51 protein-coding genes, 1 tRNA gene and 1 pseudogene (1 of these 53 running past the window's edge) are annotated in these 56,388 nt (G+C 73.9%); 38 read left to right on the top strand and 15 right to left on the bottom strand.

Going from position 1 to position 56,388, the window contains the following annotated elements; all coding sequences use genetic code 11:
- Positions 1–54: 54 nt before the first annotated feature.
- On the bottom strand, positions 55–573 hold the full coding sequence (locus ACRRSS_RS24300; RefSeq protein WP_435973239.1) for an N-acetyltransferase family protein: 519 nt from the start codon (positions 571–573) through the stop codon (positions 55–57).
- Positions 574–846: 273 nt separating this feature from the next.
- On the opposite strand from ACRRSS_RS24300, the gene ACRRSS_RS24295 reads away from it, so the two are divergent.
- The 3 genes from ACRRSS_RS24295 (at position 847) to ACRRSS_RS24285 (ending at position 4,594) form a co-directional block, all read left to right on the top strand.
- A complete protein-coding gene (locus ACRRSS_RS24295; protein WP_435973238.1) occupies positions 847–2,100 on the top strand; it encodes a sulfite oxidase in 1,254 nt (417 codons plus the stop codon).
- Between the two features lie 138 nt (positions 2,101–2,238).
- On the top strand, positions 2,239–3,471 hold the full coding sequence (locus tag ACRRSS_RS24290) for an aminotransferase class I/II-fold pyridoxal phosphate-dependent enzyme (RefSeq protein ID WP_435973237.1): 1,233 nt from the start codon (positions 2,239–2,241) through the stop codon (positions 3,469–3,471).
- Positions 3,472–3,535: 64 nt separating this feature from the next.
- The gene (locus tag ACRRSS_RS24285; RefSeq protein WP_435973236.1) at positions 3,536–4,594 is read left to right on the top strand and encodes an MBL fold metallo-hydrolase; all 1,059 of its coding nucleotides are present in this window, start codon (positions 3,536–3,538) and stop codon (positions 4,592–4,594) included.
- Positions 4,595–4,634: 40 nt separating this feature from the next.
- On the opposite strand, the gene ACRRSS_RS24280 is transcribed toward ACRRSS_RS24285, so the two are convergent.
- Positions 4,635–5,300, bottom strand: a complete 666-nt coding sequence (locus ACRRSS_RS24280; RefSeq protein WP_435973235.1) for a DedA family protein — start codon at positions 5,298–5,300, stop codon at positions 4,635–4,637.
- Positions 5,297–6,076 (bottom strand): MBL fold metallo-hydrolase, encoded by a 780-nt coding sequence (locus tag ACRRSS_RS24275; RefSeq protein ID WP_435973234.1) that lies wholly within the window; start codon positions 6,074–6,076, stop codon positions 5,297–5,299. The genes ACRRSS_RS24280 and ACRRSS_RS24275 overlap by 4 nt, the downstream gene beginning before the upstream one ends.
- Before the next feature lie 136 nt (positions 6,077–6,212).
- Here ACRRSS_RS24275 and ACRRSS_RS24270 point away from each other — a divergent pair, with 136 nt between their 5' ends.
- The 4 genes from ACRRSS_RS24270 (at position 6,213) to ACRRSS_RS24255 (ending at position 9,640) form a co-directional block, all read left to right on the top strand.
- The gene (locus ACRRSS_RS24270) at positions 6,213–6,617 is read left to right on the top strand and encodes a hypothetical protein (protein ID WP_435973233.1); all 405 of its coding nucleotides are present in this window, start codon (positions 6,213–6,215) and stop codon (positions 6,615–6,617) included.
- Positions 6,618–6,818: 201 nt separating this feature from the next.
- Entirely contained in the window at positions 6,819–8,960 is a 2,142-nt protein-coding gene (locus tag ACRRSS_RS24265; protein ID WP_435973232.1) for a phage holin family protein, read from the top strand.
- Between the two features lie 75 nt (positions 8,961–9,035).
- The gene (locus ACRRSS_RS24260; RefSeq protein ID WP_435973231.1) at positions 9,036–9,413 is read left to right on the top strand and encodes a hypothetical protein; all 378 of its coding nucleotides are present in this window, start codon (positions 9,036–9,038) and stop codon (positions 9,411–9,413) included.
- A 62-nt stretch (positions 9,414–9,475) separates the two neighbouring features.
- The gene (locus ACRRSS_RS24255; RefSeq protein ID WP_435973230.1) at positions 9,476–9,640 is read left to right on the top strand and encodes a hypothetical protein; all 165 of its coding nucleotides are present in this window, start codon (positions 9,476–9,478) and stop codon (positions 9,638–9,640) included.
- Between the two features lie 290 nt (positions 9,641–9,930).
- On the opposite strand, the gene ACRRSS_RS24250 is transcribed toward ACRRSS_RS24255, so the two are convergent.
- Positions 9,931–11,142: a low temperature requirement protein A gene (locus tag ACRRSS_RS24250; RefSeq protein WP_435973229.1), complete on the bottom strand. Its 1,212-nt coding sequence runs from the start codon at positions 11,140–11,142 to the stop codon at positions 9,931–9,933.
- Between the two features lie 259 nt (positions 11,143–11,401).
- On the opposite strand from ACRRSS_RS24250, the gene ACRRSS_RS24245 reads away from it, so the two are divergent.
- Positions 11,402–11,824 carry a hypothetical protein gene (locus ACRRSS_RS24245; protein WP_435973228.1) on the top strand — a complete coding sequence of 141 codons (423 nt, stop codon included), beginning with the start codon at positions 11,402–11,404 and terminating at the stop codon, positions 11,822–11,824.
- Here ACRRSS_RS24245 and ACRRSS_RS24240 read toward each other — a convergent pair.
- Complete coding sequence (locus tag ACRRSS_RS24240) at positions 11,821–12,648, bottom strand: helix-turn-helix domain-containing protein (protein WP_435973227.1); 828 nt, start codon at positions 12,646–12,648, stop codon at positions 11,821–11,823. The two genes, ACRRSS_RS24245 and ACRRSS_RS24240, sit on opposite strands and share 4 nt — an antisense overlap.
- A gap of 91 nt (positions 12,649–12,739) precedes the next feature.
- Here ACRRSS_RS24240 and ACRRSS_RS24235 point away from each other — a divergent pair, with 91 nt between their 5' ends.
- Complete coding sequence (locus ACRRSS_RS24235) at positions 12,740–13,045, top strand: 4a-hydroxytetrahydrobiopterin dehydratase (protein ID WP_435973226.1); 306 nt, start codon at positions 12,740–12,742, stop codon at positions 13,043–13,045.
- Positions 13,046–13,097: 52 nt separating this feature from the next.
- On the top strand, positions 13,098–13,844 hold the full coding sequence (locus tag ACRRSS_RS24230) for a class I SAM-dependent methyltransferase (protein ID WP_435973225.1): 747 nt from the start codon (positions 13,098–13,100) through the stop codon (positions 13,842–13,844).
- 76 nt (positions 13,845–13,920) lie between these two features.
- Here ACRRSS_RS24230 and ACRRSS_RS24225 read toward each other — a convergent pair whose 3' ends face one another.
- Complete coding sequence (locus tag ACRRSS_RS24225) at positions 13,921–14,799, bottom strand: NmrA family transcriptional regulator (RefSeq protein WP_435973224.1); 879 nt, start codon at positions 14,797–14,799, stop codon at positions 13,921–13,923.
- Between the two features lie 94 nt (positions 14,800–14,893).
- Between ACRRSS_RS24225 and ACRRSS_RS24220 the strand changes: the two genes are divergently transcribed.
- Together ACRRSS_RS24220 and ACRRSS_RS24215 are read left to right on the top strand one after the other, a co-directional pair.
- A complete protein-coding gene (locus ACRRSS_RS24220; protein ID WP_435973223.1) occupies positions 14,894–15,826 on the top strand; it encodes an AraC family transcriptional regulator in 933 nt (310 codons plus the stop codon).
- Between the two features lie 76 nt (positions 15,827–15,902).
- Entirely contained in the window at positions 15,903–16,928 is a 1,026-nt protein-coding gene (locus ACRRSS_RS24215) for a class I SAM-dependent methyltransferase (protein WP_435973222.1), read from the top strand.
- Positions 16,929–16,946: 18 nt separating this feature from the next.
- On the opposite strand, the gene ACRRSS_RS24210 is transcribed toward ACRRSS_RS24215, so the two are convergent.
- The 4 genes from ACRRSS_RS24210 to ACRRSS_RS24195 form a co-directional block, all read right to left on the bottom strand.
- The gene (locus tag ACRRSS_RS24210; protein ID WP_435973221.1) at positions 16,947–17,411 is read right to left on the bottom strand and encodes an RICIN domain-containing protein; all 465 of its coding nucleotides are present in this window, start codon (positions 17,409–17,411) and stop codon (positions 16,947–16,949) included.
- Between the two features lie 215 nt (positions 17,412–17,626).
- Positions 17,627–18,421, bottom strand: coding sequence for an aldo/keto reductase (locus ACRRSS_RS24205; protein ID WP_435975413.1), 795 nt, complete (start codon positions 18,419–18,421; stop codon positions 17,627–17,629).
- Between the two features lie 180 nt (positions 18,422–18,601).
- Positions 18,602–20,425 (bottom strand): AMP-dependent synthetase/ligase, encoded by a 1,824-nt coding sequence (locus tag ACRRSS_RS24200; protein ID WP_435973220.1) that lies wholly within the window; start codon positions 20,423–20,425, stop codon positions 18,602–18,604.
- Between the two features lie 287 nt (positions 20,426–20,712).
- Positions 20,713–21,579, bottom strand: coding sequence for a LysR substrate-binding domain-containing protein (locus ACRRSS_RS24195; RefSeq protein ID WP_435973219.1), 867 nt, complete (start codon positions 21,577–21,579; stop codon positions 20,713–20,715).
- Between the two features lie 207 nt (positions 21,580–21,786).
- Between ACRRSS_RS24195 and ACRRSS_RS24190 the strand changes: the two genes are divergently transcribed.
- From ACRRSS_RS24190 to ACRRSS_RS24080, 23 genes and pseudogenes are all read left to right on the top strand, one after another.
- Positions 21,787–22,854: a bile acid:sodium symporter family protein gene (locus ACRRSS_RS24190; protein ID WP_435973218.1), complete on the top strand. Its 1,068-nt coding sequence runs from the start codon at positions 21,787–21,789 to the stop codon at positions 22,852–22,854.
- 57 nt (positions 22,855–22,911) lie between these two features.
- Positions 22,912–23,433, top strand: a complete 522-nt coding sequence (locus ACRRSS_RS24185) for an isochorismatase family protein (protein ID WP_435973217.1) — start codon at positions 22,912–22,914, stop codon at positions 23,431–23,433.
- Positions 23,430–23,813 (top strand): (2Fe-2S) ferredoxin domain-containing protein, encoded by a 384-nt coding sequence (locus ACRRSS_RS24180; RefSeq protein ID WP_435973216.1) that lies wholly within the window; start codon positions 23,430–23,432, stop codon positions 23,811–23,813. Before ACRRSS_RS24185 ends, ACRRSS_RS24180 begins: the two co-directional genes overlap by 4 nt.
- A gap of 173 nt (positions 23,814–23,986) precedes the next feature.
- Positions 23,987–24,937, top strand: a complete 951-nt coding sequence (locus ACRRSS_RS24175; protein WP_351901258.1) for a beta-ketoacyl-ACP synthase III — start codon at positions 23,987–23,989, stop codon at positions 24,935–24,937.
- Between the two features lie 213 nt (positions 24,938–25,150).
- On the top strand, positions 25,151–25,708 hold the full coding sequence (locus ACRRSS_RS24170; protein WP_435973215.1) for a hypothetical protein: 558 nt from the start codon (positions 25,151–25,153) through the stop codon (positions 25,706–25,708).
- 311 nt (positions 25,709–26,019) lie between these two features.
- Positions 26,020–26,682 carry a class F sortase gene (locus ACRRSS_RS24165; RefSeq protein ID WP_435973214.1) on the top strand — a complete coding sequence of 221 codons (663 nt, stop codon included), beginning with the start codon at positions 26,020–26,022 and terminating at the stop codon, positions 26,680–26,682.
- A gap of 244 nt (positions 26,683–26,926) precedes the next feature.
- Entirely contained in the window at positions 26,927–28,108 is a 1,182-nt protein-coding gene (locus ACRRSS_RS24160; RefSeq protein WP_351901253.1) for an ROK family transcriptional regulator, read from the top strand.
- Between the two features lie 498 nt (positions 28,109–28,606).
- Positions 28,607–30,094 (top strand): sugar ABC transporter ATP-binding protein, encoded by a 1,488-nt coding sequence (locus tag ACRRSS_RS24155; RefSeq protein ID WP_435975412.1) that lies wholly within the window; start codon positions 28,607–28,609, stop codon positions 30,092–30,094.
- Complete coding sequence (locus ACRRSS_RS24150) at positions 30,091–31,092, top strand: ABC transporter permease (protein ID WP_435973213.1); 1,002 nt, start codon at positions 30,091–30,093, stop codon at positions 31,090–31,092. The genes ACRRSS_RS24155 and ACRRSS_RS24150 overlap by 4 nt, the downstream gene beginning before the upstream one ends.
- Before the next feature lie 86 nt (positions 31,093–31,178).
- A complete protein-coding gene (locus tag ACRRSS_RS24145) occupies positions 31,179–32,216 on the top strand; it encodes a substrate-binding domain-containing protein (protein ID WP_435973212.1) in 1,038 nt (345 codons plus the stop codon).
- Positions 32,217–32,467: 251 nt separating this feature from the next.
- Positions 32,468–33,784 carry a Gfo/Idh/MocA family protein gene (locus ACRRSS_RS24140; RefSeq protein WP_435973211.1) on the top strand — a complete coding sequence of 439 codons (1,317 nt, stop codon included), beginning with the start codon at positions 32,468–32,470 and terminating at the stop codon, positions 33,782–33,784.
- A 12-nt stretch (positions 33,785–33,796) separates the two neighbouring features.
- A complete protein-coding gene (locus tag ACRRSS_RS24135; RefSeq protein WP_435973210.1) occupies positions 33,797–34,801 on the top strand; it encodes a sugar phosphate isomerase/epimerase family protein in 1,005 nt (334 codons plus the stop codon).
- 579 nt (positions 34,802–35,380) lie between these two features.
- Complete coding sequence (locus tag ACRRSS_RS24130; RefSeq protein ID WP_435973209.1) at positions 35,381–38,884, top strand: ThuA domain-containing protein; 3,504 nt, start codon at positions 35,381–35,383, stop codon at positions 38,882–38,884.
- Positions 38,885–39,016: 132 nt separating this feature from the next.
- Entirely contained in the window at positions 39,017–40,162 is a 1,146-nt protein-coding gene (locus ACRRSS_RS24125) for an inositol-3-phosphate synthase (protein WP_435973208.1), read from the top strand.
- The gene (locus tag ACRRSS_RS24120; protein ID WP_435973207.1) at positions 40,159–41,328 is read left to right on the top strand and encodes an SCO3242 family prenyltransferase; all 1,170 of its coding nucleotides are present in this window, start codon (positions 40,159–40,161) and stop codon (positions 41,326–41,328) included. The genes ACRRSS_RS24125 and ACRRSS_RS24120 overlap by 4 nt, the downstream gene beginning before the upstream one ends.
- Positions 41,325–42,329, top strand: coding sequence for a sugar phosphate isomerase/epimerase family protein (locus tag ACRRSS_RS24115; protein WP_435973206.1), 1,005 nt, complete (start codon positions 41,325–41,327; stop codon positions 42,327–42,329). Before ACRRSS_RS24120 ends, ACRRSS_RS24115 begins: the two co-directional genes overlap by 4 nt.
- On the top strand, positions 42,323–42,892 hold the full coding sequence (locus ACRRSS_RS24110) for an EboA domain-containing protein (RefSeq protein ID WP_435973205.1): 570 nt from the start codon (positions 42,323–42,325) through the stop codon (positions 42,890–42,892). The genes ACRRSS_RS24115 and ACRRSS_RS24110 overlap by 7 nt, the downstream gene beginning before the upstream one ends.
- Positions 42,892–43,740 carry a TatD family hydrolase gene (locus ACRRSS_RS24105; RefSeq protein WP_435973204.1) on the top strand — a complete coding sequence of 283 codons (849 nt, stop codon included), beginning with the start codon at positions 42,892–42,894 and terminating at the stop codon, positions 43,738–43,740. The genes ACRRSS_RS24110 and ACRRSS_RS24105 overlap by 1 nt, the downstream gene beginning before the upstream one ends.
- A gap of 9 nt (positions 43,741–43,749) precedes the next feature.
- Positions 43,750–44,937 (top strand): metabolite traffic protein EboE, encoded by a 1,188-nt coding sequence (eboE, locus tag ACRRSS_RS24100; protein ID WP_435973203.1) that lies wholly within the window; start codon positions 43,750–43,752, stop codon positions 44,935–44,937.
- 10 nt (positions 44,938–44,947) lie between these two features.
- On the top strand, positions 44,948–46,339 hold the full coding sequence (locus ACRRSS_RS24095) for a nucleotide pyrophosphatase/phosphodiesterase family protein (RefSeq protein ID WP_435973202.1): 1,392 nt from the start codon (positions 44,948–44,950) through the stop codon (positions 46,337–46,339).
- Between the two features lie 69 nt (positions 46,340–46,408).
- A complete protein-coding gene (locus tag ACRRSS_RS24090; protein WP_435973201.1) occupies positions 46,409–47,473 on the top strand; it encodes a sugar phosphate isomerase/epimerase family protein in 1,065 nt (354 codons plus the stop codon).
- Between the two features lie 238 nt (positions 47,474–47,711).
- Positions 47,712–47,799: transfer RNA gene (locus ACRRSS_RS24085), tRNA-Leu, on the top strand.
- A gap of 6 nt (positions 47,800–47,805) precedes the next feature.
- Positions 47,806–48,074, top strand: a pseudogene (locus ACRRSS_RS24080) (PhnA domain-containing protein).
- 9 nt (positions 48,075–48,083) lie between these two features.
- On the opposite strand, the gene ACRRSS_RS24075 reads toward ACRRSS_RS24080, so the two are convergent.
- From ACRRSS_RS24075 to ACRRSS_RS24060, 4 genes are all read right to left on the bottom strand, one after another.
- The gene (locus tag ACRRSS_RS24075) at positions 48,084–51,107 is read right to left on the bottom strand and encodes a DEAD/DEAH box helicase (RefSeq protein WP_435973200.1); all 3,024 of its coding nucleotides are present in this window, start codon (positions 51,105–51,107) and stop codon (positions 48,084–48,086) included.
- A 51-nt stretch (positions 51,108–51,158) separates the two neighbouring features.
- Positions 51,159–51,875: a class I SAM-dependent methyltransferase gene (locus ACRRSS_RS24070; protein ID WP_435973199.1), complete on the bottom strand. Its 717-nt coding sequence runs from the start codon at positions 51,873–51,875 to the stop codon at positions 51,159–51,161.
- Positions 51,876–51,909: 34 nt separating this feature from the next.
- Positions 51,910–52,350 carry a hypothetical protein gene (locus ACRRSS_RS24065; RefSeq protein WP_435975411.1) on the bottom strand — a complete coding sequence of 147 codons (441 nt, stop codon included), beginning with the start codon at positions 52,348–52,350 and terminating at the stop codon, positions 51,910–51,912.
- A 125-nt stretch (positions 52,351–52,475) separates the two neighbouring features.
- Positions 52,476–52,907: an ATP-binding protein gene (locus ACRRSS_RS24060; RefSeq protein WP_435973198.1), complete on the bottom strand. Its 432-nt coding sequence runs from the start codon at positions 52,905–52,907 to the stop codon at positions 52,476–52,478.
- A 271-nt stretch (positions 52,908–53,178) separates the two neighbouring features.
- Between ACRRSS_RS24060 and ACRRSS_RS24055 the strand changes: the two genes are divergently transcribed.
- From ACRRSS_RS24055 to ACRRSS_RS24045, 3 genes are all read left to right on the top strand, one after another.
- A complete protein-coding gene (locus tag ACRRSS_RS24055; RefSeq protein WP_351901217.1) occupies positions 53,179–54,054 on the top strand; it encodes a helix-turn-helix domain-containing protein in 876 nt (291 codons plus the stop codon).
- Positions 54,055–54,291: a DUF397 domain-containing protein gene (locus ACRRSS_RS24050; RefSeq protein ID WP_015037566.1), complete on the top strand. Its 237-nt coding sequence runs from the start codon at positions 54,055–54,057 to the stop codon at positions 54,289–54,291.
- A 74-nt stretch (positions 54,292–54,365) separates the two neighbouring features.
- A complete protein-coding gene (locus ACRRSS_RS24045) occupies positions 54,366–55,172 on the top strand; it encodes an SAM-dependent methyltransferase (RefSeq protein ID WP_435973197.1) in 807 nt (268 codons plus the stop codon).
- A gap of 103 nt (positions 55,173–55,275) precedes the next feature.
- Here the strand turns inward: ACRRSS_RS24045 and ACRRSS_RS24040 are convergent, their stop codons facing one another.
- Positions 55,276–56,388, bottom strand: the 3' portion of a protein-coding gene (locus ACRRSS_RS24040) for a M64 family metallopeptidase (protein WP_435973196.1). Its footprint extends 750 nt past the window's final position; the window shows 1,113 of its 1,863 coding nt (coding positions 751–1,863); the start codon falls outside the window, past its right edge — the gene reads right to left on this strand; its stop codon occupies positions 55,276–55,278.

The following is a 56,388-nucleotide window of genomic DNA, read 5'->3' as shown; positions in this document are numbered from 1 at the left end:
GTACGCACGAATGCCGCATGCTGAGACTCCGGTCTTGTCATATGGACACGCGGTTCAGGTGAACAGCTCCCGCCGATAGCGGAGTTCCTCCAGGACCCGGCCGCCCGTCTCCTCCCGCACGACCTCGCCGTCCGGTCGCCAGCCCGCCGCCTCGTAGAACCGGCGTGCCCGCGCGTTCCCCGCGAACACCCACAGCGCGGCCGTACGGAACCCCGCCGCAGTGAGCGCCTCGGTGGACGCCGCGAGGAGCGCCCGCCCGACACCCGTGCCCCACGCCTCCGGCAGGGCGTAGAGGGCCGCCACCTCCGCCGTGGGCCCGGGGGCGAACCCTTCGCCAGGCCAGCCCCGGACACAGGAGAAGGCCCGCACCCGACCGTCCGTGTCCGTTGAGACGAGGACCGTGTGCCCGTCAGGGGCCGTGAGGCGGGCCCGCCACACGGCGGTGCGCTCCGCCACGTCCAGGGCGTCCAGGTAGGGGCCGGGGAGCAGGCCGCGGTAGGCGGCCCGCCAGGACAGGACATGGACGGCGGCGACGGCCGCCGCGTCCTCGGGACGTGCTTCACGGATCGGCATGCCGCATTGTCGGCGGAGGAGCGCCGTCGGCGCCTCCGTAAATCCGGGGCGTGCTCGCCGGGTCCGCCCCGTCGTCCCCGGCCGCCGGCGCTCGCCGGGTCCGCCCGTGGTCCCCGGCCGAGGCGACGGCGCTCACCGGCCCCGTCGCCCTCGGCCGAGGTGACGAAGCCTCTGTTTCAGCACTGTGAACGGACCGTCCGGACCGCCTCCACGCCCCTAGGATCGGCGCGCCGCCATCCGCTGGTCCCTCCCTTCCCCGTGCCGAGGAGTCCCGTGCCGAACCCGCCCGCGCCCGACCGTCGCTCCCTGCTGAAGCTGCTCGCAGCGGGTTCGGCGGTCTCCGCCCTCGGCGGGCTCGCCACCGCCGCGCCCGCGTACGCCGGGACCTCGGCCGGCCACCCCGCCCGCCCCCTCGCCGCCCCCGGGACCGCCGGCGTCCTCGCCGCGCCGGGGATCGTCAAGCCGCTCCCGACCGAGTACTTCACCGTCCGGGGCACCAACGCCGAGGCCCGTTTCGACGCCTTCGGGGACACCGGCACGATCACCCCGAACGACCGTTTCTTCGTCCGCGACCACACCTCCACCCCCGTCCTCGACGCCGCCGACTGGCGCCTGACGCTCTGGGGCGACGGACTCCACGGCCGACACCCGGTCCACTTCACGTACGGGCAGCTGCGCGCCCTGCCCTCCGTCACCCGTACGGCCCTGATCGAGTGCGCCGGAAACGGCCGCAGCCTCTACACGACCCAGCAGGGCGAGCCCGCCACCGGAACCGCCTGGACCCTCGGGGCCGTCGGGGCCGCCCGCTGGCGCGGAGTGCGGCTCTCCGACGTGCTCCGGCGCGCCGGGATCGCCCGCGACGCCGTCGACCTCCTGCCGCGCGGCCTCGACGACCCGTACGTCTCCGGCGGCGTCGACTACGGCCGCGTGCGCCGCCCCCTGCCGGTCGCCAAGGCCTTCGACGACGTGATCCTCGCGTACGAGATGAACGGCGAGCCCCTCCCGTACGACCACGGCTACCCGGTCCGGCTCGTCGTGCCCTCCTGGGTCGGCATCGCCTCCATCAAGTGGCTCGGCGACATCGAGGTCTCCACCCGCCCCCTCACCTCGCCCTGGTCCACCGACTGGTACCGACTGTTCGGCGCCGCCCACCCGGCCGGCGGCAGCGCCCCGATCAGCCGCCAGACCCTCAAGTCCGGCTACCAACTCCCCTTCGGCGCCACCCTGGAGGCCGGCCGCGTCCACCGGCTCACCGGCCGCGCCTGGTCCGCGCTCGCGCCCGTCCGGTCGGTGGAGGTCTCCACCGACGGCGGCGCCCACTGGCGGCGGGCCCACCTCCACGACGCGCCCCGGCGGGACGGCTGGGTCCGCTGGAGCGTGCCGTGGCGCCCGGACCACACCGGTCCTGTCACCCTGCTCTCCCGTACCACCGACCTCGCGGGCAACGCCCAGCCCGACCGGGCCGTCCACAACACCCAGGGCTATCTCTTCAACGCGGTCGTGCGGCACCCCGTGACCGTGGTCTGACCACGCCCCGGCCCCCGGGCATACCGCTCCCACCCGTCGCCTGAAGTGACGTCTGGAGCGGCGGAAACGGGCGAACCTTCGTATAAAGGGCTCGGGGGTGCCGTGCCGGCGCCCCCGAGCGCTCAGGAGGTACGGGACATGCGGCAGACGGCTCCGGACGGCCGCGGCCCGGTGCGCTACGGCCCTCCCGCCCCCGACACCGGCCTCCCCGTCCTGCCGGGACTCGCCGCACTCCTCTCCGCCGCCGCGGGACGCACCACCCCCGAACCGCCCGGCGGCGGCCCCGTCCTGCGCGAGGCGGCCTCCGGCTACTGGTGGCGACGCGGCCTGCGCACCCACCCCGAGGACGTGGTGGCCGGCCCCGGCGCCCCCTCCCTCCTCCTCGCCCTGATCGCCGCCCACGGCGGCGACGTCCTGCTCCCCAGGCCCTGCCCCGCCTGGTGGACCCCGCAGGCCCGTCTCCTCGGCCGCCCGGCCTACCACGTGCCCACCCCCGCCGAGTGCGGCGGCGTCCCCGACCCGTACGCCCTCCTGGAGACGGTCCGGCGGGTCCGCGCCGAGGGCGGCACCCCACGCCTCCTGCTGCTCTCCGTCGCCGACGACCCCACCGCCACCGTCGCCCCGCCCGAACTGGTCCGCGAGGCCTGCGAGGCGGCCGTCGCCGAGGGACTGCACGTCATCAGCGACGAGACCTGGCGCGACACCCGCCACCATCCCGAGGGCACCGTGTTCCTCAGCCCCGCCGAGATGTGCCCGGACGACGTCACCGTCCTCAGCGACCTCGGCGGCGCCCTCACCCCGGCCGCCTGGCCCTGCGCCGTCGCCCGCTTCCCGCCCGGCGACCCGTCCCGCGCCGACCGCTGGACCGACCGCAGGGCCCGCGTCCTCGACGTGCTCACCGCCCTCGGAGCCGTCGTCCCCGGGCCCCTCGTCCCCGCCGTCGCGCACGCCCTCGACGAACCCGAGGACGTCACCGCGCTCGCCGCCCGCTCGGCCGCCGTCCACGGCCGCCTCGCCGAGGCGGCGCACCGCGCCGTCCTCGCCGCCGGGTCCCTCGCGCTGCCTCCACAGGCCGGCCGCCACCTCTACGCCGACCTCGGACCGCTCCGGGCCGGCCTCGCCGCCCGCGGTGTCACCGACTCCCTGGAGCTGGAGAACCATCTCACCGCGCGGCTCGGCGCCCCGGCGCCCGGCGGCCATCGCTTCGGCGACGAGATCGGCGCCCTGCGCGTCAGGTTCGGCACCGGCATGTTCCTGGGAAGCACCGAGGAGGAGCGGGCCGGGACGCTCGCGGCCGAGGACCCGGAGCGACTGCCGCACGTGGCCCGCGCGCTGGCCGAGTTCGGAGGAGCCCTGGAGGAACTCCGGTGAGCACGGCCGTACGTCGACGTCCCCCGCACACGCCACCGATCGCCGACCGGAACGGAGCCCCCAGATGACCGAGCGGACGGCACACACCCCCCGGGCCGCCCAGGCCCCGTACCAGCCCGACCAGGTGGCGGCCCCCGGCCCGGCGCCCGCCCCGGCACCCGTCCTCCACCCCGTCGGACGGCTGAGACCCGACTGGCCGCGCAGCTTCGCCGACCGGCTCACCGCCCCCCTCCCCGGGGCCCGGGCCCTGGCCCGCCTGGCCCGCGAAGGTGCCGTACGCCCCCGCCCCGAGGGGCTCCGTGACATCCCCCTGCTGCCCTTCGAACCGGGTCCGCTGCCCGCAGCCGGACCCGACACCCTCGCCGTCACCTGGGCGGGGCACGCCAGTTGGATCCTGCGCGTCGGCGGGCTCACCGTCCTCACCGACCCCGTCTGGTCCCGCCGTATCTTCGGCACCCCCGCCCGGCTCACCCCGGTCGGCGTCCGCTGGGAGGACCTGCCGCGCGTCGACGCCGTCGTCATCAGCCACAACCACTTCGACCACCTCGACGCCCCCACCCTCCGACGGCTGCCCCGGCACACCCCGGTCTTCGTCCCGGCCGGCCTCGGCCGCTGGTTCACCCGCCGCCGGTTCACCCGGGTCACCGAGCTCGACTGGTGGGAGGCGGCCGAACTCGACGGGGTGCGCTTCGACTTCGTCCCCGCGCACCACTGGTCCAAGCGCACCCTCCTGGACACCTGCCGCTCCCTGTGGGGCGGCTGGGTGCTGACCGACCGGGCCGGTCGGCGGATCCACTTCGCCGGGGACACCGGCTACGGACACTGGTTCGCCGAGATCGGCCGCCGCTACCCCGGCATCGACCTGGCCCTCCTGCCGATCGGCGCCTACGACCCCCGCTGGTGGCTCAGCGACGTCCACACCGACCCGGAGGAGGCGGTCCGCGCCCACCAGGACCTGGGGGCGCGCCGGATGGCCCCCATGCACTGGGCGACGTTCGTGCTCTCCTCCGAGCCCGTCCTCGAACCCCTGACCCGGGTCAGGACCGCCTGGGAGAAGGCCGGACTGCTCCGCGCGGACCTGTGGGACCTGCCGATCGGCGGCTCACGGGTGCTCGTGCCCTGACACCTCGCGGCTGCGCACGCCCTGAGCCCTCTCAGCCGGCTCAGGGGTGCTCGTGCCCTGACACCTCGATCGCCCTCGGCCGCCCCCGGACACGCCGCCACAGCGCCGGCACCGCGCTGATCAGCACGGTGAGACCCACCGCCGCGACGACCCCCTGCCACGGCTCCGGGAAGAGCGAACCGCCCAGGATGCCGATCAGCTGGTACGTCGCCGCCCACGCCAGACAGGCCGCGATGTCCCCCCGGACGAACCGCCGCAGCGGCATCTCCGACAGCAGGCACGCCAGCATCACCGGGATCCGCCCCGCCGGCACGAGCCGGGACAGCACCAGCATCGACACCTGATGGGTGTCGAGCCGTTCCTGCGCGTGGGCGAGCCGATCGGGCGTCACCCGGCCCTTGAGCGCGGCGAGCCACCGCGAGCCGCCCCGCGAACGGACCCCGCGCTGCCCGAGCCAGTAGAGGGCGGCGTCGCCGAGGCACGCCGCGAACGCCGACACAAGGAAGACATCGAGCAGCGCGAACGGCGAGGACTGGTGGAAGGCGACCACCGCCGCCGAGCTGACGATCGCGCCCGTCGGCACGACCGGCACGAGGGCACCGAGCGCCACCAGGAGGAAGAGCGAGGGGTACCCCACGGCCTGCTGCGTCGACTCCGGCGGCAGGTCCCCCACCGCCGCCGCGATCCCGGTGAGCCCGTCTATCACCGGGCGACCTCCGGGCGCACCCGCTCGCCGTGCCCGAGGAGGTGCACCACCACCTTCGGCGCCAGCCGCGCCGCGTGCCGTACGAACTCGTCGCCCGGCGCGTGGAACTCGTGCGGCCGGACCCCGTCGAGCCCGATCGGCCAGTACGTGCCGTAGTGCACCGGGACCGCCGCCGCGGGCGACAGCGCGGCGAGCGCCTCGGCCGCCCGGGACGCGTCGAGATGGCCGTGCCCGAGGTACGGCCCCCAGCCGCCGACCGGCAGCAGCGCCACGTCCACCGGCCCCACGGCCTCCGCCATCCCGTCGAACAGACCGGTGTCCCCGGCGAAGTACGTCCGCGCCTCGCCCTCGACGACGTACCCCAGCGCGGGCGCGCGGTGCGGCCCGACCGGCAGCCGCCGGCCGTCGTGGCGCGCCGGCACGGCCCGTACCGTCACCCCCTCCACCGTCACCGTCTCCCCGGCCTCGACCTCGGCCAGCCGTACCCCGTTCGCGTCGAGCCTGCGCAGCCCCGGCACGGCCGCGGGGGCACCGCGCGGCACGACGAGGAGCGTCCCGGGCGCGAGCCGGGCCAGCGAGGGCAGGTGCAGATGGTCGGAGTGCAGGTGCGAGACGAGGACGGCCTCGGCGAGCGCGGCCTCGGGCGGGGGCACGGCCCCGCGCCGCCTCCGCAGGTGAGCGAGCCGCCGCGCGAACAGCGGATCGGTGAGGAAGCGGACCCCGGAGTCCTCGACCGTGCAGGTCGCGTGACCCCACCAGGTGACCTCCACCGGCATGCCGCCTTCCGTTGTCGGGGGCTTCGGGCGTCGTTCACGATGTCCGCAGCCGTTCCGTACCTCCTCAACGAGGGTAAATGTCCGGAGCGGGTGCCGGAGGATGTTCGGCCGCGCCGTCCCGCAGTAGGGTCGGCGCATGGACGACGTTCGGGTGGCGGCGATCGCCAGCCTCACCCCGCTCGAAGAGCTGGACAGCGACCCCTTCCTTGTCGACACGCGTGGTCAGCACGCCGTGTGCGCCCGCTGGGCCGAGGCCAAGGGGTACGTGGTCGCCCGCCAGTTGCTGTTCTACGGCATCCGACCCGACCACGCGGCGCTGTGGGTGGACGTGGAGGCGGGGGCGATCGACCTCTTCGTCGCCGCCAACGAGCGGGTCCTCGCGCGCGCGTTGACCTCCGTCCCCGGCTTCCGGGCCGAGTGCGCGCGGCGCGGGGTGCGGGTGGAGACCGCCGGTCCCGAGGAGCCGGCGTACGACACGGCGGCCAAGGCGGGCGTCCACCGGCGGCTCTCGATGCCGACGGCCGGGTACGACGGCTCCTGACCCGACGCCCGCGGCCGGGCCGGTGCGCCGTACGACACGGCCCGCGCCCCTCGGTCCGACACCCCGGCGTGCCACCCGACTCGCGCGCCCTCCGGTGCCCGACCTGACACACCCTGACCGATCACCCGCACCCCTTTTCCCCACCGGCCATGGGCGTTGTGCCACGCTTGGGGCAGGAAACGGGCGAAAGGTGAAGCGGGCGTGGGTGACGGGCGATGGGGTGGCGCCGACCGCTGGCGGTCCGCGGGCAGTGCGCTGGGGCGCGTGATCGTGGTGTGGGCGGTGTCCACGCTCACCCTGCTGATCCTCGCCGGGCTGCTCCCCGACTTCCAGCTCCAGTCCGCCGACGGCGACAGCTTCACGAGGACGGCGCTCACCGCCGCCGCGGCGGCCGGCGCGTTCGGTCTGCTCGGGGCGCTCGTGTGGCCGCTGCTCGTCCGGGCGCTGCTGCTCGTCCCGGCCCTCGTCCTCGGCGTCCTCGTCTTCTTCCTCAACGGCTCGCTGCTGATCGTCGCGCTCTGGCTGATCCCGGACGGGCGCGGCGCCGTCGCCCCCGAGACCGCCGTCGTGGTCGCCGCCGTCATGTCCGCCGTCGCCTCCGCCACCTCCACCGCCCTCGCCGTCCACGACGACGACGCCTACCGCCGCCGCCTCTACCGGCTCACCGGCCGCACCCGGCCCCGTGCCTCGGACGGCTCGCCCGAACAGGTCCCCGGGACGGTCTTCCTCCAGCTCGACGGCGTCGGCCACCACGTCCTGCGCGACGCCGTCGCCGACGGCCTCATGCCCACCGTCGCGGAGTGGCTCGACACCGGCCACCGGCTCACCCCCTGGCGCACCGACTGGTCCAGCCAGACCGGCGCGAGCCAGCTCGGCATCCTGCACGGCTCCAACGAGGACGTCCCCGCCTTCCGCTGGTACGAGAAGGACACCGGCCGGCTCATGGTGTCGAACCGCCCGGCCAGCGCTGTGGAACTCCAGCGCCGGGCCGTGCGCCGCACCGGGGACGGCGGCCTCCTCACCGTCGACGGCGCCTCCCGGGGCAACCTGTTCAGCGGCGGCGCCGACCAGCTCGCGCTCGTCCTGTCGATGGCCGCCCGGCGCGGCCCGCGCAACCGCTCGCGCGCCGGCTACTTCGCGTACTTCTCCGACCCGGCCAACGCCGTCCGAACCGCCGGATCGCTCGTCGCCGAGTGCGCCCGCGAGATCTTCCAGTCGACCCGGGCCCGGCTGCGCCGCGAGGGCCCGAGGGTCTCGCGCGGCGGCACGTACCCCTTCGTCCGCGCCTTCGCGACGGTCGTCGAGCGGGACGTGGTGGTGTCCGCCGTGATGGGGGACATGCTGGCCGGGCGGACCGCGGTCTACGCCGACCTCGTCGCGTACGACGAGGTGGCCCACCACTCGGGCCCGCACGGCCGGGACACCGACCAGGTCCTGCGCCGCCTCGACCGTTCGATCGCGCTCATCGCCACCGTCGCCGAGCACGCGCCGCGGCCCTACCGGATCGTGCTCCTCTCCGACCACGGGCAGAGCCCCGGCGAGACCTTCGAAGGGGCGTACGGACTGACCCTGAAGGACCTCGTCAGGGCCGGGTGCGGGCTTCCCGTGCCCCGCAGGGTACGCCGCACCCGCAGCGGTTCGGAGGCGCGCGACGCGGCCAGGGACGCGCTGCGCCTCGCCCTGCACCGGCCGGTGGACGAGACCGGCGAGACGGCACGGGAACTGCCCGCCCGGCCCTCCGAGCCGCTCGTCCTCGCCTCGGGCAACCTGGGGCTCATCTCCTTCCCCGACGTGCCGCACCGGATGACCCGGGAGGAGATCGACCGGCGCCACCCGGCGCTGCTCCGCACCCTCGCGCACCACCCGGGCGTCGGCTTCGTGCTCGTGGCGAGCGCCGAGCACGGCTCGGTGGTCCTCGCCCGCGACGGGGCGGAGGTGCCGGTCGCCGAGCTCGACGACGCGGGACCGCTCGCCGTGTTCGGCCGGGGCGCGGCGGGCGCGGTACGGCGCACCGACGGCTTCCCGCACGTCGCCGACATCATGGTCAACTCGATGTACGACCCGGCCACCGGCACCGTGCACGCCTTCGAGGAGCAGATCGGCTCGCACGGCGGCCTCGGCGGCGAGCAGTCGCACCCCTTCCTCCTGTCACCGCCCGAGCTGTCCCCGCCGGTCGGCGCGGGGGAGGAGCTGGTCGGCGCGGAGCAGGTCCACCGGGTGTTGCGGCGCTGGCTGCGGGAGTGCTCCGGTCCGCAGGTGCCGCTGGCGCCACTGCCGCCGCGGGAGATCTCCCCGGCCGCGGACGAATCAGCCGGTGCGGTGAATCACCCGCCCCACCCGTAGGCCGCCCGGGCGGATCTCGGGCCCGCACCGCCCCGCCGGGCCCTCGGCGGGGCAGTACGGATCTCCGTGAGCCCCGTGTCCGAGCCGCCCGCCGTGCCCGCCGTCCCGGCGGGCCCCCCGGCGCGTCCGGGCCGGATCCGGCGCCACTGGATCGTGCTCCTCCTCGTCCTCGCCGCGCTGTTCGGCACCGGGGCCGCGGCCACGCTCACCGGCGGCGCCGAACTCCGGCCCGCCACCGCCGCACCGGCCCCCGACCCCAGCGGCGAGACGTACGATCCGGCGGCCACCGAGGCGGGCGTCCCCGGCCGCTCCCGACGACACCGGACGGGCATCCGTCCCGTCCGTCCCCTGTTCCCCTCGCGTGGCGCCCGCGGGCTCCGGCGGCCCACCGCCCCGGTCCTCGTACCCGCCCCGCGCGGCGACGCGCTCCGGTGCGTGGTGATGCGCTGCTGAGAGGCCCCCGCCTCCCCGCGGTCCCCTCCCGACATCCCCCCGCACCCACGAGGAGCTTCGCCATGCCCGTCGACCCGTACGCCGCCCTCCAGGCCCTGCTGCGCGCCGAGGCCTCGCGCGCCCGGCGCACCGACCCCGGCGCGTCCGAACCCACCCTCCAGGCCTCCGAACCGGCCGCGGCAGCGGAGTCCGAGCCGCCCGCGTACCGGGAGGACCCCGTCCGCTGACCCTCCGCGACGCCCCGACGCGGGCCACGGCACCATCCGACGCGCGTACCGGTGTTCGGACGTACGAGGCTCTCCCGATGACCTCGACCGACCGGAGCACCAGACCCGATCGTCCGCCGGACCCGCGTCCGGCGGAGGCCCGCACACCGACGGCGGCACGCCGCCCGGCGCTCCTCACGACAGCGCCGCGGACGGCGCTCACGACGCCGCTCGGGACGGCATCCACCGACTCTCCGGCTCACTGCCGCGAGGTGCGCCGTCCACGTCCGCGCCCGTTCCCGTCGGCCGCCTCAGGCCGCCTCCACCGCCTCGAAGCCCGTCCGCGCCTCGCGGCGGCCGTGCAGCCAGACCAGGACCGCCGCCGCGCCGGCCAGTGTCGCCAGGGCCACCAGGGCGGGGACGAGACCGACGAGCGGGCCCGCCGCCAGGCAGCAGACGCCGCCCGTCGCCAGAGCGGTCGGCCGGCGGCCCGTGGTGCGCCGTACGATCGCCGCCGCGCCGAGGAGGTACACCCCGACCCCACCGGTCAACGACCAGGCCACGACCCCGTGCAGCGGCTCGGCGAGACCGTAGTGGCCGGTGTCGGCGACCTGCTGGAGGACCTTCTTCATGCCGAGCGCGCACAGCACGACGCCCGCGACCAGCGGCAGGTGCAGGAAGGTGTACACGTCCCGGGCGAACCGGGTGCGCTCGTCGCCGTCGAGTCCGGCGAGCCGGTGCTCGGCGGCCTCGCCGAGCTGCCGGAAGTACAGCCGCCACAGCCCGGCCGCGAGCAGCAGACCGGCGGACGACGCGCCGAGTACGGCGAGGGTGAGCGGGAAGCCGGAGACGCCGACGCCCATCGCGACGATGGACTCGCCGAGCGCGATGATCACGATCAGGCCGTGGCGCTCGGAGAAGTGCCCGGGGGAGTTGACCCGCCAGCCGGAGGCGCCGGTGACCCAGATGCCGCCGTAGTCGACGGCCACCGCCCCCAGCCACAAGAGGAGTTGGACCCGCCCGCTGAACGCGCTGCCGATCAGGAGCAGCACCAGCGGCGGCAGCACGGACAGCAGGGCGGTACGCCGCAGGGTGGCGCGCAGGACGGGGTCCCCGGGACTGGAGATCCTGTACGAGGCCAGGTGCAGGACGCGCACCGCGCCGTAGCAGAGGACGAACACCAGCGGCGCCGAGAGCCCGCCGGGCGCGTCCGCGAAGACCTCGGGCACGGTGAGCGACACGATCAGGACGACGGCCATGACGGTGACGAGCACCGCGAACAGGGCGCCGGAATCGGCCCGTACGACGTTCCCCAGCCAGGCGAAACAGCACCAGCACCACCAGAGCAGCGCGAGCACGACCATCCCGCCGACCACCCGCACCGGCGAGGGTGCGGTCGCCATCAGGGCGGTGACCTGCGTGATCGCGTACACGAACACCAGGTCGAAGAAGAGCTCCGCGGGCGTCACCCTATGATCGTCCCCGGTGGCCACCATGCGGGCCCGTTCCCTGTTCCACGCCATGCGTCTCTCCCCCTCCGGGGGACCACTCCCGGCCACCCCGGCGCGAACAATACGCACACCCGCGGCCCGGCGACCCGGAGTTCGCCCTACCGCGGGAAACCGCTCACCCACCGCCGGACGGCCCCGCATTACCTCACGCGTCATCGACCCCCTCCGCCCCGCCCGGCATGCTCGGGGACACCGGAACCCGGGCGGCGCACTCCGCTCGGGCTCCGGGCCCACCGCCAGCACGAACGTCCCCCATGGAGGGTGATCCGCCATGTCCCAGGCCCTGCTCGCCGGTCTTGCCCGCACCACCCGCCCGCACGCCGCCGTGCGCCGGTTCCTCGCCCTCGACGCCGTCGTCACCGGGGCCAACGGGATCGCCTACGCCGTCGCCCCGGACCCGGTGGGGGAGTTCCTCGGGATCGACGCGGGCCTCCTCCTCCCACTCGGCCTCCTGCTCACCGTGTACGCCGCCGGCGTCGCCTGGCTCGCGAGCCGCCCCCAGCCCCCGGCGTCCGCCGTGAGACTCGTCGTCGACATCAACGCGCTCTGGGCCGTCCTCAGCGTCGTCGCCCTCGTCGCCTGGCTGGAGCCGACCACCGCGGGCCTGGTGTGGACGCCGGTCCAGGCGGCCACCGTCGGCGGGTTCGCGGTCCTCCAGTGGGCCGCCCTGCGGGCCGTCCCCGCGAGCCGCTAGTCGCCGAACGGCGGCAGGGACTGGAGGTACGCGACCGTCGCCGGGTCGGCCGGGAGGAACGTCTCGATGGCCAGCTCGGCGACCGTCACGTCCAGCGGCGTGTTGAACGTCGAGATCGACGACACGAACGACAGCACCCGTCCGTCGTGCTCGACGCGCAGCGGCAGCGCGAAGTACGGGTACACCTCCTCCGGACCCGGGGCGCCCGGCGCGTCCTCGTCCTCCCCGCCCGGCGGCAGCGGATACGCCGTCACCTCCGCGTACAGCGCGCGCAGCGACTCCGAACGCGCCAGACCGATCTGACGCTCCATCTGGTGCAGCAGATGCCCCCGCCACTCCCGCAGGTTCCGGATCCGGGGCGCGAGCCCCTCCGGGTGCAGGGTGATCCGCATCGCGTTCAGCGGCGGGGCCAGCAGATGCTCCGGCACCCCGTCGAGCAGCAGCCCGATGCCCCGGTTCGCCGCCACCACCGTGTACGAGCCGTCCACCACGAGCGCCGGATACGGCTCGTACCCCCGCAGCAACTGCTCGATGCCCTCCCGCAGCGCCTCCAGACGCGGGGCGTCGAGCGGCGACTCCGCGTACCGGGGCGCGTACCCGGCGGCCAGCAGCAGCGCGTTCCGCTCGCGCACCGGCACCTCCAGGTGCTCGGCCAGCCTCAGGACCATCTCCTCGCTCGGCCGGGAACGCCCCGTCTCCACGAACGAGATGTGCCGCGCCGACGAGTCCGCCCGCAGTGCCAGCTCCAGCTGGCTCAACCGCCGCTGCTCGCGCCAGCCGCGCAGCAGCGGCCCCACCCCCGTGTCGCTCACGACCGTTGTCATGGCCAGACGGTATCCCAGAGGGTGACCCGGGTACCTTTCCCCCGGGACCCCTGTCCGTCACCCGCGCCACCCGACCGGAGGGAGCACCGCCGTGCCCACACAGCCGCTGTCGCAGAAGGAGATCGAGGACCGACTGCGGGAGCTCCCCGGATGGTCCGTCACCGAGGACCGTCTCACCCGCGAGTACCGGCTCGGCGACCACTTCGCGGCGACCGCGCTCGTCGTCCACGTGGCCCGGATCCAGCAGGAACTCGACCACCACTCGGACCTGACCCTCGGCTACAACACCGTAGCCCTCTCCGTGAACACCCACTCCGCCGGTGGCGCCGTCACCGAGAAGGACTTCGCACTCGCCGAGCGCGTCGAAGGGATCGCCCCGGGCCACGGCGCCCACTGACCCCACCGGCTCGCCGTACGGCCCGCGCACCCTCCCTCGTACGATCACCGGCATGGCGGACACCGTGCTCGACTACGAGGCCGAAGCGGCGCACTACGACCGGACCCGGGGCGGGGTGCCCCGGGCCGGCGCCGCGGCCGAGGCGGTCCTGCGCCTCGTGCCGCCCGGCGCCCGCGGCCTGCTCGACCTCGCCTGCGGCACCGGCCTCGTCACCGAACGCCTCACCCGGCCCGGACTGCGCGTGTACGGAGCCGACGCCGCCCACGCCATGCTGCGGGTCGCCGCCGGACGCGCGCCCGGCCGGGTCGTCCGCGCCGACGCACGCCGACTGCCCCTGTCCGACGCCTCCCTGGACGCGGTCACCGCCGTCTGGCTGCTCCACCTCGTGCCGTTCACGGCGGAGATCGTCGCCGAGAGCGCCCGCGTCCTGCGCCCCGGCGGTGTCCTGATCGCCACCGTCGACAAGGACGCGGCCCACGACGTCGGCAGCGACATCGACGAGATCCTCCGCCCCCACCGCTCGACGGCCTCCGCCTCCGACCGCGCGGACCTGATCACCCGGTACGCCGCCGCCCACCGCCTCGAACCCGCCGCCGGCACCGACTTCACCGGACACGGCCAGGGCACCACCCCGCGCGACACCGTCCGCAAGCTCCGCGCCGGGTACTTCGCCTCCTGGTTCCCTGGCGACCCCGCGACCGTCGAGACGCTCGCCACCGCCCTGGCCGCCCTCCCGGACCAGGACCGCCCCCGGGCCGACCCCCGCTACCGACTGGCCTCCTTCGTCAGGCGCGGCTGACAGGAACGGGCAGGATCGGTTTCGGGATGGTCCAGGGCCGGCCGGCCGGGGCGGAGGGAGCCGGTGCGCGGGCGCCTCAGGCGCCCGCGCCGCCCCAGGTCGCGTCCGCGAACGCGGCGAACGAGCGGGGCTCGCGGCCCAGGACCCGCTTCACGCCGTCCGTCGACGAGGCGTTGTGGCCGTCGAGGAGCTTCGTGAACAGGGCCGCCAGCCACTCCGCCTCCGGGACCGGGAGTCCGAACCCGGCGAGCAGCCCCGCGTAGTCGGCCTCGGACACCGCCTCGTAGACCACCGGGCGGCCCGAGGCGCGGGAGATCTCCGCCGCCACCTCGGCGAAGCCCACCGGACGGGGCCCGGTCAGCTCGTGCACCCGCCCCGCGTGAGCGTCCGTCAGCAGGGTCTCGACGAGGACGTCCGCGAGGTCGTCCACGTCGACGAACGGCTCGGCCGAGTCCCCCGCGGGGAAGACGACCGTGCCCGCGGCGACCCCGTCCGCGATGAACCCCTCGGAGAAGTTCTGCGCGAAGAACGCGGCCCGCACGACGGTCAGTTCCACCCCTTCGGCCGCCGCACGCAGGGCCTCCTCCGTCACGACCGCCTCGGGCTCCCCACGCCCGGACAGCACGGTCAGCCGCCGTACGCCGTTCTCCGAGGCGAGCCGGCCGAACTCCCGCATCGCCTCGACCGCTCCGGGAGCCGCGAGGTCCGGGTAGTAGGCCACGTACGCGGCGTCCGCGCCCCGCAGCGCCGGGGCCCAGGTCTCCGGGTCCTCCCAGTCGAAGGGGGTCGCGCCGGTACGGGACCCGGCGAGGACCGTCACCCCGCGCGCCGCGAGTCGCTCGGCCACGCGGCGCCCGGTCTTGCCGGTGGCGCTCGTCACCAGGATCGTCCGCGGCGCGTCGGTGGCGCCGGTGGTGTCGGTCGTGTCGGTCGTCTTGTCCGTGTGCGTCGTCATGGTTCAAGACTCCCGCCCACGGCCCCCACCGCCCATGCTCCGCAGTCTCACGCCCCTACGTCTGCGTCTCACCGCTCGCCTAGGCTTGCCGACCATGGACGCACTCGCCGGACTCCTCGACGGGCCCCGCGCCAGGGGCGCCTTCCTCCTCCGCATGATCATGGAGCCGCCGTGGTCCGTGCGCATCGAGGACGGCGCGCCGATCTGCCTGATGTGCGTCACCGAGGGCGAGGCCTGGATCGTCCCCGACGCCGGTGAACCCGTCCTCCTGAGGCCCGGGGACATCGCCATCGCCCGCGGCCCCGAGCCGTACACCGTCGCCGACGTCCCCGGCGCCCCGCCCCGCGCCCTGATCGGACCGGACGGCGAGTGCACCACCCTCGCCGGGGAGCCGCTCGCCGAGTCCATGCGGCTCGGCGTCCGCACCTGGGGCAACGCCCCCGACGGCGGCACCACGCTTCTCGTCGGCACCTACCGGATGGACGGAGAGGTCGGCCGTCGCCTGCTCGACGCCCTGCCCGGGCTGCTGCACCTGTCCGCCGACGGGTGGAACTGCCCCCTCATGCCCTTTCTCGGTGAGGAGATCGCCCGCGACCAGCCCGGCCAGACCGCCGTCCTCGACCGGGTCCTGGACCTGATGCTCATCACCGGCGTCCGCGCCTGGTTCTCCCGGCCCGGCGCCGAGGCCCCCGCCTGGTACGTGGCCATGGGCGACCCGGTGGTCGGCCAGGCGCTCCGGCTCCTCCAGAACGACCCCGCCCACCCCTGGACGGTCGCCTCGCTCGCGACGAAGACCGGCGTGTCCAGGGCCGCGCTCGCCCGCCGGTTCACCGAGCTCGTCGGGGAGCCCCCGATGGCGTACCTCACCGGCTGGCGGCTCGCGCTCGCCGCCGACCTGCTGCGCGAGACGGACGCCACGGTCGAGTCCGTCGCCCGACGGGTCGGCTACAGCGGTGCGTTCGCCCTGAGCGCCGCGTTCAAGCGCGTCCGGGGCGTCAGCCCGCAGGAGCACCGCGCCGGGGTGTGACGGGTCCGCGGCGGATTCTTTTGCGGTACCGGCAAGTTTTCTCGCGATCCGGGCGGCTGCGCCGCACCCTGGACCCATGAGTCAGCAGAGCGCACCCCACCACGACCACGCGCACGGCGAGGGCCAGGGCCAGAACCACCAGCACGGCGCGGGCCACCAGCAGGGCGAGGGGCAAGGCCACCAGCACGGCGAGGGCCACGGCCACCAGCACGACGCGGGCCAGGGGCATCGGCACGGTCACGGCCACCACCACGACAGCACCCACCTGGACTGGAACGAGCTCGGCGCCCACCTGGAGCGCCAGGCCGAGCTCGCGAGCCCCGCCTACGCGGACGCCGCCGCCTGGCTGGGCACCCTCACCCCCGCGCAGGGCGTCCGCCGCCTCCTCGACGTCGGCAGTGGTCCCGGTGTGATCACCGCCGTCCTCGCCGAGGCCTTCCCCGCCGCCGAGGCGGTCGCCGTCGACGGCTCGCCCGAGCTCCTCGCCCGCGCCCGCGACCGTGCCGGGGCGCGCGGCCTCGGCGCCCGCGTCTCCACCCTCCACGCCGAACTCCCGGAGGCCATCGCCACCTTGGGGCAGGCCGACCTGATCTGGGCGGGCAACACCCTGCACCACATCGGCGACCAGCGGGCCGCACTCGTGGAGTTCGCCGGACTCCTGAACCCGGGCGGTCTGATGGTCCTCGTCGAGGGCGGGCTGCCGACCCGGTACCTGCCCCAGCACATCGGGATCGGCCGACCGGGCCTGGAGGCCCGCCTCGACGCCGCCCACGCGGACTGGTTCGGCGCGATGCGCGCCGAGGCACCCGGGTCCAAGGACGAGCCGGACGACTGGCGGGCGCTCCTCACCGGCGCGGGCCTCACCCCCGCCGGCACCCGCGCCTTCCTCACCGACCTTCCCGCGCCGGTGTCCCCGGTCGTACGGGAGCTGGCCGTCGGCCACTACACGCGGCTCCGGGACGGCTACGGCACCGCCCTCGACGCGGACGACCGGGCGACGCTCGACCGGCTCCTCGACCCGGCCGACGCCCTGTCCCTGCACCACCGCACGGACCTGTTCCACCTCACGGCCCGCACCGTCCACACCGCCCGCAAGGGCTGACGGCCGCGCCCGGCCGGGTCAGGACACCGGCTCCAACCGCCACCACTGGAACGGCGAGTCGGTGTCCTCCCACTGCCGGACGTTCCCGCCGTCCTCCTCGGACTCGTCGGCGACCTCCAGGAACAGCCCGCTGGCGAAGCTCACCAGAGCGACCGTCCCCGGCGACTGCAGGTCCTGCTCGATGATCCACTCCTGCGCCCCGAAGTTGTTCGCCTTCCACTGCTGGATGTTGGCGCCGTTCTCCGTGGACGCGTTGGCGACATCGAGCCGCTTGCCGCTGGCCGCGTTCACCAGGTGGTGGAGCCCGCCGCCGTTCTCCACGGGAACGATGTGCCAGTGCTGCCCGGGGGTTCCGGTCTCGGTGCCCTGCTGCACGTTGGCCCCGCTGCGACCCGACCCCTGGTACACCTCCAGAAGCAGCCCACTGGCCACGTTCCGCACCCGGTAGAGGCCCTCCTCCACGGGCATCGGAGAACCACTCACCGTACCGACTCCTTCGTTCCACGCGACCGCCGGACCCCGCCGCCCGAGGCGGCGGGACAGCCCCCAGGGGCTGTCGCCGACTCTACGGCCCGGGTACGACAGCGGGCCGGGCGCCGGAGTCAGCGGGCTCGGCGGCCACGGCCACCGAGCCCCCGCACCCGGCCGGCGCCGCGCCGCACCACGGAGGCCGCACGGCGCCGGAGGGCCGCACGCCTTCAGGCACCGACGCTGAACTCCGCCGGGTCCGGGCCCAGACGGCGGCTCTCGTCGAGCGCGGCGATCGCCGCCAGGTCCTCACCGTCCAGCTCGAAGCCGAAGACGTCGATGTTCTCCCGGATACGGGACGGGGTGACCGACTTCGGGATCACCACGTTCCCCAGCTGGAGGTGCCAGCGCAGCACGACCTGGGCCGGGGTCACCCCGTGCTTGCGGCCGATCGCCACGATCGCCGGCACGTCCAGGAGACCCTTGCCCGAGCCCAGCGGCGACCATGCCTCGGTCGCGATCCCGTACCGGGCGTGCGCCTCGCGGGACGCCTGCTGGGAGAGCTGCGGGTGGAGCTCGATCTGGTTGACGGCCGGCACGATCGACGTCTCGCCGATCAGCCGCTCCAGGTGCTCCGGGAGGAAGTTCGAGACGCCGATCGCCTTGGCGCGCCCGTCCGCGTAGATCTTCTCGAACGCCCGGTACGTGTCGACGTACGCGTCCTTCGCGGGCACCGGCCAGTGGATCAGGTACAGGTCGACGTAGTCGAGGCCCAGCTTGTCGAGCGAGGCGTCGAAGGCCTTCAGCGTCGCGTCGTGGCCCTGCTCGCTGTTCCACAGCTTGGTGGTGACGAACAGGGCCTCGCGGGCGATCCCGGACGCGGCGACGGCACGGCCCGTGCCCTCCTCGTTCCCGTAGATCGCGGCGGTGTCGATCGAGCGGTAGCCGGCCTCCAGGGCGGTCGCCACGGCGTCCGCCGCCTCGTCGTCCGGCACCTGCCAGACACCGAAGCCCAGCTGCGGCATCCGGACGCCGTTGTTCAGGGTGACCGAGGGAACCTTGCTGTCCGTGCTCACGTGGGAGGGATCCTTACGTTGTCGCGGTTCGTGACGGCCGTACGCCCCCTGGGGGCCGTACGGAGTACTCCCAGCGTCAACGATCACGGGCCGCCCCGCATTCCGGCCCGCCCGCCCCGTCCCCCGGGGTCAGCCGTACAGCGCCGCGACCTCCGCCGCGTACGCCCGCTCGATCGCCTTCCGCTTCAGCTTCAGCGACGGGGTGAGCAGCCCCTGCTCCTCACTGAACGGATGCGCCAGGATCCGGAACGTCCGGATCGACTCCGCCTGCGAGACCAGCGTGTTCGCCGCCACCACCCCCCGACGGATCTCCGTCTCCAGGGACGGATCACGCACCAGCTCGGCCGGCGCGAGCGGCGCCCGCCCCTGCATCGCGAGCCAGTGCTCCACCGCCTCCTGGTCGATCGTCACCAGGGCCGCGATGAACGGCCGGTCGTTGCCTACCACGATGCACTGGGCGATCAGCGGATGCGCCCGCACCCGCTCCTCCAGGCCCGTCGGAGCGACGCTCTTGCCGCCCGAGGTCACGAGGATCTCCTTCTTGCGCCCGGTGATCGTCAGATAGCCGTCCTCGTCCAGGGCGCCCAGGTCCCCGGTGGCCAGCCAGCCGTCGTTGAGGACCGCCGCGGTCGCCTCGGGGGCGTTGAGATATCCGGAGAACACCTGACCGCCGTGGAGCCACACCTCGCCGTCCTCCGCGATGTGCACCGTCGTGCCCGGGACCGGCTGCCCGACCGTGCCGTACCTCGTCCGCTCGGGAGGGTTCGCCGTCGCCGCCGCCGACGACTCCGTCAGGCCGTACCCCTCGAAGACCGTCACCCCCGCCCCCGCGAAGAACAGCCCCTGCCTGCGGTCCATCGCCGAACCGCCCGACATCGCGTGCCGCAGCCGCCCGCCCAGGGCCGCGCGGACCTTCCCGTACACCGTCTTCTCGAAGAACTGGTGCTGCACCCGCAGCGCCGCCGACGGCCCGGGCCCCGTCCCGAACGCCCGCTGCTCCAGCGCCTCCGCGTAGGCGACCGCCACGTCCACGGCCTTGTCGAACGGGCCCAGCTTCCCCTCCCGCTCCGCCTTGCGCCGCGCCGCGTGGAAGACCTTCTCGAAGACGTACGGAACGGCCAGGACGAAACTCGGCCGGAAGGCCGCGAGGTCCGGCAGCAGCTCACCCGCCGCCATCACCGGCTGGTGCCCCAGCTTCACCCCGCTGCGCACCGCCGCGACCTCCACCATCCGCCCGAAGACGTGCGCGAGCGGCAGGAACAGCAGCGTCGAGGCCTCTTCCCCCGGCCGGGAACGGAACACCGGCTCCCAGCGGCCCACCAGCATGTCCGTCTCGAACATGAAGTTGGAATGGGTGATCACACAGCCCTTCGGGCGGCCCGTCGTCCCCGACGTGTAGATGACCGTCGCCACCGTCTCCGGGGTCACCGCCCGCCGGTGCCGGTGCACGACGTCCTCCGCGATGTCCGCCCCCGCCGCCGTCAGCTCCGCCACCGCGCCCGCGTCCAGCTGCCACAGCCGCCGCAGCAGCGGCAGCCGGTCGACCACCGAGCCGATCGTCATCGCGTGGTCCTCGTGCTCCACCACACACGCCGTGACCTCGGAGTCGTGCAGCGCCCAGAACACCTGCTCGGCGGAGGACGTCGGATAGATCGGCACCGGCTGCGCGCCGAGCGTCCACAGGGCGAAGTCGAAGAGCGTCCACTCGTAGCGGGTACGGGCCATGATCGCGACCCGGTCGCCGAACCGCACACCCTCCGCGACCAACCCCTTCGCGAGACCGAGGACCTCGTCCCGGAACCGCGCGGCCGTCACGTCCCGCCACGCCCCGTCCGGGCCCTTCCGGCCGAACGTGACCCGGTCCGGTTCGGCCACGGCCAGCTCGAACACGGCGTCCGCCAGACCGCCGACCTGAGGCGCCGCCTCGACGGGCGGCACGGTGAACTCGCGCACTGACCTGCTCCTCGGACGGCTCGGTGGCTGGAAAAGCTCGTTGTAGCGCTCCGTACGGCGCGGGTGACGGTACCCCACCCGACTGCCCGGCGGGAGGGCCTTCACCAAGCCGGGACATTCGGTGTTCTCACAGGTCAGGACGGGTAGGAGAGCCAATTCAGGGATACGCCGGGGCCGTTACCGACCGAGCGGTACGCCCACCCGGCGGGAATCTCCACGGAATCTGTACCGGCCGCTCACGCAGTGCCACCACAAGCACCCGGCTCCCGTACGCGTCGCCCGCTCCCTCAGCCCGGCCGGTGCAGCCGGTCGCCGCCCGCCAGGATCGCGTCCGCCAGCGCGTCCGCCGCCTCCTGCACCGCCCCGCCCCGCCGCCCCCCGCGCAGCACGAAGCCCACCTCACCCAGCTCCGGCAGCCCCGCCCGCGCCGGAACCGGCACGAGCCCCGGCGGCACCATCCCCCGCGTGTGCGCCATCACGCCGAGCCCCGCCCGGGCCGCCGCCACGTTCGCGCTCAGACTCGAACTCGTGCACGCGATCCGCCACGCCCGCCCCTGCGCCTCCAGGGCTTCCAGGGCCCGCGCCCGGGTGATCCCCGGCGGCGGATACACGATGAGCGGCACCGGCCGGTCCGGATCGAGCCGCAGTCCCGGCGCCCCGATCCAGATCAGCGCGTCCTCCCACACCAGCCGCCCCTCGCTCTCCCCACCGCGCCGCTTGGCCAGGATCAGATCGAGCCGGCCGGCCGCGAGCCGGGCCTGGAGCGTGCCGGACAGCTCGACCGTCAGCTCCAGATCGACCTCGGGATGCTCACGCCGGAACGACTCCAGGATCTCCGGCAGCCGGGTCGTCACGAAGTCCTCGGACGCCCCGAAGCGCAACCGCCCCCGCAGCCGCGTCCCGCCGAAGAAGGCCGCCGCCCGCTCGTGCGCCTGAAGGATCGTGCGGGCGAAGCCGAGCATCGCCTCGCCGTCCTCCGTCAGCGCCACCCGGTGCGTGTCCCGGGTGAACAGCGGCCGGCCGGTCGCCTCCTCCAGACGCCGTACGTGCTGGCTGACCGTCGACTGACGCAGCCCGAGGCGGTTCGCGGCCCGCGTGAAGCTCAGCGTCTGGGCCACGGCGAGGAAGGTGCGCAGGTGCGTGGGCTCGTACACAGGACGACGCCACCGCTCATCGTCAACCGTGATGACAGTCAGAGCGCTGTACGGGATTCCCGATCACCGACCCGTGGAGCAGGATGGACCCGCGCGACCCACCCCGGAGCGCGCGGCCGCCACTCACCCCCGGAGCGCGCGGCCGCCACCCAATCCGGAGCGCGCGGCCGCGACCACCCCCGGCAGTGCACCAGAGCAGTGGAGCCCATGACCGTCCGTACCCCAGGCCCCACCCCGGCCCGCGCCCCGGCCCGCGCCCCGCGCCGTACCCTCCGCCGGCCGTCCTGGCTGCCCGTCGACGGATACGTCCTGGCCCTGCTCGGCACGGTCGCCCTCGCCGCGCTCCTCCCCGCCTCCGGCACCGCCGCCGACGTCACGGAAGGGGCGTCGACCGGGGCCGTGGCGTTCCTCTTCCTCCTCTACGGGGCGCGGCTCTCCACCCGCGAGGCCCTCGACGGCCTCAGGCACTGGCGGCTCCACCTCACCGTCCTCGGCTCCACCTTCCTGCTCTTCCCGCTCCTCGGCCTCGCCGCGCGCGGCCTCGTCCCCACCGTCCTGACCCCGCAGCTCTACAGCGGCTTCCTCTTCCTCTGCCTGGTGCCGTCCACCATCCAGTCCTCCATCGCCTTCACCTCGATCGCCCGGGGCAACGTCCCCGCCGCGATCTGCGCCGGCTCCTTCTCCTCCCTCGCCGGCATCGTCCTGACCCCGCTGCTCGCGGCCGGGCTCCTCGGCGGCAGCACGGGCGGCCTCTCCGCCGACGGCGTCCTGAAGATCGTGTTCCAGCTCCTCGTGCCGTTCCTGGCCGGACAGTTCCTGCGCCGCTGGGTCGGCGGCCTCCTCACCCGCCACAGGAAGGTCCTCGGGTACGTCGACCGGGGATCGATACTCCTCGTCGTCTACACCGCCTTCAGCCAGGGCATGGTCGCCGGCGTCTGGCACCTGGTGACCCCGGCCCGGCTCGGCCTCCTGCTCACCGTCGAGGCCGTCCTGCTCGCCGCGATGCTCGCCCTGACCTGGTACGGGGCCCGCCGCCTCGGCTTCGACCGCGCCGACCGGATCGCGATCCAGTTCGCCGGCTCCAAGAAGAGCCTGGCGGCCGGACTGCCGATGGCCAGCGTCCTCTTCGGCCCCCAGGCCTCGCTCGCCGTGCTCCCGCTGATGCTCTTCCACCAGATGCAGCTCATGGTGTGCGCGGTGATCGCCAAGCGACGGGCACGCGACGAGGAGACCCCGCGCGAACGCGCCGACCTCGCCGCCGCGACCGCCCCGTAGGCCGGATCACACCCCCGACCGCCCCGCGGTGATCATCCGGGCCGCTACCGTGCTCCCATGCCCGCACTCGATCCCGGCCGCACCGCGCTCGTCCTCGTCGACCTCATGGAGCGCATCGTCGCGCTGCCCCTCGCCCCCCGCCCCGGCACCGACGTGCTCGCCGCGGCCACCCGGCTCGCCGACACCTTCCGGGCCGCCGGCGCCCCCGTCGTCCACATCCGGGTCGACCGGCCGAACGTCGACACCCAGCCGCCCGGCAGCGACCTCGTCCCCGGCCTCGTCCGGGACGGCGAGCCCGTCGTCGTCAAGCGCACCATCGGCGCCTTCCACGACACCGGACTGCACGAACTGCTCTCCGGGCTCGGCGCCACCACCCTGGTCCTCGGCGGCATCGCCACCAACCTCGGCGTCGAGTCCACCGCCCGCGCCGCCTGCGACCTCGGCTACGACCTCGTCTTCGCCGAGGACGCCATGTCCGCGCTCACCGCCGACGAACACCGCGCCTCCGTCGACCTCGACTTCCCCCGCCTCGGCACCGTCGCCCCCGTCTCCGCGATCACCCTGGACGGACCCGAATGACCCCGGTGCCGATACGGTACGGGGCCCGCCCCTGCTCCCTCGTCGTCTGCCGGGGCTGCTGCTGCGGCGACGCCCGCAAGAACCCCGGGACCGACCACACCGGCCAGCTCGCCCGCCTCCGCGAGGCCGCCGCGACCTCCGGAGGCCGTCTCGCAGTCCGTACGAGCGACTGCCTCGGCCCCTGCGCCCAGGCCAACATCGTCGTCGTCCAGCCCTCCACCGAGGGCCGGCGACGCGGCGGCCGGGCCGCCTGGGTCGCGTTCGCCCTGGACGAGGACTCCCTCGACGAGATCCTCGCCTGGACGGAGGCCGGCGGCCCGGGAATCGTCCCGCCCCCGGCCACCCTGGCCCTCCAGATGATCGACCCGCCGAAGAACTGACCCCCCGCACGGCCGGCCCGACCCCGACGGGGCCCGTGCCGCGCCCGGGCCCTTGTCACGGTCGGCCAAGGGGTACGGGTGAATCTTGGTGGTTTACGTCACCTGTTACCCATCAGTCGCTGGCGAGACTGGGGGATCCTGCCGGCCGATCGACACACCAGGGGGTCCCGGGTATGACGGGCACTCGCATCGCAGCGCTCGGGCACTACCAGCCCGCCAAGGTGCTCACCAACCACGACCTCGCTACGTTGGTCGACACCGACGACGCGTGGATCACCAGCCGGGTCGGCATCCGCACCCGGCACGTCGCCGGACCGGACGAGCCCGTCGACGAGCTCGCCGCACACGCGGCGGGCAAGGCCCTGGCCACCGCCGGGCTCACCCCCGACGACATCGACCTCGTCCTCGTCGCCACCTCCACGGCCATCGACCGGTCGCCCAACATGGCCGCCCGTGTCGCCGCCCGCCTCGGCATGACCTCGCCCGCGACCATGGACCTCAACGTGGTCTGTGCCGGGTTCACCCACGCCCTGGCCACCGCCGACCACGCCGTACGGGCCGGCGGATCGCGCCGCGCCCTGGTCATCGGCGCCGACAAGATGACCGAGATCGTCGACTGGACGGACCGCACCACCTGCGTCCTCGTCGGCGACGGCGCGGGCGCCGCGATCGTCGAGGCGGTGGACGACGAGGGCGCCACGCCCGGCATCGGCCCGGTCCTGTGGGGCTCGGTCCCCGAGATGGGCCACGCCGTCCGCATCGAGGGCACCCCGCCCCGCTTCGCGCAGGAGGGCCAGAGCGTCTACCGCTGGGCCACCCAGCAGCTGCCCGCCCTCGCCCGGAAGGCCTGCGAGCGGTCCGGCATCACCCCCGAGGAGCTCGCGGGCGTGGTCCTGCACCAGGCCAACCTGCGGATCATCGAGCCGCTCGCCGCGAAGATCGGCGCCGTCAACGCGATCGTCGCCCGCGACGTCGTCGACTCCGGCAACACCTCGGCCGCCTCGATCCCGCTGGCCCTGGCCAAGCTCGTCGAACGCGGCGAGCTGAGCACCGGAGACCCGGTCCTGCTCTTCGGCTTCGGCGGCAACCTCTCGTACGCGGGCCAGGTCGTCCGGGTCCCGTAGCGGGGCCGCTCCGGGCCCGGGCTTCGGACCGGGACCGGGGGAGAGGGACGGTGACCGGGGCAGCGGAGCCGTACGGCCCGCCGTGCCCCGTTCGGCGGAGCCCGGTGGCGGCGCGCCGGGGCCGGACCTAGCTTCGATCGCGGTGAGGGTCGTCGTTCTCCGGACACGGAATCGCTCCGTGGCCGAGTCCCTCCCGTGAGCTGGAGGACCGCCATGCGCGCGATACGTGCCGCTTCCGCCGCTCTGCTGAGCGCCGCCGCCGTGGTCACGGTCGCGCCGATCGCCCTGGCCGGCGAGAACGACCACGGCATCACGTCGTTCGGCTTCTCCGTCACCCCCGAGACCGTCGCTCCCGGCGGCACCGTCACCCTCACGTCCGACGGCTGCGAGGTCCCTTCGGTGACGGTCACCTCCGGTGTGTTCGACACCGTGACCCTCGCCGAGGGCCGCCCGGGCAGCGCGACCGTGGACGTCGACGCCAAGGCGGGCGCCCAGTACGAGATCACCTTCGACTGCGAGGGCGAGCGCGGGACCACCACCCTCACCGTCGCCCAGGGCGACACCGGCGGGACCACGACCGGACACGACAACGGCGTGTCGTCCGGGGCCCACAAGGGCGTGAAGGCCGGCTACGGCACCGCCGCCACCTCCGGAGCGGACACCGAGGGCCTCGGCGTCGCCGAGGTGGTCACGGGCGTCCTGCTCATCGCCGGGGCGCTTGGCGCCGCCGTCGTCCTGACCCGCCGCCGCGCCGCCGACGGCCGCACCTGACGGCCGGGCCCCGGGGGGCTGAAACGGCCCCTCCGCCCCGGTGTGACGAGGTCCGGGACGGAGGGGCGCCACGACGGACGGTCGGGCGGGACGACGGCTCGACGTGGCGACGGTCGGGCGTGGCGACGGTCGGGCGTGACGACGGTGACGCACCACGACGGACGGACCCGACGACCGTGCGGCGTCACGACGGACGGGTGCCGTGACGGTGAGGGACCACGGCGACGGACGCCATGGCGGACGGGCACCGGCGCGCGGACATCGCCCCCGCGGCCACCACCGCGCGGACTCGACACGGCAGGAGAGCGGACGTGGGGCGTTCGGACGTGACGACGGGACGGCACGGCGCCTGGGGCCTCGTCGCCGTCGCCCTCCTCGTCGGCGTCCACCTCGTCCGCGGCGGCGCGGACGAACTCCGCGCCGAAGGCCCGCCACAGCCCCAGCCCCTCGCCGCCGCCGCACCCGATGTCGCCGGAGCCGCAGGCAGGCCCGCCCCCGTCTCCGTACCGGATCCGCTGCCCGCGTCGGCGCCCGTGCGGGTCCGCGTCCCCGCCGTCCGGATCGACGCCCCCGTCACGTCCGTAGGACTCGACGCCGACGGCTGGATCGAGGCGCCACCGCCCGAGGACGATCGGCTCGCGGGCTGGTTCACCGGGGCGGTCACCCCCGGCGAGCGCGGCACCGCCGTCGTGGTCGGCCATGTCGACACCCCGAACGGCCGCGCCGTCTTCTACGACCTCGGCGCCCTCGGCAGGGGCCACCGCGTGGAGATCGCGCGCCGCGACGGCCGGACCGCCGTGTTCGCGGTGTACGGGGTCGAGGTCGTCCCCAAGGAGGGCTTCCCCGCCGACCGGGTCTACGGCGACTCCGGCGCGCCCGAGCTGCGCCTGATCACCTGCGGCGGCCCCTTCACCGAGGAGAACGGCTACGCGGGCAACGTCGTGGTCTCGGCCCGCCTGGTGGAGGTCCGCTGACCGGCGACCGCCCTGCTCGACGTTCCCCCTCCCCACGACGTTCCTCTCCCCACGGGGTTCCCCCTCCCCACCCTTCTCCCGCGCCGACCCCTTGCTTTGTCCCCAACCGGGAAGAAGTCGGGGTCGATTCCTGCGCAACTTCTTCCCACCCCGGTACACCGCTGCTACGTTCCCCTCGAAAGCCCGCGGACGAGCGCGTGAGAGACACACGAGCGTGTACGAGAGGGAGGGGCGCGTGAGACGCATGACGGCACGACCTGCCAACCGGCATCAGGCGCGACTCCTCAGGCTGCTGCGCGACGGAGGACCCAACTCCCGGGCTCAGCTGGGAGATCAGATCGATCTCTCCCGCTCCAAGCTCGCCGTCGAGGTCGACCGGCTCCTGGAGACCGGTCTCGTCGTCGCCGACGGCCTCGCCGCCTCGCGGGGCGGCCGTCGCTCGCACAACATCCGGCTCGCACCCGAACTCCGCTTCCTCGGCATCGACATCGGCGCCACCTCCATCGACGTCGCCGTCACCAACGCCGAGTTGGAGGTGCTCGGACACCTCAACCACCCCATGGACGTCCGCGAAGGACCCGTCGCCGTCTTCGAGCAGGCCCTGTCGATGGCGGCGAAACTCCGCTCCACCGGACTCGCGGAAGGCTTCGACGGCGCCGGCATCGGCGTCCCCGGTCCCGTCCGCTTCCCCGAGGGCGTCCCCGTCGCGCCGCCGATCATGCCCGGCTGGGACGGCTTCCCCGTACGGGAGGCGCTCAGCCAGGAACTCGGCTGCCCCGTCATGGTCGACAACGACGTGAACCTCATGGCCATGGGGGAGCAGCACGCCGGCGTCGCCCGCTCCGTCGGCGACTTCCTCTGCGTCAAGATCGGTACCGGCATCGGCTGCGGCATCGTCGTCGGCGGAGAGGTCTACCGCGGTACGACGGGCAGCGCCGGCGACATCGGACACATCCAGGTCGAACCCGACGGCCGCCCCTGCGCCTGCGGCAACAACGGTTGTCTGGAGGCCCACTTCAGCGGCGCGGCCCTGGCCCGCGACGCCGAGGACGCGGCCCGCGGCGGCCGCTCGGAGGAGCTCGCCGCCCGGCTCGCGGCGGCCGGGCACCTCACCGCCGTCGACGTCGCCGCGGCCGCCGCCGCGGGCGACGCCACCTCACTCGCCCTCATCCGTGAGGGCGGCAACCGGGTCGGGCAGGTCATCGCCGGACTCGTCAGCTTCTTCAACCCCGGTCTGGTGGTGATCGGAGGCGGAGTCACCGGCCTCGGTCACAACCTCCTCGCCAGTGTCCGCACCCAGGTTTACCGGCAGTCACTGCCCCTGGCCACCGGCAACCTCCCCATCGTCCTCGGCGAACTCGGCCAGACCGCCGGCGTCACCGGCGCGGCCCGCCTCATCAGCGACCACCTCTTCTCCCCGGCGTAACACCCTCGTTCCGGGGTCGCGCGGGCACACGTTCGGCAACCGCGGAACGGAGGGGCACCGACCCCACCGGACGGCACCCGCCGGACCACCCGCACCCCCACCCGTCCAGGCGCGCCCGAACGGCCACCGCGACCGGCCGCACGGCCCCGCACGGCGCGCCGCAAGCACGCCGCCCCCCACGGGGACGGCACCCGCCCCACGTACCCCGCACCTCGCAAGCGCGGCCGCAGGGCCCGCACCGCGCCGCAAGCACGCCGCCCCCCACGGGGACGGCACCCGCCCCACGTACCCCGCACCCCGCAAGCGCGGCCGCACGGCCCCGCACCCGCCGGACGGCACCCCGCACCCGCACTCCGCAAGCACCGCACCACCCCCGTACCCCACCCGCACCACCCCCGTACCCCACCCGCCCCGCCGCACGGCGCCACCGCGCCCGCCGGACGGCCATCCGCCGAGGGGATCTCCGCCATGCCCCAAGCCCACCCGCCCCTGCTCACCATGGACGGCATCACCAAGTCCTTTCCCGGCGTCCGCGCCCTCGACGGCGTCGACCTGGAGGTCGCGCCCGGCGAGGTCCACTGCCTCCTCGGCCAGAACGGCGCCGGCAAGTCCACCCTCATCAAGGTCCTCGCCGGAGCCCACCAGCCGGACGAGGGCGGCATCACCTGGAACGGCGAACCCGTACGGCTCCGCTCCCCGAGCTCCGCCGTCCGCCTCGGCATCGCCACCATCTACCAGGAGCTCGACCTCGTCGAAGGCCTCTCCGTGACCGAGAACGTCCACCTCGGCCACGAACCCACCACCGCCGGATTCGTCCGCACCCGGGCCACCCGCACCGCCACCGCCGCACTCCTGAAACGCCTCGGCCATCCCGAGATCGACCCGGCCCGGCGCGTCGCCGAACTCTCCGCCGCCCAGCGGCAGATCGTCTCCATGGCCCGCGCCCTCTCCCACGACGTCCGCCTCATCGTCATGGACGAACCGTCCGCCGCACTCGACCCCGACGAGGTCGCCAACCTCTTCCGGATCGTCGCCGACCTCACCGCCGAGGGCGTCGCCGTCGTCTACATCTCCCACCGCCTGGAGGAGATCCGCCGCATCGGCGACCGCGTCACCGTCCTCAAGGACGGCCGGGCCGTCGCCCGGGGACTGCCCGCCGCGACCACCCCGACCCGCGAGGTCGTCGCCCTCATGACCGGCCGGGACGTCCCGTACGTCTTCCCCGACCGGCCCGCCCGGCCACCGGTCGGCGAACCCGTCCTCCGCGTCCAGGGCCTCGCCAGGAAAGGCGAGTTCGAGGCGCTCGACCTCGAACTGCGCCCCGGCGAGATCGTCGGACTCGCAGGCCTCGTCGGCTCGGGCCGCTCCGAGATCCTGGAGACCGTCTACGGAGCACGGAGGCCCACCGCCGGCCGGGTCCTCGTCGACGGGCGGCCCCTGCGCCCCGGCAGCGTCCCGGCCGCCGTCGCCGCCGGACTCGGCCTCGCCCCCGAGGAACGCAAGGCACAGGGCCTGCTCCTCCTCGAATCCGTCACCCGCAACGTCTCCGTCTCCTCCCTCGCCCGCTACTCCCGGGCCGGCTGGATCGACCGCGCCGCCGAGCGCACCGCCGCCCGGACCGCCACCCGGGAGCTCTCCCTCCGCCCCGACCACCCCGAGGTCCCCGTCCGCACCCTCTCCGGCGGCAACCAGCAGAAGGCCGTCCTCGCCCGCTGGCTGCTGCGCGGCTGCCGGGTCCTCCTCCTCGACGAACCCACCCGGGGCGTCGACGTCGGAGCCCGTGCCGAGCTCTACGCCGTCGTCCGCCGCCTCGCCGACGAAGGCCTCGCCGTCCTCCTCGTCTCCAGCGAGGTCCCCGAGGTCCTCGGCCTCGCCGACCGCGTCCTGGTGCTCCGCGAAGGCCGCGTCGTCCACCAGGCGCCCGCCCATGACCTCGACGAACACCGCGTACTCGACCTCGTGATGGAAGGGAGTCCGGCTCCATGACGCTCACCACACCGGCCAAGGCACCGGCCCAGGACGGCCGATGGCGCGCCATCGGCGTCAGGGCCGACGTCCGCAACCTGTCGCTGCTCGGCGTGCTCGTGGTCCTGATCGCCGTCGGCGGCCTCACCCGGCCCGCCGAGTTCCTCGCCACCTCCAACCTGCAACTCGTCCTGACCCAGGCCTCCGTGATCGGCGTCGTCACCGTCGGCATGACCTTCGTCATCACCAGCGGCGGCATCGACCTGTCCGTCGGCGCGATCGTCGCCCTCGCCTCCGTCTGGGCGACCACCCTCGCCACCCAGGAGTTCGGCTTCGCCGGCATCCTCTTCACGGCGGTCGCCGTGGGGCTCGGCTGCGGTCTGGTGAACGGCGTCCTCGTCGCCTACGGACGGATGGTCCCGTTCATCGCCACCCTGGCCATGCTGGCCTCGGCCCGCGGCCTCGCCCTCCAGATCACCGACGGCAGGACGCAGATCGTCACCGTCCCGTCCGTCCTCGACCTCGGCGTCCCCGACGCCTACGTCCTGGGGATCCCGCCGCTCGTCCTCGTCTTCGCCGCCGTCACCGCCGCCGGGTGGCTGCTGCTCAACCGGACGACCTTCGGCCGCCGCACGATCGCCGTCGGCGGCAACCCGGAGGCGGCCCGCCTCGCCGGCATCGACGTCCGCCGCCAGCGTCTCCTGCTCTACCTGCTCTCCGGACTGTGCTGCGGCATCGCCGCGTTCCTGCTCGTCGTGCTCGCCGGCTCCGGCCAGAACACCAACGGCAACCTGTACGAGCTCGACGCCATCGCCGCCGCCATCATCGGCGGCACCCTCCTCAGCGGCGGCCGGGGCACCATCGTCGGCTCCGTCCTCGGCGTCCTCGTCTTCACCACCATCACCAACATCTTCGCCCTCAACAACCTGCAGAGCGACGTCCAGCAGATCGCCAAGGGCGCGATCATCGTCGCCGCCGTCCTCGTCCAGCGCCGCACCGTCCGCGACAGCGAGACCTGACCGGCCCCGGCCCCGAACCCCCCTCCGCCCCTCCATCCCCTCCCTCCCCTTCACCACCGTCACCCGCTCGGAAGGGATCCACCGCCATGCCCGAAACCAGCCGCAGACACCTCCTCCTCGGCGGCGCGGCCGTCTCCGCCGGCGCCCTGCTCACCGCCTGCACCAGCAACGAGCCCAAGAGCCAGACGCCCGCCGCGAGCGCCGCCCCCGCCGCCGACGACAAGCCCGGCACCCCCGTCACCATCGGCTTCGCCGGCCCCCAGGCCGACCACGGCTGGCTCAACGCCATCAACCAGAACGCCAAGGACCGGGCGAGGAAGCACTCCGACGTCACCCTGGAGATCACCGAGGGCTCCAACGACACCGCCACCCAGATCGGCCAGGTCCAGACCCTCATCAACAAGAAGGTCGACGTCCTCGTCATCCTCCCCGCCGACGGCAAGGCCCTCACCCAGATCGGCCTCCAGGCCATGAAGGCCGGCATCCCCGTCATCAACCTCGACCGGATCTTCGCCTCCCCGCAGGCCTACCGCTGCTGGATCGGCGGCGACAACTACGGCATGGGCCTCAACGCCGGCAACTTCATCGGCGAACGACTCAAGGACAAGCCGAACGCCACCGTCGTCGAACTCGCCGGCATGGACAGCCTCGAACTCACCAAGCAGCGCACCCAGGGCTTCGACGACGCCCTCAAGAACTACCCCAACATCCGCAAGGTCGCCCGCCAGGCCGCCGACTTCACCGTCGAGTCCGGTCAGGCCAAGATGGCCCAACTCCTCCAGGCCCAGCCGAGGTTCGACGCCCTGTGGAACCACGACGACGACCAGGGGGTCGGCGCGCTCCGCGCCGTCGCCCAGGCCGGACGCAAGGACTTCCTCATGGTCGGCGGCGCCGGCGCCAAGTCCGCGATGGACGCCATCAAGGCCGACACCGGCGTCCTCAAGGCCACCGTCCTCTACCCGCCGACCATGGCCGCCTCGGCGATCGACCTCGCCCGCGCCCTCGGCCAGAAGAAGGGGGTCGGCGGCATGGCCGAACTGGAGATCCCCGCCTCGATCACCCTCTACTCGGCCGTCGTCACCAAGGAGAACGTCGACGAGTACCTGCCCACCGGCTTCAGCTGACGGGCCCGCCCGGGGCGGCCCCGGCCGACCCGCCCCCTGCCCCCGGGCGTCGGGCGTCGGGCGGCGGGCCGCCAGGGCCGCCGGGGCCGTCCGAAGTCGGCCCGACCGGGCCAGGCCTCCCGGCGGTCCGACCGAACCGGCTCCCGGAGGTCCCACCGGACCCGCTCCCGGCGGTCCGGCCGACCGGCTCCCGGCGGTCCGACCGCCCCCGGGGAGCCGTACCTCGCCGCACCACGAAACGGAGGAACCGTATGGAACAGACGGAGAGCGGGGCCGCACCGCCGCCCCTGGGCATCGGCATGGTCGGCTACGCGTTCATGGGAGCCGCCCACTCCCAGGGCTGGCGCACCGCCGGCCGCGTCTTCGACCTGCCGCTGAGACCCGTCCTCGCCGCGATCGCCGGCCGCGACGCCACCGCCGTCCGGGCCGCCGCCCGCCGACACGGCTGGGCCGCCGCCGAGACCGACTGGCGCGCCCTGATCGCCCGCGACGACGTCCAGCTCGTCGACGTCTGCACCCCGGGCGACAGCCACGCGGAGATCGCCGTCGCCGCCCTGGAGGCCGGCAAGCACGTGCTGTGCGAGAAGCCGCTCGCCAACTCGGTCGCCGAGGCCGAGACGATGGCGGCCGCCGCCGAAGCGGCCGCGGCCCGGGGCCAGATCGCCATGGTCGGCTTCAACTACCGCCGGGTCCCCGCCCTCTCGTACGCCCGGCAGCTCGTCGCCGACGGACGGCTCGGCGCCCTGCGGCACGTCCGGGTCACCTACCTCCAGGACTGGCTGGTCGACCCCGCCTTCCCGCTGACCTGGCGCCTGGAACGCGAGCACGCCGGCTCCGGAGCCCTCGGAGACCTGGGGGCACACGCCGTCGACCTCGCCCAGTTTCTGGCGGGGGAGCCGCTCGTCGGCGTGTCGGCGCTCACCGAGACCTTCGTACGGAAGCGGCCGCTGCTCGCCCGCACCGGCGCCGGAGGTCTCGCCGGGGGAGCGGGATCGGAGGCGTACGGACAGGTCACCGTCGACGACGCCGCCCTGTTCACCGGGCGGCTCGCCTCCGGGGCCCTCGCCTCCTTCGAGGCCACCCGGATGGCCGCGGGCCGCAAGAACGCGCTGCGCCTGGAGATCAACGGGGAGCGCGGCTCGCTCGCCTTCGACCTGGAACGGCTCAACGAACTGTCCTTCCACGACCACACCGAGCCGGCCGTCACAGCCGGGTTCCGCCGCATCCTGGTGACCGAACCGGACCACCCGTACCTGGAGGGCTGGTGGCCGCCCGGACACGGCCTCGGCTACGAGCACACCTTCGCCCACCAGGCCCGCGACCTGGTGCACGCCGTAGCGACCGGCACCGCCCCCACGCCCTCGTTCGCCGACGGCCTCCAGGTCCAGCGGGTCCTGGCCGCGGTGGAGGAGAGCGCCCGGAACAACGCCGTCTACACCCCCGTACCCGTACTCGAACCCGCGTCCGCACCTGGATCCGCATCCGCATCCGCGCCCGGACCCGCATCCGCGCCCGGATCCGTGTCCGCCGAAGCTCCCACCACGCCCGTACCGAGCCCGAGCAGCTAGGAGGCGCCCGACGTGCCCCGACCCTTCACGCTCTTCACCGGCCAGTGGGCCGACCTACCGCTGGAGGAGGTCTGCCGCCTCGCCCGCGACTTCGGCTACGACGGCCTCGAACTCGCCTGCTGGGGTGACCACTTCGAAGTGGACAAGGCCCTCGCCGACCCGGCCTACGTCAAGGGCAGGCGCGAACTGCTCGACGCGTACGGACTGAAGTGCTGGGCGATCTCCAACCACCTGGTGGGGCAGGCCGTCTGCGACCATCCGATCGACGAACGCCACCAGGCGATCGTGCCCGCCCGGATCTGGGGCGACGGCGACGCCGAGGGGGTACGGCAGCGGGCCGCCCGCGAACTCGCGGACACCGCCCGGGCCGCCGCCGCGCTCGGCGTCGACACCGTCATCGGCTTCACCGGCTCCTCGATCTGGCATCTGGTGGCGATGTTCCCGCCGGTCCCCGAGCGCATGGTCGAGCGCGGCTTCGAGGACTTCGCGGAGCGGTGGAACCCGATCCTCGACGTCTTCGACGCCGAGGGCGTGCGCTTCGCCCACGAGGTGCACCCCAGCGAGATCGCCTACGACTACTGGACCACCCAGCGGGCCCTGGAGGCGGTCGACCGGCGCCCCGCCTTCGGTCTCAACTTCGACCCGAGCCACTTCGTGTGGCAGGACCTCGACCCGGTCGGCTTCCTGTGGGACTTCCGCGACCGGATCTACCACGTGGACTGCAAGGAGGCCCGCAAGCGGCTCGACGGCCGCAACGGGCGACTGGGCTCCCACCTGCCCTGGGGCGACCCCCGGCGCGGCTGGGACTTCGTCTCCGCCGGACACGGCGACGTGCCCTGGGAGGACGTCTTCCGGATGCTCCGGTCGATCGGCTACGCCGGGCCCGTCTCCGTGGAGTGGGAGGACGCCGGCATGGACAGGCTGACCGGTGCCCCCGAGGCGCTGTCGTTCCTCAAGCGGTACGACTTCGACCCGCCGGCGGCCTCCTTCGACGCCGCCTTCGGGAGCGGCGACTGACCTGAACGCGCGGGTCCGTGCCCGGCGGCGACGGTGCCACCGGGCCGGTCCGCCCTGCCCGCGAGAGGCTTTGTCCTCTGGCGGGGAAAAGTTCGACCGTGCCGGTGCGCCAGGGCTTTCCGCGGTGGACGAACCCGGCTACGGTCCCTGATGTGTACATGGCAAGGCGGCGTGTGGTGACGCCCCGTCGACGCGCGGTGTGAAGCGGCCGGCGTGACGGCGCACGCCGGTCCCCGGACACCCGCACACCCGGCCCGAATCCGGAGGACATCCGTGCAAGGAAACCCACTCCGAGCCGAACGATCCCGAGCCGAGCGACCCCGAGCCCAACTGTTCCGAGCCCGACGACTCCGACCGCGAGGACTGCGATCGCGGCCGCTCCGATCGGGGGGACTCCTGCCACAGGGACTCCCTGCCCGACGGCTCCGCGCCAGGAGGACACTCGCCCTCCTCACCGTCGGACTGCTCGCCCTCGGCACCCCCCAGGCCCTCGCCGCCCAACCCGAGGCCCCCGCCCCCGCCGCCGAGGAGTTCCAGCAGATCACCCTCGCCAAGGGCGGCGAAGAGGTCGGCGAACCCATGTCCCTCGCCGTACTCCCCGACCGCAGCGTCCTGCACACCTCCCGCAACGGCGAACTCCGCCGCACCGACGCCGCCGGCAACACCACCGTCATCGGCACCGTCCCCGTCTACTCCCACGACGAGGAAGGCCTCCAGGGCATCGGCCTCGACCCCGACTTCGCCCGGAACAAGGCCGTCTACCTCTACTACGCCCCGCCCCTGAATACCCCCGCGGGCGACGCCCCCGAGAACGGCACCGCCGCCGACTTCGCCCCGTACGACGGAGTCAACCGCCTCTCCCGCTTCACGCTGAAGGCCGACGGCACCCTCGACAACGCCAGCGAGAAGAAGGTCATCGACGTCCCCGCCACCCGCGGCATCTGCTGCCACGTCGGCGGCGACATCGACTTCGACGCCCAGGGCAACCTCTACCTCTCGACCGGCGACGACTCCAACCCCTTCGCCTCCGACGGCTTCACCCCCATCGACGAACGCCCCGACCGCAACCCCGCCTTCGACGCCCGCCGCACCTCCGGCAACACCAACGACCTCCGCGGCAAGATCCTCCGCATCAAGGTCGCCGACGACGGCACCTACACCGTCCCCGACGGCAACCTCTTCGCCCCCGGCACCGCGAAGACCCGTCCCGAGATCTACGCCATGGGCTTCCGCAACCCCTTCCGCTTCAGCGTCGACAAGGCCACCGGCGTCCTCTACGTCGGCGACTACGGCCCCGACGCCGGCGCCGCCGACCCGGAGCGAGGCCCCGCCGGACAGGTCGAATTCGCCCGCGTCACCAAGCCCGGAAACTTCGGCTGGCCCTTCTGTACCGGCGACAACGACCCCTACGTCGACTACGACTTCGCGAGCAGGACCTCCGGCGCCACCTTCGACTGCGCGGCGCCGAGGAACGACTCCCCGCACAACACCGGACTCGTCGACCTCCCGCCCGCCGAACCCGCCTGGATCCCGTACAACGCGGGCTCCGTACCCGAGTTCGGCACCGGATCCGAGTCCCCGATGGGCGGCCCCGTCTACCGCTACGACGCCGCCTCCACCTCCCCCGTCAAGTTCCCGGAGGCGTACGACGGCGACTTCTTCGCCGGAGAGTTCGGCCGCCGCTGGATCAAACGCGTCGACCAGGACGACAACGGCACCGTCGCCTCCATCAACGCCGTGCCCTGGACAGGCACCCAGGTGATGGACATGGCCTTCGGACCCGACGGCGCGCTCTACGTCCTCGACTACGGCACCGCCTGGTTCGGCGGCGACCACAACTCGGGGCTCTACCGCATCGAGAACGCCACCGGCGGCCGCTCCCCGGTGGCCGAGGCGAGCGCCGGCAAGACCTCCGGCACCGCCCCCCTCAAGGTCTCCTTCTCCTCCGCCGGCACCACCGACGGCGACGGCGACACCCTCACCTACACCTGGGACTTCGGCGACGGAGGCACCTCCACCGCCGCCAACCCCACCCACACGTACCGCAGGAACGGCACGTACACCGCGACCGTCACCGCCAAGGACACCACCGGCCGCACCGGATCCGCCTCCGTCCACGTCGTCGTCGGCAACACCGCCCCCAAGGTCACCCTCGAACTCCCCGCCGAAGGAGCCCTCTTCGCCTTCGGCGACGAGATCCCCTTCCGCGTGAAGGTCACCGACCCCGAGGACGGCACGATCGACTGCGCCAAGGTCAAGGTCACCTACGTCCTCGGCCACGACAGCCACGGCCACCCCGTCACCTCGGCCAACGGCTGCACCGGCACCATCAAGACCTCCTCCGACGGCGGCCACGACGACGACGCCAACATCTTCGCCGTCTTCGACGCCGAGTACACCGACGGCGGAGGCGGCGGACAGGCCGCCCTCACCACCCACGACCAGGCCAAACTCCAGCCCCGCCACCGCCAGGCCGAGCACTTCGACGCACAGGACGGCGTCACCGTCTTCGACAAGACCCAGGCGCACGGCGGACGCACCGTCGGCGACATCGACGACGGCGACTGGATCTCCCTCAAGCCCTACAACCTGCGCGGAGCCACCAAACTCACCGCCCGCGTCTCCTCCGGCGGCGCCGGCGGCTTCCTCGAAGTCCGCACCGGCTCACCCACCGGAACCCTCCACGGCTCCGCACCCGTCCCCGTCACCGGCGGCTGGGAGACCTTCCAGGACATCGACGTACCCCTGCGAAGCCTGCCCCGCACGACCACCGAGCTCTTCCTCGTCTTCAAGGGCGGAACCGGCGCACTCTACGACGTCGACGACTTCACCCTCTCCAGCACCCCCGTCGACCGGAACGCCACACGCGTCCTCGTCTTCTCCCGTACAGCCGGATTCCGCCACGACTCGATCGGCACCGGCATCACCGCACTGAAGGAACTCGGCGCCCAGAGCGGCATCACCGTCGACGCGACGGAGGAACCCCGCCAGTTCACCACCAGCAACCTCGCCCGCTATGACGCCGTCGTCTTCCTCTCGACCACCGGAGACGTCCTCGACGCCGCACAGCAGACCGCCTTCGAGAACTACCTCTCCACCGGCGGCGGCTACATGGGCATCCACGCCGCCGCCGACACCGAGTACGACTGGGAGTTCTACGGCGGACTCGTCGGCGCCCACTTCGCCTCACACCCCCAGATCCAGCCCGCGACCGTACGGGTCGAGGACCACGACCATCCCGCCACCGCCCACCTCGACGGCCCCTGGCAGCGCACCGACGAGTGGTACGACTACCGCACCAACCCCCGCGGCCAGGCCCGGATCCTCGCCACCCTCGACGAGACCACCTACCGGGGCGGCACCATGAAGGGCGACCACCCCATCGCCTGGTGCAAGACCTACGGTGGAGGCCGCTCCTTCTACACCGGCGGCGGCCACACCAAGGAGTCGTACACCGAACCCGCCTTCCGCCACCACCTCCTCGGCGGCCTCCGGTACGCCACCGGCCAGGTCAAGGCCGACTGCCGGCCCCGGACCGGCTACCGGGACCTCTTCAACGGCGAGACCGCCGAAGGCTGGAAGCAGGCCGGCCCCGGCGCCTTCGACATCACCGACGGCGAACTCCGCTCCACCGGCGGCATGGGCATGCTCTGGTACCAGGCCAAGGAACTCCGGTCCTACTCCCTCACCCTGGACTGGAAACTCACCGGCGACGACAACTCCGGCGTCTTCGTCGGCTTCCCCGCCTCCGACGACCCCTGGTCCGCCGTGAACAACGGCTACGAGATCCAGATCGACGCCACCGACACCCCCGACCGCACCACCGGAGCCGTCTACGGCTTCAAGTCGGCCAACCTCAAGGCCCGCGACCAGGCCCTCCGCCCACCCGGCCAGTGGAACACGTACGAGATCCGCGTCCAGGGCGAACGCCTCCAGGTCTTCCTCAACGGCCTCAAGATCAACGACTTCACCAACACCGACCCGGCCCGCAGCCTCACCAGCGGCCACATCGGCATCCAGAACCACGGAGCCGCGGACCGGGCCGCCTTCCGCGACATCCGCCTCAAGGAACTCCCCTCCTGACGGGAGCCCACCCGGACGACGGTGGGCGGGGCGGCGCCGTACCCCCCGCCCACCGTCACCACCTCCCACCGTCACCACCTTCCCCATGCGCAACCCCACCCCCTTCCCCGGATGAGCAGGGAGGCCGCCGCCATGACCCCCGCACCCCGTACCGGAATCTGGCTCGTCGGCGCGAGAGGCTCCGTCGCCACCACCACCGTGGCCGGCTGCGCCGCCCTCGGCGCCGGACTCCACCCACCGACCGGCATGGCCACCGAGACCCCCGGCCTCGCCGACACCGGCCTGCCCCCACTCCACTCCCTCGTCTTCGGCGGACACGACACCACCGACTGCCCGCTCCCCAAGCGCGCCGAACAGCTCACCGCCGCCGGAGTCCTCCCGTACGGCCTCGTCCACGCCCTCACCGGCGAGCTCGAAGCCGCCGACCGAGAGATCCGCCCCGGCGGCCCCATCCCCGGCGACACCCGCACCGACGAACAACTCGTCAGCGCCTTCACCGCAGACCTGACGGATTTCCGTCATCGCATTGGCCTGGACCGCGTCGTGGTCGTCAATGTGGCCTCCACGGAGCCGGCGTCGGGGGGCGCCGGGCTCCCGCCCAGCACCCTGTACGCCGCCGCCGCGCTCCGCGCCGGTTGCCCGTACGTCAACTTCACCCCGTCCACCGGCCTGCGCCACCCCGCCCTCGCCACAGCGCTCGCCGCGAGCGGACTGCCCCACGCCGGCCGCGACGGCAAGACCGGACAGACCCTCCTCCGCGCCGTCCTCGCCCCGATGTTCCACCAGCGCGCGCTGACCGTACGGGCCTGGTCCGGCAGCAACCTCCTCGGCGGCGGCGACGGAGCCGCCCTCGCCGACCCGGCGGCCGCCGCCGCCAAGAACGCCGGCAAGGAACGCGTCCTCACCGACACCCTCGGCCCCGGCGTCGAAGGCCAGGTCCACATCGACGACGTCCCCGCGATGGGGGAGTGGAAGACCGCCTGGGACCACATCGCCTTCGACGGCTTCCTCGGCACCCGCATGATCCTCCAGACCCTCTGGCAGGGCTGCGACTCCGCCCTCGCCGCCCCCCTCGTCCTCGACCTGGGCCGCCTCACGGCCCGCGCCCACGAGAAGGGCCTCGCGGGACCCCTGGAAGACCTCGCCTTCTACTTCAAGGACCCCGAAGGCACCCCGCCGGCCGCGTTGGCCGACCAGTACGCCCGCCTCCTTGCCTTCGGCCGCAGACTGGGGGAACCGTCGTCCTCGGACGACGCGGGCCCGGAGTCGGCCCGATGACCGCGCGCGCCGGAAGGGGACGGGCACGGGCCTGGGCGGAACTCCTCCGCGTCTCGGCGCTGTTCTCGGTCCCGGGCGACGCCCTCGCGGGCGCGGCGGCGGCGGGGGCCCGCCCCGGACGGGGCACGCTGTACGCGATCGGCGCCTCCCTCTGTCTGTACGAGGCGGGGATGGCCCTCAACGACTGGGCCGACCGCGCGGAGGACGCCGCCGAACGCCCGCACCGCCCCCTGCCCTCCGGCCGCATCACCCCCGGGTCCGCCCTCGCCGCCTCCGCCGCCCTCACCACGGCGGGCCTCGCGCTGGCGTCCCGCGCGGGCCGCCCCTCCCTCGCGGTGGCCACAGCCCTCGCCACCACGGTCTGGGCCTACGACCTCGGCCTCAAACACACCCCGGCGGGCCCCGCCACCATGGCCACGGCCCGCGCCCTGGACCTCCTCCTGGGCGCAACGGCCTCGTCCCCCGCCTTCCCCTTGCTCACCGGGCCGTCCGGATGCGGTTCAACAGCGTCCGGTGCGCGCGCCGGGGCGTCGGGGTCCGGCTCGCGCCCGATCGCGCACCCTCACACCGCTCACCCTCACACCGCCCTCCCTCACGCCGTTCGGGCGCTCCCGTCCGCGGTCCTGCTCGGGGCCCACACCTACGCCGTCACCGCCGTCTCTCGCCACGAGACCCAGGGCGGCTCCACCCGCACCCCGCTCGCCGCCCTCGCCGTGACCCTCGCGGTGGCCGGGGTGGCCGGGGTGGCCGGGGTGGCGGGGGTGGCTGGGGTGGCCGGGGTGCCCGGAGCGGTGCCCGGATCCCGGTCCGGCGGCGCGGGGGGCCGCCGGACCGGCGCGGGCGACGTTCCCGGCTCCTCCGGGGGCCCCGCCCCCCGCCCCCGCCCCGCCCTCCCCACCCACCGGACCCGCCCGCCCCGCCCCTCCCGCGGTCTCGGCCCCCTCCTCGCCCTCGCCTACGCCCGCACCCCCGCCACCCTCCTCCTGCACGCCGCGCTCAACCCGTCCGCGGCGCTCACCGAGCGGGCCGTGGGTGGCGGGATCCGGGCCACGATCCCGCTCCAGGCCACGCTCGCCGCCCGGGCCGGGGCGCCGGGTACCGCGCTCGCGCTGCTCGCCCTCGTCCCGGCCGCCCGCGCCCTCGCCCGGAAGGTGAGCCCCACATGACCACCACCGGCCGCTCCGCACACCATCCTGACCACCCCGACGCACCCGACCCCGTGCGCATCGATCACTCCGACGGAGCCCACCCCGCGCGCCCCGCCGCCATCCCCGTCCCCGCCGACCGGGCCGCGGCCGACCCCGCCGTCCGTCCACGGCTGGGCTACGGCACCAACGGCCTCACCGACCTCCGGCTCGACGACGCCCTCGGCCTGCTCGCGGACCTCGGCTACGACGGAGTCGGGCTGACCCTCGACCACATGCACCTCGACCCTCTCGCCCCGACCTGGCCGCCCGCACCGCCCGGGTCGCCCGGCGCCTGGGCGAGCTGGGGCTCGGCGTCACCGTCGAGACCGGCGCCCGCTACGTCCTCGACCCCCGCCGCAAACACGGCCCGTCCCTCCTCGACCCGGACCCCGAGGACCCGCGCCGCCCGCGTCCGGCTGCTGCTGCGGGCCGTCCGTGTCGCGGCCGATCTCGGCGCGCACGCCGTGCACTGTTTCAGCGGCACCCTCCCTGCCGACACCCCGCCCGACGAGGCCTGGAAGCGGCTCGCCTCCTCGCTCACCCCCGTTCTCACGGCCGCGGAAGCCGCCCGTGTCCCCCTGGCCGTCGAACCCGAACCCGGCCATCTCCTCGCCACCCTCGGCGACTTCCACCATCTGCGGGGACTCCTCGGAGACCCCGCACCCGCCCTCCTCGGCCTCACCCTCGACATCGGCCACTGCCAGTGCCTCGAACCACTCCCTCCCGCCGACTGCGTACGGGCCGCCGCCCCCTGGGTGCACCACGTCCAGATCGAGGACATGCGGCGCGGCGTCCACGAGCACCTTCCGTTCGGAGACGGAGAGATCGACTTCCCGCCGGTCCTGGCCGCCCTCACCGAGCTCACCGCCGCCGGCTTTCCCGGCCTGACCGTGGTCGAACTGCCCCGGCATTCGCACGCCGGCCCCGAACTCGCCCGCACCTCCCTCTCCTTCCTGCGCCCGGAGTCCTCGTCATGCTGACCGCCGCCGACCTCCCCGCCGACGCCCGCGCCTGGCTGCACTCCGCCCTCGCGGAGGCCGCCGCCCGCACCCCCGGGTGGGAGGAGCGCTTCGTCGCCGCCGGACGGTACTGCGGGTACGCGCACGCGGACGAGGTCCGCTCCCTCCTCCTGAAGGCGGCCGGAGCCGACCCCGACACCCTCGCCCGGCTCTACCACCACGGCGCCGCCGCCGAGCGCCGAGCCGTCCTCCTGGCCCTCCCCACCCTCGTCACCGGCCCCGAGGCCGTGCCCCTCGTCGAGGACGCCCTGCGCACCCACGACACCACCCTCCTCGCCGCCGCCCTCGGCCCCTACGCCGCCACCCACCTCACCCCCCACGCCTGGCGCCACGCCCTCCTCAAATGTCTCTTCACCGGTGTCCCCGTCACCCGCGTCGCCGGCCTCGCCGAGCGCGCCGCCGGCGACACCGAACTCGCCCGGATGCTCGCCGACCACGCCGCCGAACGCACCGCCGCCGGCCGCCCCGTCCCCGCCGACCTCTCCCGCGTCCTCGCCCTCACCGCCCCCGCCGAGGAGTCCTGATGCGCATCTTCGACCCCCACATCCACATGACCTCGCGCACCACGGACGACTACCGGGCGATGTACGACGCCGGCGTCCGCGCCCTCGTCGAACCGTCCTTCTGGCTCGGCCAGCCGCGCACCTCGCCCGCCTCCTTCCTCGACTACTTCGACTCCCTGCTCGGCTGGGAGCCCTTCCGCGCCGCCCAGCACGGAATCGCCCACCACTGCGCCCTCGCCCTCAACCCCAAGGAGGCCAACGACCCCCGCTGCGTGCCCGTCCTCGACGCCCTGCCCCGCTATCTCGCCAAGGACGGTGTCGTCGCCGTCGGCGAGATCGGCTACGACTCCCTGACGCCCGCCGAGGACACCGCTCTCGCCGCCCAGCTCCAGCTCGCCGCCGACCACGGCCTGCCGGCGCTCGTCCACACCCCGCACCGCGACAAGCTCACCGGTCTGCGCCGCACGATCGACGTCGTGCGCGAGTCCGCGCTCGCCCCCGACCGCGTCCTCCTCGACCACCTCAACGAGACGACCGTCAAGGAGGCCGCCGACAGCGGCGCCTGGCTGGGCTTCTCCGTCTATCCCGACACCAAGATGGACGAGGACCGGACGGTCGCGATCATCAAGGAGTACGGCACCGGACGGGTCCTCGTGAACTCGGCCGCCGACTGGGGCCGCAGCGACCCCCTCAAGACCCGCGCGGTCGCCGACGCCATGCTCGACGCCGGCTTCACCGACGACGACGTCGACCAGGTCCTCTGGCGCAACCCGGTCGCCTTCTACGGACTCGGCGGCCGCCTCCGCCTCGACCTCCCGGCCCCGCCGGACCTGCACGAGGGCAACTCCGTCCTCCGCGGCGGGGAATGAGGCGCCCCCATGCGCTTCCGGCACCCGGACGGCTCCACCGTCCACCTCGCCTACTGCACCAACGTGCACCCGGCCGAGACCCTCGACGGCGTCCTCGCCCAACTCCGCGACCACTGCGAGCCGGTCCGCCGCCGCCTCGGCCGAGACCGCCTCGGCATCGGACTCTGGCTGGCCCGCGACGCCGCCCGCTCCCTGACCACCGACCCGTCCGCGCTCCGCGCGCTCCGCGCCGAACTCGACCGACGCGGCCTCGAAGTGGTCACCCTGAACGGCTTCCCCTACGAAGGCTTCGGCGCCGACGAGGTCAAGTACCGGGTCTACCAGCCCGACTGGACCCGGCTCGAGCGCCTCGCCCACACCACCGACCTGGCCCGGCTCCTCGCCGCGCTGCTCCCCGACGATGTCACCGAGGGGTCCGTCTCCACCCTGCCCCTCGCCTGGCGCACCCCCTTCGACGCCCGCGCGGCCGCCCTCGCCCGCACCGCGCTGACGACGCTCGCCACCCGGCTCGACGCACTGGAGGACCTCACCGGCAGGAGCATCCGGATCGGGATCGAGCCGGAGCCCGGCTGCACGGTCGAGACCGTCGCCGACGCCGTCACCGCGCTCGCCGGCGTACCGAGTCCCCGCATCGGCGTCTGCCTCGACACCTGCCACCTCGCGACCTCCTTCGAGGACCCGCGCACCGCGCTCGACGCGCTCGCCGCCGCCGGAGTCCCGGTGCCCAAGGCGCAGCTCTCCGCCGCGCTCCACGCCGAGCAGCCGCACCTCCCCGAGGTCAGGGCGGCGCTCGCCGCGTTCGCCGAACCCCGGTTCCTCCACCAGACCCGTACCCGGACCGCCGCCGGACTCCGCGGCACCGACGACCTCCCCGAGGCCCTCGGCGCCGACGGCCACGCGCGCTCCGCCGTGCTTCCCGACGCCACGCCCTGGCGGGCCCACTTCCACGTTCCCCTGCACGCTCCCCCCGCTCCTCCGCTCGGTTCCACGCTTCCCGTCCTCCAGGACACCCTCGCCCTCCTCGTCGGAGGTCCGCATCCACGCACCCGCCACCTGGAGGTCGAGACGTACACCTGGCAGGCCCTTCCGCCCGACCGCCGCCCCCGCACCCGGGCCCGGCTCGCGGACGGCATCGCCGCCGAACTGACCCTGGCCCGCGACCTGCTGACCGACCTCGGCCTCAAGGAACTGCCGTGAAGGAACTGCCATGAGCGACACCGCACCCGCGCCCACCCCTCTCCTGGTCCTCGACGTCGTCGGTCTCACCCCCCGGCTCCTGCCCCACATGCCCCACCTGGCAGCCCTCGCCCGCAGTGGCTCCCAGGCCCCGCTCTCCACTGTCCTGCCCGCCGTCACCTGCACCGCCCAGACCACCTTCCTCACCGGCACCCTCCCCGCCGAGCACGGCATCGTCGGCAACGGCTGGTACTTCCGGGACCTCGGAGACGTCCTGCTGTGGCGCCAGCACAACGGCCTCGTCTCCGGTGACCGCCTGTGGGACGCCGCCCGCCGCACCCACCCCGGCTACACCGTCGCCAACATCTGCTGGTGGTACGCCATGGGCGCCGACACCGACATCACCGTCACCCCACGCCCCGTCTACTACGCCGACGGCCGCAAGGAACCCGACTGCTACACCCGGCCCCCCGCCCTCCACGACGAGCTCACCGAGAAGTTCGGCACGTTTCCCCTCTTCCATTTCTGGGGCCCCGGCGCCGACCTCGTCTCCAGCCGCTGGATCGTCGACGCCACCCGGCACATCCTCCGTACCCGCCGCCCCGACCTCGCCCTCTGCTACGTCCCCCACCTCGACTACGACCTCCAGCGCTACGGCCCCGACGACCCGCGCTCCTTCCGCGCCGCCGCCGCGCTCGACACCGTCCTCGCCCCGCTCCTCGCCGATGCGCGCGCCGAGGGGCGCACGGTCGTCGTCCTCTCCGAGTACGGCATCACCCGTGTCGACCGGCCCGTCGACATCAACCGGGCCCTGCGCCGCGCGGGCCTCCTCGAGGTCCACACGCAGGACGGCATGGAGTACCTGGACCCCATGACCTCGCGGGCGTTCGCCGTGGCCGACCACCAGATCGCCCACGTATACGTCCGGCGCGCCACGGATCTGCCGGCGGTCCGCGAAGCCCTCGAAGGCCTGCCCGGTCTGGAACGGCTCCTCGACGACGACGGGAAGAAGGAGTACGGCCTCGACCATCCGCGCTCGGGGGAACTGGTCGCCCTGGCCGAGCCCGACTCCTGGTTCACGTACTACTACTGGCTCGACGACGCCAGGGCCCCCGACTTCGCGCGGCTCGTCGAGATCCACCGCAAGCCCGGCTACGACCCGGCCGAACTCCTCATGGACCCGTTCGACCCCTACGTACGGGTCAAGGCCGCCCGGGAGATCGCGCGCAAGAAGCTCGGTATGCGGTACCGGCTCGCGGTCGTCCCTCTCGACCCCTCACCTCTTCGCGGCAGCCATGGCCGCCTCCCCGCGAGCGATGACGAAGGTCCGCTCATCCTGTGCTCCACCCCCCGCGCCCTGGACGGCCGCGTCGCGGCCACCGATGTGAAGAACCTGCTGCTCAGGCTGGCCGGAGCCGTCTGAGACCCCGTCCTGATTCCCAGCTGAATCCAGTGAAGCAGGCCCCGCCGACAGCGAAGGAGTTATCCACAGATGAGTCGCACCCGCCGTACCGAAGCCGACCGCGACCCCGAGCTCGTCCACAGGCTCAGCAGGCGGAACATGCTGGGCGTCGCCGCCGGCGCGACCGCCGCCGCCCTCCTCGGCGCCGCGGCCCCGGCGACGGCGGCGACCGAGGCCACCGCCGCGCCACACGGCGGCCACGGCCACGGCCGCCCCGTCCTGCCGCCCGGCCGTCTCGGCATCCAGCTCTACTCGCTGCGCGACAAGGTCTCCACTCTCGGCTTCGCCCCCGTCTTCGCGGAACTGCGGAAGTACGGCTACGACGAGGTCGAGTACGCGGGCTACGAGCAGGGCTCGGCCGGCCCGATCAGCCTCGCCCAGCTCAAGCGCCTCACCCGAGACCACGGACTACGCCCCATCGGCAGTCACGTCGGCTACTACTCCACCGACCCCGCCGCGTACACCTTCGCCCAGAACCTCGACCGCGTCCTCGACGACGCCGCGGCCCTGGGGCTGCCCCACATCGGCACCGCCTCCGGGCCGTGGCGCTACGGCTCCACGGTCGACGGCTGGAAGCGCTGCGCCGAGGAGTTCAACCGCTTCGGTGCCGCGGCGAGGAAGCGCGGCATGAAGTTCTACCAGCACAACCACTCGGAGGAGTTCTCCTTCGCGAGCGACCGTCCCGACGTACGCCTCTACGACGTCCTCCTCGCGGAGACCGACCCCGACCTCGTGCACCTGGAGATGGACGTCTTCTGGGCCTACGTCGGCCAGTACCGCTACTCCGTCCGCCCGGACGGCGCCCCGGCCCCGTTCGACCCGCTGGACTACGTCCTCGCGCAGCCGCACCGCTATCCGCTCTTCCACGTCAAGGACGGCGACCGGGACGACTCCGCCGTTCCCTACGGCTACCGCATGACGGACGTCGGGGACGGGGACATCGACTACCGGCGCTTCATCTCGGCGGTCGACCGCACCCGCCATGGCAGGCACGCCCACCACTGGCAGACCGAGCGGGACAACCCCGTCGACTCGCTCGGCTTCGCCCGCAGGTCCAGCGCCCACCTGCACTCCCTGCGCGAGAAGGGCCGCTGACCCGAGGGGCGGCCCAGGCCCCCGACCAGGGGTTCCGCGCCACCGTAGGCACCCGGCCGCACTCCGCGTACGCGGGCGCGCACCCCGCGTGCGCGCGGTCGGACAATTCGGTCTGGATCAAGGACTGTAAGGCGGCTGCACCTCACTGACCACGGAAAACGCTGGTGAAAGGCACCTCGAACCCCTGGTAGAGTTACATCTGTCGCCGCGAGGGAAACCATGAAGCGACAGACACCTTGTCCGGGTGGCGGAATGGCAGACGCGCTAGCTTGAGGTGCTAGTGCCCTTTATCGGGCGTGGGGGTTCAAGTCCCCCCTCGGACACCAGCGGAAATGCCGGTCGATCTCGTATCGACCGGCATTTCGCGTTCCCCGCCGGGCGCTCCGGCGGCCCGGGGTGGTGCCGTAGGCGGCCGCCTCCTCGGCGACGCGATGACGGTCGTCAAGGCCTCAAGGTCAGGGGTGACCCCTCCGGGATCACGGCGGGCACCGAGGTGCGCACCATCCGTCCGGTCGACGGCGTCGACGGGCACGACATCGACTGCGGGATCGACGGCTTCGGCGCCATGCGGCTCACGTCCGGTGTGGTCAGGAAGGCCTGACCGATTTCTTCAGAGGGAGTTGTAGGCCGCGAGCCAGCCCGAGGCGAGGTGGTCGCCGCGGGTGAAGACGACGTGGCCGCGGCCGGACGCCGCCGGGGCGGGAGTCAGGCCCGTCGCGCGTTCGGCGAGCAGGGCGAGGTAGGCGGAGGGGGAGAGCGCGCAGTCGCGCGGGGGTGTGGTGCCTGGCCAGTCGGGTGAGCCGAGGCCGAGGTCGAGGGCGGCGTGCCAGAGGCGGGGGACGAGGTGCGGGGCCAGGGGTGCGGTGGCCATGCGTTCGCAGATCCAGAGGAGGCGGCCGGCGCCGCGGGTGGGGCCGAGGGAGCGCCAGCGGATGCGCTGGGAGAGGTCGGAGGCGACCACGGCGACCCAGGGCGGCACCGTGCCGAGGGGGCCTTGGGCGCCGAGCCAGCCGAGGTAGCGGCGGGCTTCCTCCAGGATGTTGGTCATGCTCTCGACGGGGATGCCGAGGACGTAGCCGGAGTGGCTGCGGAAGAGCCGGGGCTGGTGGGCGATGAGGAGCAGGACCGCCCGGGCCAGGTCTCCGGCGATCAGCGGGGGTTCCTCCTCGCCGTCCGCCGGGGTGGCGTCGCGCTTCCCGAGGGCGCCGCTGCGCAGCACTTCGATGAGGGCGCGGCGTGACCGGTCGGAGAACGGGGCCTGTTCGAGGGTGGGCAGCCGGGTGCTGAGGACGTCCGCGAGGAGGTCCTCGGCGGCGTCGGGGGAGGCGGGTTCGGGCAGGGCCCGGAGGACCGCGCCGATTTCCGAGGCGAGTTCGGCGTCGACCATGAAGCGGCTGGTCAGTGTGCCGAGGGCGGTGGGGCGCCAGGCGCTCGTGCCGTGGTCGGTGGCCGGCCCGGGCTGGGCGGGGGTGAGCAGCCCCGCGGTGAGGAGGAAGGCGGCGGCTTCGTGCACGGGGTCGTGGGAGTCGTGGCCCTGGTGCATGGCGAAGGACTCGGCCCACCATTCCTCGGCGTCGGAGAGGGAGGTGATCCTGCCCTGGACGGCCTCCGCGAGAAGGTGGTCGGGGAGGCGTTCGTCGAGGCGGGACCGCACGGTGTAGCCGGCCGCGAGCCGGGCCTGCCAGTGGGCGCGTTCGTTCTCCTCGGCGAGCAGGAAGGCCCAGCCTTCGCGTTCTCCGGCGCCGACGCGGCCGGCCCGGCCGAACATCTGCTGGACCATCGACACCTCCATGCGGTCCTGCCCGATGGTGGTGTCGGCGACGACGACCGCACGTGCGGGCAGGTTGACGCCCGCGGCGACGGTCGAGGTCGCGACGAGCACGTCGGCCTCGCGTGCGCGGAAGGCGCGTTCCGCCTCCCTCTTGAAGGGCCAGTCGCGGTAGTGGAGCCGTACGCCCGCCTTGGTGCAGAGCCGTTCGACGGTGTCGGCGTCGTCGGCGTCGACGCCGGCCGTGGGGACGCCGCGGTCGGCGGCGAGGGCGAGGGCGGTCGAGCGCACCCGGCGTTTGCTGCCGCAGAAGACGAGCACGCTGCCTCCGTCGGCGGTGATGTCGCGGGTGATCGCGACCGTCGTGGCGGTGCGGAGGGCGGCGCGTTCGGTCCAGCTCCGGGCCTCGGCGGTGGGCAGGACGGGGAGCTGCCAGGTCAGCCGGGTGGGCCGCCAGGCGGTGCGCAGCAGTCGGGCGCCGAGCCAGAGGGCGACCTGGTCGGCGTTGGCGACCGTGGCGGAGAGTCCGACGATCCGGACCTGGGCGGTGTCCCTGCGTACCCGGGTGAGGAGTGCTTCGAGTACGGCTCCCCGGCCGGGGTCGCCGAGGAGGTGGATCTCGTCGACGATCAGGCAGCCGACTTCGGCCAGCGCGTCGCGCAGGGAGCCGGTCCGGCAGATGGACTCGAACTTCTCGGTCGTCGCCACCCAGATGTCGGCGGTCCGGATCAGCTCGGCGTCGATGGCGAACTCTCCGGTGAGCCGGACCACGACCAGCCCGTTGTCGCGCCACCGGGCCAGGTCGCGGTCGAGTTCGTCGGTCAGGGAGCGTTGTGGGACGAGCCAGGCGGCCTTGCGTCCGGAGGCGTGGGCCTTGAGCGCGGCGACCATGCCGATGGGGCTCTTGCCCGCTCCGGTGGGCGCGACGACGACCAGGGGGGCGTCGTCGGCGAGGACGGCGGGCACCGCGTCGGCCTGTGCGGGGTTGAACCGGGGGTGCGGGAGCAGCCGGGCCCAGTCGGCGGGGACGAGGTCGGTGACGGGGATGTACCCGGCGTCGTCGTTCGTGTCCGGTGGCAGGGCCTCCAGGGTGTCCCACTGGCCTGCGAAGGAGTCCCGGGCGGCGTGGGAGCCGGGGCCGGTGACCGGCGTGGAGACGGCCCCGGTGGTGCGGACGGGGTGGGCGACGAGGTCGGTGGGGCCGCCGAGGTCGTTGAGCGTGCCGAGGTGCTCCGACTCGATCCAGTACCGCGCGGTGCGGAAGGGGACGGCCTCCCCGGTGAGGTGGGTGCGCAGGGCGTCGAAGCGCGGTCCCTCCGGGAGGATCACCCGTACGTCGTCGGCGGCCTCGACCGCGGCGGCGGACGGGCGCCACGCGGGGTCCGTCACCTTGTGCCACAGCAGGGCCCGCCGCTCGGGGGCGTCCGGCAGGGGGAGGTCGTCCGGCCATCCGCCGTGGGGTGTGCCCGGCGCTGTCGGCGGGGCCGCCCGCGGTGGCCTGGGGGCGGGGACGGTGCGGGACGGCTCTCCCCGGTGGGGGCGGGGCACGGTGACGGCGCCGCCGGTCGCGGCCGGTGCGGCGCCGAGCTGGTCGTACGTCTTCAGCCCCAGGTCGGCGAGGGTGAGGGCCCGGGGGCAGGTGGGGCAGACGAGGGCGACGTAGCGGTAGATCCGGCCGCCCGACTCGTACGGTCTGCGGAGGGTGTGCAGCGGTCCGGCGCAGTCGGGGCACGGGTGCGGGACCTGTTCCTCGTAGCTCCAGCCGGGTTCGTCGAAGCGGGGCGGCAGCGGGCCGGCCGGTGTCGAGCCCCAGCGCTGCCGCATCAGCGCGGCGACGGACACGTCCTCGGTCTTCTCCTCAGCCATGCGCCGACTCTGGCAGGGCGCGTTCGCCCGTGCCAGCGGTTTCGGACAAGATCACTCGGCGCGCTTCCGCGCCACCACCAGCCTGCACCGCGGGCTTCCGTCCGCCCTGCGGCCCAGGGGTTCGACGGGAGTGAGGGAGACGTCGAAGCCGGTGTTCTCCAGGAGGGTGCGGACGTCCGTGAGGCGGAAGGTGCGGTAGTACATGACGAACGGGGGGCGCCAGAGTGCGTTGCGGGCGCGCATCGTCGCGTCGAAGGCCCACAGGGTCCAGTAGAGGCGGGAACCGACCGGGGGCGGGGCCGGGAGGGGGAAGGCGAAGGTGCCGCCGGGGCGCAGGGAGGCGTGGACCTGGGCGAACAGGGTGCGCTGCTGGTCCGGGAGGAAGTGGCCGAAGGCGCCGAAGCTGACCGCCAGGTCGAAGGCCGGGGCGAAGGGCAGGGCCAGGGCGTCGGCGCGGACCAGGTCGGCGGTGGGGTGGGCGGCGCGGGCCCGGGCCAGCATGCCCGTACTGAAGTCGACGCCCGTGACCCGGCCCGCGCAGACCGCGCGCAGGACGCCGAGCCCCGCGCCGGTGCCGCAGCAGACGTCGAGCCCGGTGTCGAAGGGGCCGAGGGGTTCCAGGGTGTGGGTGACCGCGGTCAGGAGGCGGTCGGAGGTGCGGAAGGGGGTCGCGTCGAAGGTGTCCGCGAGCAGGTCGTAGCCGTGCTCGACCGAGGAGAGGGCCTGGACGGTCAGCTCGCGGAGGCTGGGGCCCTGCGGGGTGAACATGCTCCTGACCCTATGCCGTCCCGGCCCGTGGGGGTCAGAGCGCGCTGCGTACCGGGGGCGACGCCCAGGACGGTGCGATCCCCGTCAGCTGGCAGACCAGCAGGTACAGCGGGATCGGTGGCGTGTAGGGCGAGGTGCCGTCGGGGTGGTGGATGAGGCGGGGCCGGCGGTCCGGGATCTCGGCGCCCCGCGCGTAGCAGGCGGGCAGCGGCCAGGCCACGTCGTGGTCGGAGCCGGCCGGGACCAGCCACCACCACCAGTCGGAGTCGGCGTAGACGCAGCCCTTGGCGGGGAGGCGGGAGAGGATCTTGAACCCGAAGCGGGCGGGGACGCCGACGGCGTCGCAGCCGAGGCCGGTGTGGAGTCCGACGGGAACGGCGAGGCGGGTGGCGCCGAGCTCGCTGGGGCGGGCCGGGCCGGGGGTGCCTCGGTCGGCGGAGCGGAGGCCCGGTGCGCGCGGGTCGGCGGCGGGGATGCCGGTCGCGCGGAGGTCGGGGGTGTGGCCTGCGTCCGAGGTGCGGCGGGGTTCCGGCGCGCGGCCTGCGGTGGGGGACCGGAGGGCCCCGGGAAGCAGCGGGATCATGCGGGTGGCCATCGACCTCAGCACGGTTCCCCCATGCCGTGGGCCAGTTCCGCCCAGACGATCTGTGCCGTGCCGTGTCCGGTGCGGTCGGCGCCCCAGGCGGAGCAGAGCGCGTCGACGATGAGGAGGCCGCGGCCGCGTTCGTCCTCGCCGCAGTCGCGTATCCGGGGTCCCGCGGGTCCGCCCTCGTCCCGTACGGCGATCCGCAGCGTCTCCTCGCCCTCGCGGAGCTCGCATATGAACCGGTCGCTGGCGGTGTGCACCACGGCGTTGGTGACGAGCTCGGAGACGACGAGGGCCACCGTGTCGCGGATGTCGGGGCCGCAGCCCCAGAGGATGAGCCGCTCCTCCGCGAGCCGGCGGGCCCGGGCGACGGACTCGGTGCGGGCCGGGAGCTCGAAGGCGAAGCGGCGGACGGCATCGGGGTGCGGCTGTGGGCGCTGGGCCATGACCCGGGGGGCTCGGGGACTCAAGAGACCTGAGGGCTGCGCGTTACCAGAAGCCACGACCGGTTCCTCACAACAGTGGGCAGGACTGCCGTACGGCGCTGTCGCCGTGGCGCGGTGGCGCACGGCGGCAGCGTGTACTGGTTCACCGGAACACTGTCCTCCTGACTCGGACACTTGGCAAGTGGCACTCTGAAAATTGCAGAGTGCCGTGTTCTCTCTGGCCCGGCTTCGTGTCACACTCGTCAAAACAGTGCGTCGGGGAGGTCTGAGAGTGAGCGAGCCGCGGTCCGCCCCCACGGTGGGACAGGTCGTTCTCGGCAGGCGCCTGCAGGATCTGCGGGAGCGGGCCGGCCTGAAGAGGGAAGAGGCCGCGAAGATCCTCCGGGTGGCCCCGGCCACCGTCCGGCGGATGGAGACCGCCGAGGTCGCGCTGAAGATCCCGTACGTGCAGCTCCTGTTGAAGGAGTACGGGATCACGGACTCCGAGGCGGAGGGCTTCATCGCCCTCACCGAGGAGGCCAACCTCCCCGGCTGGTGGCAGCGGTTCCACGACGTGCTGCCCGGCTGGTTCTCCATGTACGTCAGCCTGGAGGGGGCCGCCAGCCTCATCCGGGCCTACGAGCCCCAGTTCGTCCCCGGTCTGCTCCAGACCGAGGACTACGCCCGCGCCATTCTGCGCAGTGGGGCGGTCGGTGGCGGCAGCGATGCCGCCAAGGACGAGGACGCCGAACGGCATGTAGCCCTACGGATGGAGCGTCAGTCCCTGCTGACCAGGGAGGACGCCCCGAAGTTCTGGGTGATCATGGACGAGACGGTGTTCCGCCGACCGGTCGGTGCCGGGCCCGAAGTGATGCGCGACCAGCTCGACCGGCTGCTCGAAGCGTCCGAGCTGCCGAACGTCACCCTGCAGATCGCGGAGTTCGCGTCCGGCCACCACCCCGGCACCTACGGACCGTTCGTCCTCTTCCGCTTCGCCATGCCCGAACTCCCGGACATGGTCTACAGCGAGTACCTGACCGGCGCCGTCTACCTCGACGCGCGCCCCGAGGTGGCATCCCACCTGGAGGTCATGGACCGCATGGCGGCTCAGGCCGCGACTGCACAACGCACGAAGGAGATCCTCAGGGATCTCCGCAAGGAGCTGTGAATGGATCGCATATACAACGGCATGCCCGCCGCGGAGCTCGGTGCCGAGGGTTGGCACAAGCCCTGGAGCGGTGGGAACGGGGGCAACTGCGTGGAGGCCATGAAGCTGGCCGACGGCAGAGTCGCCGTGCGACAGTCCGCAGACCCTGAAGGACCCGCGCTCATCTACACCCACGGGGAGATCGCCGCTTTCATCCAGGGCGCCAAATCCGGTCAGGCTGATTTTCTGCTCACCTGACCCCTTCCGTACCACCGGTACCGTCGCGTAACTCTTGTTGTAGCGCCACTCGTTCATCCCGACCAGGAGAGCCGATGACCCAGGACCCCGCATCCGTTCGGATCGACACCAGCACACCGCATCCGGCACGTATGTACGACTGGTTCCTGGGCGGCAAGGACAACTACCCGGTCGACGAGGCGATGGCTCGTCAGCTGCTCACCGTCGACGCCCGGGGCCGGGACATGGCCCGCGTCAACCGGGCCTTCATGCACCGCGCCATCCGTTGGCTCAGCGCCCACGGCGTCCGCCAGTACCTGGACGTCGGTACGGGCATCCCGACCGAGCCCAACCTGCACCAGATCGCGCAGCGGGCCGCGCCGGAGTCCCGCATCGTCTACTGCGACAACGACCCGATCGTGCTCGCGCACGCGGCCGCCCTGCTGCGCTCGACCCCGGAAGGGGCCACCGAGTACATCCAGGCGGACGCGCGTAACCCCGAGATCATCCTCGAAAGGGCCGGAAAGGTCCTTGACTTCGATCAGCCCATCGCGCTGTCGATGCTCGCCCTGCTGCACTTCGTCGGGGACGAGGACGGCGCCTACGACCTGGTCGGCAAGCTCGTCGACCAGCTGGCACCGGGGAGCTACCTGGTCCTCTCGCACGTCACCGGGGACTTCAACCCCGTGGGCGCGGCGGAGGCGGTCGCGATGTACAAGGCCCGCGGCCTGACCCTGCGGCCCCGCTCGCGGGACGAGCTGGCCGCGTTCTTCGACGGCATGGAGTTCGTCGAGCCGGGGGTCTCGCTCACCGCCGAATGGCACCCGGAGCTGGGCGAGCCGGTCCCGGTCCAGGGCGACGAGCCCATCCCGGGGTGGGCCGCGGTGGCCCGCAAGCTCTGACGGACCGCCGGCCCGACAGACGAACAGCGCGCGAGAAGGCCCGCGGACTCCGGTCCGCGGGCCTTCTCCGCTCTTCGGGTCTTCGCTCAGAGCTCCCGCGGGTTCACCGCCCGGCCGGCGGCACCAGCGTCACCCGGAAGCTCCGTGCCGGGCTCACGTTGCCGGCCGCGTCGATGGTGCGGTACTCGATCGTGTGCGTGCCGTAGTCGGGGGTCGCGTCGTCCCACGGCACCGCCCGGCTCCGGCCCAGCTTCCCGTACACGAGGTCGTCGATCACCGTGCCGCCCGGCGAGAAGCGGAACGGCGCGTCCGCGTCCGTCGGCCAGCCGTAGTACGTGTACCAGCCGTCGCCGTCCACCCGGAACTGGCTCACCACCGCGCCCTCCTGGTCGTCCCGGGCGGTCAGCCGCATGGTGAACGGGCCGTCGTGGACGTACTCCACGGGACGCCCGGGGCGCCGAACCGTGCGCAGCGGCTCGGAGAGTTCGTACGAGGCCGTGGCCGGGCGGGCGTCCACCGTCCAGCTCAGCCTCGCCTCCGTTCCCGCGAGGTGAGCCGTGAGGGTGTGGGTCCCACGGGTCAGCCTCAGCGAACGCAGGTCGAGATCACGGTCGTTGGGGCCGGTCGGGACGGGGCGGCCGTCGAGGCGCCAGCGCACGGCCGGGGTTCGGTCGACCGGGTGAGTCGTGTCCGCGTGGACGACGGACCGCGCGCCGACGGGCGAACCGGTGGGGGTGTGGCCGGTGAAGGCGGCCCGGGTGCCGTCGCGCGCGGTGGTGAGGGAGGGGTCCACCGTCCAGCTGACGGTCCGGGTCAGCGCGGCGGAGGCGCGGACCGCCGGGTCGCGGACGAAGGGCGTCGGGTCGGTGACGGTCGCCGTGAGGGTGTGCGGCCCGGGGGAGAGCCGCAGCTTCCGCAGGTCGACCGTGCGGGCCCCGCGCGTGGGCAGGGTCCGGCCGTCGAGGCGCCAGGTCACGCCGAGCGCGCCGCCCACCGGGTGCAGGGTGTCCACCCACACCGTCCGGTCCGCACCGACGGGCGCGGTGTTGGGCGTGTGTCCCTGGACCAGGTTCACCTTCGCGGAGATCGCCTTGACCATCACCTCGCGCTCCACCTGGTCGAAGGCGTAGCCGAGGGTCTTCATGAGGGAGTGGCGGCTCGGGCGCCAGACGCCCCCGGTGCTGTACAGGCCGCCCTCGTGGCGGCCGATGACCCC

The sequence above is a fragment of the Streptomyces sp. Qhu_M48 genome (assembly GCF_051305195.1).
Lineage (GTDB): Bacteria > Actinomycetota > Actinomycetes > Streptomycetales > Streptomycetaceae > Streptomyces.
Note: the sequence above shows the minus strand (reverse complement) of the source record. Positions and strands in the feature narration are given on the sequence as shown.

Bases quoted from the DNA above. Each gene is read 5' to 3' on its own strand.
- ACRRSS_RS24300 (WP_435973239.1), bottom strand. From the start codon at position 573: ATGCCGATCCGTGAAGCACGTCCCGAGGACGCGGCGGCCGTCGCCGCC.
- ACRRSS_RS24290 (WP_435973237.1), top strand. From the start codon at position 2,239: ATGCGGCAGACGGCTCCGGACGGCCGCGGCCCGGTGCGCTACGGCCCT.
- ACRRSS_RS24285 (WP_435973236.1), top strand. From the start codon at position 3,536: ATGACCGAGCGGACGGCACACACCCCCCGGGCCGCCCAGGCCCCGTAC.
- ACRRSS_RS24275 (WP_435973234.1), bottom strand. From the start codon at position 6,076: ATGCCGGTGGAGGTCACCTGGTGGGGTCACGCGACCTGCACGGTCGAG.
- ACRRSS_RS24270 (WP_435973233.1), top strand. From the start codon at position 6,213: ATGGACGACGTTCGGGTGGCGGCGATCGCCAGCCTCACCCCGCTCGAA.
- ACRRSS_RS24255 (WP_435973230.1), top strand. From the start codon at position 9,476: ATGCCCGTCGACCCGTACGCCGCCCTCCAGGCCCTGCTGCGCGCCGAG.
- ACRRSS_RS24250 (WP_435973229.1), bottom strand. From the start codon at position 11,142: ATGGCGTGGAACAGGGAACGGGCCCGCATGGTGGCCACCGGGGACGAT.
- ACRRSS_RS24245 (WP_435973228.1), top strand. From the start codon at position 11,402: ATGTCCCAGGCCCTGCTCGCCGGTCTTGCCCGCACCACCCGCCCGCAC.
- ACRRSS_RS24240 (WP_435973227.1), bottom strand. From the start codon at position 12,648: ATGACAACGGTCGTGAGCGACACGGGGGTGGGGCCGCTGCTGCGCGGC.
- ACRRSS_RS24230 (WP_435973225.1), top strand. From the start codon at position 13,098: ATGGCGGACACCGTGCTCGACTACGAGGCCGAAGCGGCGCACTACGAC.
- ACRRSS_RS24225 (WP_435973224.1), bottom strand. From the start codon at position 14,799: ATGACGACGCACACGGACAAGACGACCGACACGACCGACACCACCGGC.
- ACRRSS_RS24220 (WP_435973223.1), top strand. From the start codon at position 14,894: ATGGACGCACTCGCCGGACTCCTCGACGGGCCCCGCGCCAGGGGCGCC.
- ACRRSS_RS24215 (WP_435973222.1), top strand. From the start codon at position 15,903: ATGAGTCAGCAGAGCGCACCCCACCACGACCACGCGCACGGCGAGGGC.
- ACRRSS_RS24205 (WP_435975413.1), bottom strand. From the start codon at position 18,421: ATGCCGCAGCTGGGCTTCGGTGTCTGGCAGGTGCCGGACGACGAGGCG.
- ACRRSS_RS24190 (WP_435973218.1), top strand. From the start codon at position 21,787: ATGACCGTCCGTACCCCAGGCCCCACCCCGGCCCGCGCCCCGGCCCGC.
- ACRRSS_RS24185 (WP_435973217.1), top strand. From the start codon at position 22,912: ATGCCCGCACTCGATCCCGGCCGCACCGCGCTCGTCCTCGTCGACCTC.
- ACRRSS_RS24180 (WP_435973216.1), top strand. From the start codon at position 23,430: ATGACCCCGGTGCCGATACGGTACGGGGCCCGCCCCTGCTCCCTCGTC.
- ACRRSS_RS24175 (WP_351901258.1), top strand. From the start codon at position 23,987: ATGACGGGCACTCGCATCGCAGCGCTCGGGCACTACCAGCCCGCCAAG.
- ACRRSS_RS24170 (WP_435973215.1), top strand. From the start codon at position 25,151: ATGCGCGCGATACGTGCCGCTTCCGCCGCTCTGCTGAGCGCCGCCGCC.
- ACRRSS_RS24160 (WP_351901253.1), top strand. From the start codon at position 26,927: ATGACGGCACGACCTGCCAACCGGCATCAGGCGCGACTCCTCAGGCTG.
- ACRRSS_RS24155 (WP_435975412.1), top strand. From the start codon at position 28,607: ATGGACGGCATCACCAAGTCCTTTCCCGGCGTCCGCGCCCTCGACGGC.
- ACRRSS_RS24150 (WP_435973213.1), top strand. From the start codon at position 30,091: ATGACGCTCACCACACCGGCCAAGGCACCGGCCCAGGACGGCCGATGG.
- ACRRSS_RS24145 (WP_435973212.1), top strand. From the start codon at position 31,179: ATGCCCGAAACCAGCCGCAGACACCTCCTCCTCGGCGGCGCGGCCGTC.
- ACRRSS_RS24140 (WP_435973211.1), top strand. From the start codon at position 32,468: ATGGAACAGACGGAGAGCGGGGCCGCACCGCCGCCCCTGGGCATCGGC.
- ACRRSS_RS24130 (WP_435973209.1), top strand. From the start codon at position 35,381: ATGTCCCTCGCCGTACTCCCCGACCGCAGCGTCCTGCACACCTCCCGC.
- ACRRSS_RS24125 (WP_435973208.1), top strand. From the start codon at position 39,017: ATGACCCCCGCACCCCGTACCGGAATCTGGCTCGTCGGCGCGAGAGGC.
- ACRRSS_RS24120 (WP_435973207.1), top strand. From the start codon at position 40,159: ATGACCGCGCGCGCCGGAAGGGGACGGGCACGGGCCTGGGCGGAACTC.
- ACRRSS_RS24115 (WP_435973206.1), top strand. From the start codon at position 41,325: ATGACCACCACCGGCCGCTCCGCACACCATCCTGACCACCCCGACGCA.
- ACRRSS_RS24110 (WP_435973205.1), top strand. From the start codon at position 42,323: ATGCTGACCGCCGCCGACCTCCCCGCCGACGCCCGCGCCTGGCTGCAC.
- ACRRSS_RS24105 (WP_435973204.1), top strand. From the start codon at position 42,892: ATGCGCATCTTCGACCCCCACATCCACATGACCTCGCGCACCACGGAC.
- eboE (WP_435973203.1), top strand. From the start codon at position 43,750: ATGCGCTTCCGGCACCCGGACGGCTCCACCGTCCACCTCGCCTACTGC.
- ACRRSS_RS24095 (WP_435973202.1), top strand. From the start codon at position 44,948: ATGAGCGACACCGCACCCGCGCCCACCCCTCTCCTGGTCCTCGACGTC.
- ACRRSS_RS24090 (WP_435973201.1), top strand. From the start codon at position 46,409: ATGAGTCGCACCCGCCGTACCGAAGCCGACCGCGACCCCGAGCTCGTC.
- ACRRSS_RS24075 (WP_435973200.1), bottom strand. From the start codon at position 51,107: ATGGCTGAGGAGAAGACCGAGGACGTGTCCGTCGCCGCGCTGATGCGG.
- ACRRSS_RS24070 (WP_435973199.1), bottom strand. From the start codon at position 51,875: ATGTTCACCCCGCAGGGCCCCAGCCTCCGCGAGCTGACCGTCCAGGCC.
- ACRRSS_RS24060 (WP_435973198.1), bottom strand. From the start codon at position 52,907: ATGGCCCAGCGCCCACAGCCGCACCCCGATGCCGTCCGCCGCTTCGCC.
- ACRRSS_RS24050 (WP_015037566.1), top strand. From the start codon at position 54,055: ATGGATCGCATATACAACGGCATGCCCGCCGCGGAGCTCGGTGCCGAG.
- ACRRSS_RS24045 (WP_435973197.1), top strand. From the start codon at position 54,366: ATGACCCAGGACCCCGCATCCGTTCGGATCGACACCAGCACACCGCAT.